A 57,671-nucleotide genomic window follows, 5' to 3' on the forward strand; every position below is an offset into this window, starting at 1 on the left:
ATTTTGATTATAATGTCTAAATCCCATATATATGACTGATTACCAGATAAATATACAAAATACTCGCTAATATTACAACTTTTTTTAATAAAAAAGATTAGATAAAAGCAAAATTACGCAAAATGGTTAGAACCGTTGCTATACAATGCTTTATAAAATAGTAGTCCAAGTTCAGAAGTCGGTGTCCGATAGTTTTTGGGCGTGAAAATACAAAGTTAGGTTACTAAATCGTTACTGATTGACTTCGGTAACTACATAGCTTAACCGATTATATTTCAGTCTTTTGCACCCTTTTCTACATTCCCTTGTAACTCAATGTAATTTAATTTTAAACGTTAAACATTTGAGTTATGGAGCAGACAAAAAAATCGACGTTCAAACTGCTTTTCTATTTGAAAAAGAACGAACTGAAAAAGAACGGTAATGCCCCGATTATGGCACGTATTACCATTGACGGAACCCCTAAAACTTTCGGTACAAAGTTAGAAATTGACCCCAATAATTGGGATTTAAAACACGGAAGAGTTCAGGGCAAAAGTGCGCAGGCATTTAAGCATCAATAAAAAACTGGATAACATACGTGGGCGTATCGACAAGATTTATGAAGATATGCTGAAGCACGAGTGCTTTGCGACCTCCCAAAAAGTGAAGCTATCGTTTTTGGGTGTTGGTGTAATGGATGATGCAATACTAAAAGTCTTCAATGACCAAAATGAGGATTTTAAAAAATTGGTCGAAAAGGAAGAACGTTCGCAAAGTACATACAACAAGTATATCACAGTTTACAACCACCTTACCACGTTTATCAAAGAACGCTATCATCGTGATGATATGGCATTTCGGGAATTGACTACCGATTTTATTCGTGAATTTGATTTTTACCTACGCTACGATTTACAGTCTTCGCATAATACGGTTTGGGTTTACACTATGCCTGTATTAAGTCTGGCGGAACTGGCTATTAAAAAAGGCTTGATACGTGATAATCCATTTCAGGATTATGAAATTAATATGGAAGAAACCGACCGGGGTTATATCCTTAAAGAAGATGTAGAAAAGCTGATGATGTGCGTACCACCGCACCCACGGTATGAATTGGTAAAAGACCTGTTTATTTTCAGTTGCTTTACAGGGCTTGCTTACGCTGATATTAAGAAACTGACAAGGAATAATATTCAATCATTCTTTGACGGTCATCAATGGATTATCAGCAGGAGAAAGAAATCAGATATTGCTTCTAATGTTCGGTTAATGGAAATCCCTAAACGTATCATTGAGAAATATCAGGGTACTACAAGGAATGAATTTATCTTTCCGGTTCCGACCAATGCAACCTGCAATACGCACATAGGTAAATTGATTGAAAAGGCAGAGATTGTTACAGAGCAAAAAGTAACCTTTCACACGGCAAGGCATACTTTCGGAACAATGTTTTTAACCGAGGGCGTACCGCTTGAAAGCCTTAGCAAAATGATGGGACATAAAAACATTTCCACCACACAGATTTATGCTAAAATCACAAGCCAAAAAATCAGTAAGGATATGGATTTGGTTACGCCTAAATTCAAGGCTATGGAAGAAGCGTTTATGATGGCAATCTAATTATCATTTATCTAATCATAATGAGCAGAACTTAACGGTTCTGCTTTTTTTATGTCTCTATTTTTTAGGCAAAACACATTTACTTCCCTTACACAATCCAACGCTGTAAAAGAGCTTTTGCCTACTTCCAAAATAGAAAATTGAAAAACGAAAACCCTATCTAACTCCCCCTGCCATTCCGTTTTTCAAATCTCTATTACAGGCTATCATAGCCTGGTCATTAATGCCATAAAAATTTAGAACAGAAAATTTCCACAATCAACCGGTAAAAAGGCAGCTAAGTTATAGCGGGCAGCCATCGCATACACCCACCAATAAAAAAAACGAATGAACGGTTTCCCCCTAAAGGAACCCCCATTAAATCATTTTTTTTCTTGGTCATCGCTGTTGCCCGCTTGGATTATCTGCTTTCTTTTTTCCGGTTTTTCTTTTGGAAAAATTTATGCGAAGCGAAGCAAACCACAACGGGAAGCGGGAAACGAGAAAAGCGAGTGAATAAATAACATTTTTTCAAACATCAAAATTTTAGCATTATGGCACACAACATCAATTTCAACGAGCAAACAGGACGTCATTCATTTTTCAGCGTTCAACAAAAAGCGTGGCACGGTTTGGGGCAAATCGTAGAGCAGTACCCAACAAGCGAGGAAGCAATTGTACACGCAGGTTTAGATTACGAGGTTATCAAATCCCCGCTGTTTACACAGGGCAGAACAATCAGCATAGGCGACAGCGGAGAGCTGATTGAAGCCAACGACATCTTAGTACCTAACAGTTTCGCCACACTGCGCACCGACACTAATACACCGTTGGGCGTAGTAGGCAAAGACTACCATATCGTACAAAACCGTGAGGCATTCAATTTCTTTGATGCTATTGTAGGCGGGGGCGATGGTATATTGTACGAAACCGCAGGAGCATTGGGCAACGGGGAGCGCATTTTTATCACTGCCAAGCTGCCCGACTATATCCGAGTAGGTAACGGCGACGACGTAACAGAAAAGTACATCTTCTTAACCACAAGCCACGACGGTAGTGGAAGTATTACCGCAGCGTTTACCCCTATCCGTATCGTGTGCCAAAACACCCTTAACGCTTCATTGCGGAGTATGACCAATGTGGTGCGTATCAAACACACATCAGGAGCAAAACAACGCCTTGAAAACGCTCACAAGGTTATGGGGCTTGCCAACACCCTAAGCACACAGTTAGAGAACATTTTTAACGACTGGGCTAAAGTAAGGGTAACAGACCGAGAAGTAAAAAAGCTAATCCAGTTGGCACTTTGCCCGAACAAAGAAACGCTCAACCTGCTTAAAAAAGGTGCTGAAGATGAAGTTTCTACCTTGTTTAAAAACACCGTAGATGATGCCTTTGAATACGCTATGATAAGCGACACGCAGCAAATGGACACTACCAAAGGCACATTGTTCGGGGCTTACAATGCCGTTACAGGATACTTTCAAAATGTACGCAATTACAGGGATGGCGAAGCCAAACTACAATCTATTGTAATGGGCGGTACAGCACAGCTAAAGACCCAAAAAGCCTTTGAACTGTGTACAGACTTTGCCTATTCAGGAGCAGAGATTTTCAACTTCAATTAATCATCAAAGGCGACTGCCTGCAAAGGTGGTCGCCTACTAAAAACAAAAGATATGAAAGCATTAAATAAAATGGACAACCTCGATAAAGCGGGCTTGTTATGTAAACTGTTTCCCGAAGAACTGGAGAACCTGCAAAACGCTATAAAAATGCAATGCGACTACTTCCTGCAAAATGAAACCGCCTTTCGTGAGGGTTGGTATCAAAAGGGATTTTTCACCGCTGAATTTTGGTACAGGCTTGTGCAGAATGCACAAAAAGGGACAGACAAAAACGAACCACTTTGGAAACGCCCGCATTGGTTTACAGACCACTTTTTTGACGGACACAATTCAATTTTTGCTATCCACTGCCTGATTGAATATACAGAGGATGCACAATGCGACCTGCAATTAAAACAGGCGATACACCTGCTTTTCGGGAGCGACAAATTTTTACAGATAACCTTAAATGATAAATAATTATGGCTAATTGGTGTAACAATTGGGTTGTTTTTGAGGGAACACCCGAAGCAATAGAACAGTTAACACAGCTATTCAAATCAATGGCTGAACAGGAACAGAAAGACAACTGCGGGCAACTGCCCGATTTCGTACAGGACACGCACGGAGATTATTTCTACAATATTAGTCAGGACAATGAAAGTGCGGGCGTGTTCCAGTATGAAACAAAATGGTCGCCAAATACAGAAACCGTTAAGCAGATAGCCGAACATTTCAAAGTGGACTTTACACACGAGTATGAGGAATTGGGTTGCTTAGTGTATGGTAAGGCGACATTTGAAAACGGCACATTAACAGAAACTTGCTTAGATAGCCAGGACTTTGACCGCTACGAATTAGACGAGGAAAAGGACACCTACCATTTTGAGGGCAAGGAGTATGACAGCGAGTGGGAAATACTCGACACCTTGTTAGAGCGTAAAATCGAAAATCAGTTAAACACAACTAAAATTTAGAACAATGATACTATCAGATAAAACGACAGCACATATTTTGATTAAAGCCAACACTAACAGCGAATGGGATAATTGCGAGTTTGCAATTATCCACCTATCCGAAGAATGGAAACAGGAACAGGCAAAACGGCTTGCATTGGTTCAGCCATTAGAGGGCAATCACTATTTCTGCTCGATGAACTATTATGATACGGCAGTAGATTTTTACAGGACAGGCGAAGACGACAGCCCGAATATTGAGGAACTGCTAAACGGTAAGGAATGGGTATTTGTGGAGCTTGACGAGCAGGAAACGTTTACCGTACCTGAAAACCGACTGGACTGTTTCAGGCTTGTATTTCGGGCAAATGGTACAGGCTACTATACCGCATACGGGAAGCATACGAGCGAAGAGTTTTGGACTGATGAATTTTTACTAACCCAGTTAATTGCTTAATCAGAAAAATTCCGCACAATGAAAATCAGAGATAAAAACGGGAATTGGATTGAAGTTACCGACCTTAAAAAAGCTATTCGGCAAACTGGGGGTGGTATAAAGAATATCAGCACAACCCACCAGTGGAAAGCGACAAGGAAAGGCAGGCATATTGGGCAGATATGCACGAGAAATTAATAGCTTTGAAAGAACAGTTAAATAAGCCGAAAAATTAAAACACCGCCTGACCCGAAAAGTCGGGCGGCAAAAAGACAGATCCTCCCGGTGGTCGGGCAGTCTTTTTGCTTTAATTGGTGCAATCCCTTTTAGCAAAATGTACCCTTACACAAATCCTTTCTTTCCATTTTACCAAACAGGTTGCGGCGTTATTGCGTGGGATATTCGTTATCTCACTGATTAGTTTTTGATAATGCTTCTTGATAGTAATTGATTTTTGATTTCACAAATGCGAGTTCAAGCGTCCTTTTAAATTTACTAAATTTGTTATATAGCGAAAAATCGCGAGTTTAAATATGGGAGGAGTTAAACAGAGATGGCTTGAATTAGAAAGTAGACATTTAAGCAGTATTCCAGATAAGAATATTTGTATAAAGCACATTGACGATAAAAGCATCAAGAATTTCATTAAACATAATTACAACGATGGTTATTGTGATTATTGTGCTAAGGAGCTAAAGGTAGTTCCTCTTGAAGATTTGATGGAATTTATTATGGATGGCATTTCTAACTTTTATGAAGATGCCGCCAATTTTATGAGTTACAATTCAAGAGAGGGAGGCTATCTTGGAGAAATCTATACGCCGGATGAGCTTATCCAGGAACTCATAGAGTTAAATGCAGAACCGTTCGAGGTTATAGAGGATATCGTCGGCTCAATTGACGATATTGCTTGGGCTCAACCTGACCTGTATTACGACAATATTAAAGATGATTTAGAATTTCAGTGGAATTACTTTAAAGAAATCATTAAACATAAGTCCCGCTACCTCTTTTCATCAGCAGGCAGCAGCCTGCCTAAAGCCTTGCACATACTACAAGAGGTTAGCAAACTTATATCAAAATTAAATATAATAAGGATTGTCCCGGCAGGTACAAAACTTTATCGTTGTAGACAACACGACTTCAAAACAAAAATTACTGATTTTAACGAAATCACTGCTCCCCCTAACAAAAAGGCAATTTATCCAAATCGATTTAGCCCTTCAGGAATATCGATGTTCTATTCTGCTTTTGACGATGATACAGCAATTTTAGAAACAATAAGCAGGACAGATAAATACAAAAGGTATGTAACGATTGCGGAATTTGAGACTTTAGAAAATCAGGTTGTTGTTGATTTTAATAAACTCCCTAAAATTCCAAGTATTTTCGGCATTAAGGACAAGAAACGATATTACCTTATTTTATTTCTATACTCATTTGTAAGAGATATAACTCAACAAATTATTAAGGATGGTAAAGAACATACCGAATATGTTCCAACTCAAGTTGTGACTGAATTTTTAAGATATCCATTCAATAAAAACAGAAAGAATAAAATATCTGGAATTATTTATCCCTCATCGCAAAACAGAAATCATCAATCGGCAGTGTTTTTTTGGGATGACGAACTAAGTAAAGAAAAAGTAAAATTAAACACCTTAAAAAGAAATAAAATCATTTAATGAAAATTGACAGTGAACATATTGTAAAGCAATCTGAAGAGTTTGCACGGAATATAGCTAAGCAAATTTCAAAAATAACAATTAGACCGTTCTGTGAAATTTCCTTTCATTCATCGGAATATAGAGATAGGGAAACGCTTTCAAATTATCTGCATAAAATCCCTAATAGTGACAACCCACTCATTTACATCATTCAGATAAAATCCCCGAAAATTTTAAGTACACTGATTAAATATTTTGAAGATTATCAATCAGCTAATAAACTAAAAGTGAAGAACAAAGACCGAGTTAATCTTTCCCGGTACAACAAAACTTCAACAGATATATTATATGTTGGAAGCTCAACCACTGATTTCAAGACAAGAATTAAGAACCATCTTGGCACAGAAGGAACTCGGGTTTATAGTTTGCATTTATGCAAGTGGGACAATTGTTTAGAATATGATTTGAATATTTTTGCATACGAAGTCATTTCAGAAAGCAATGAAGTTATTGAGCGTTTCATTGTCGAAATTCTTGAACAGCAGTTTTGGGATAAGCTCAAGCCAATATTTGGAAAACGAAGTGGTTTATAATTCCAAAAAATATTAAACAACTGAATTAATGAAAACATTATACATTATTGGTAATGGATTTGACATCCATCATAAATTAGACACAAGGTATCAAAGTTTTGCAAACTACTTGGCTGAAAATAATAGTGAGGTTTATGAACTCTTATTAAATTATTATGGACTTCCTGATATTACAAATCCTGAATTGACAGATGAAGAGTATGCGTTATGGTCAAGATTTGAGCAAGCCTTAGCTGACTTGGATTATTTATCGGTATTAGACGATAATTCCGACTTAATTGCTCGCCCTGGTGCTGAAGATTTTCGAGATAGAGATTGGCATAGTTATCAGATAGAGATGGAAGAAATCATTAAGGATTTAACGACCACTCTAATTAGCGACTTTAATAAGTTTATTCTTGAAGTCAAATACGAAAGCATTTCTGATGATGTGCTAATTGACTTAGAAGATGATAGCCATTTTTTAAATTTTAATTATACTAAGACACTACAGGAAAGCTATGGCATTCCCGAAGAACGAATAACCTATATTCATAACAGAGCAGATATAGATAATTGTACTCTTATTTTAGGACACGGAACTGACCCTGCAAATTTTGATGAGAAAGAAGAAGAACCACCACAAGGATTAAGCGAGGAAGAATTATACGAATGGCGTGAGCATAAGGCTGATGAATATGACTTTTCTTATGAAAGTGCCAAACAAGAAATACTATCTTATTATACAAAAACTTTTAAAAATACAGCTTCAATCATAGAAAACAATATCGGTTTTTTTAACAATCTTACAGAAGTTGAAAAAGTCATTGTATTAGGGCATTCAATCTCAGAAGTAGATTTAAAATATTTTGAGGTATTAAAAGCCAAACTAAATAAAAATGTAATTTGGAGTGTTTCGTATTACAGTGAGCTTGAAAAGCAAGCACATAAAGAAACACTTTCGCAACTTGGAATAAATAACAACAATATTGTCCAAATAAAAATTACAGATTTAAAAAAGCAATCTTAGTTATTAGTAAAATATTCCTGTGCAATTTTAGCTACTCCCATACTAAAATATCTTCCGTCATTGACAACAACTTCAACGGCTTTTCTAAAATCGTCTGCATCGCTACCAATAAACAGATAACCAGAAAAACCAATTTCTAAAAGAGGTTTTACGGCTTTTTCTGCATCAATATCACTATGAGCAATCAGTTTAATAGTTGGATATTGTATCCTTAATTTTTGAAGTTGTGCCAGCACATTCTTGCCGTAAAAATCAAGGTCAATCATACAAACTTTCGGAAGCTCTTTTAATACTGACAATTGAGATAGTCCTACATCAATATTTTCTGAACGAAACAATACTTTAGTACCTGAAGCAACAAGTTCATTGCAAATAACATCTAAAATCAGGCTTTTATTATTGATAAAGGCGAGGGTAATTCTTTTTTGTGCTGTACCAGTTTCCATATTACTACTTTTTGAGTTTACGTAGTTCTGCACAAAAAAGAAGCGCAGGCTACCACACTTACCGCACATTGAGGTACTGGTATACCCGACAACGAATAAGCGAGCGCCCACGCCTTTGACGTGAGCGTTCTTACTTATCTGTCCCGTTGTCTAAAAATTACCAGTTTTCAATGTGGGACCTAAAGCAAAAACACTTTAAGTATTTTCTATATTTTCAGCAGCAAAGATACTAAACTCGTTTCTTTTTGACAGCATATATAACGAAAAAGGCTACAATAAATCTGTTCTATTTGAAATGTAATTTTGCTCCAGTATGGTCAGAATATCGCTTTCCTTGTAAATAATCTTACCACCAATCTGTATATACGGCAGGATATTATCATCCCGGTATTGCTGCAAAGTCCGTTTGCTGATATGGAGCAGTTTGCACACATCTTCGCTCGATAGATAAATTTCTCCGTTCATTACAGGGCGGTAGTTTTTCAATATGCTTTCGATACGGCTTCTTAGCTGTGCAATCATTTCCTGATGGGCAATGATTTCTTCATTGTCATTCGTGAATAAATCCATTTTCGGCAGTATTGTACGGCTGTCCGGCTTCGAGCAAAGCCTGTACATCCGAGCGTTTATAATAATTCTTACGGTTCAGTCGGGAATAAGGTAATAACCCTTTGTCCTTATACGTCTGCAAAGTCCGCTTGGTAATGTTCATCATCAAACAAACTTCCTGGTTATCGAGCCATTGCTCTTGTGCGAAAATCGGCGTGTACTTTTTCGTGGCATTTTCGGTCAGTTCCAAAAGTGCTTTCAACTCGTTTTTCATTCCCTCCAGTACGGACTTTTGTATTGCGATAACTTCCATTGTGTGCTCAATTTTCCGTGGAAGTCGAATTTATAAAGGCTTATTGCTGCGTTGGGGAATGTTGCAGGGTTTGGCTTTGATAGGCAGTGTTTGGCGGTTTACTATTCTGTATAAATAAAAAATCGGATAACCTTTTCGACTATCCGATTTGCTTATTACTTAAGTCCTGTCCTATAAGTGTTGTCAAGTTTGTTATGGATTATTGTTGCTACAACCAATACTTCCGTCATTTGTGAGAGTTGGGTATCCTCTAATATTTTCGGATTGTGCGCTTTTGGGTTTCTGTACATAGAAAAAAATCCTTTACAGAAGTTTCCGAAGCCTTTATGTTCACTTTCCTCGCTTGGATTATTCAGAGTATTAAAAGCAAGCATAGGTCTTTTGTCTTTTCCCAAAGCAAAACAGTCATCAACTAAATCTGCTCCGTCTGAAGTATAGCCACTTTTTTGCCTAAGCCTTTCCGCCACACTTTTTGTAATCTCGAGTATAGCGTGAAAATAGTTTTCCTTTAACCATTCAGCCTCACAGTAAGGCAAAATTTCTGAATGAACCCCAATACCGTGTACTTTTTCTTTTATTTTTAGTGACCTACTTTTAGCTTCTGAAATGGTTTTAGCTCTGTCAACTTGCCGTGGTTGTCCAGCTTTATCAATTTCTATTCCTTCATAAACCAGTTTCTCATTGATAGTGGTTCTATCCTTTTCAAATTCATCTTCTGAATTGTATCGCTTTGGATTTAACAGTCTGACAACGAACGCTAAAACATTATTTCCACACCTATCTTGAACTTGTCTTTCTTTTAAAGCATAAAATAGTCTATCTGTTTTGTTAGTACCGAATTGAGATTGAGAAATGCCAGCACCAGATAAATGTTCTGTAATTTTTGTATGTGTTAGTATATTTGAAATAATATCTGATATATTTCGTAGGGTTATGTCATCGAAAGATTTTGTCATTTTATAATTTCTCTTTTAAAACTACCTATACAGGTTTTTGTATTTTCACATTTTGTTGTTCCTTATCTTCTTTCTTCTCTCGGGAATAAACCCAAAGAGACAATAGCCCAAATATAATCAAGGCGTAAGCTACCCATTTGCCAATCTTTTCAATTAATTTAATGAAAACCGAACTTTCATAAGAGGAGAAGCCTTCTGCTCCCATAGGACTACGCCTATAAAACTTTCTACGGTTAATCCAGTAGCGAAGTCCCAAGCCTGCAACCAAAAATATGATACCTATAACCAATGATGCGACCATAACAAAAACACTTTATTTCCACTGTTTGAATTTACGAAAAATATTTGTTTCAGCCTGTAACCGATGTGTACCAAATGCAAAAACGGCTTACCGATCAGATAAACCGTTTTTTTTATCAATTGAAATACTGCTCTTAATCGCTACTGTTAAATTGAAAAGTTATCTGCTTTTCATTCCCGAAACTGTCCGAAATCCAAACATCAAAGGACTGTGATACGGCAGATGTTGAAGTGTAATACAACCTGAACTGCTCCGTTGGTAATTGGTACAGGTCATTGGGCTGATAAGGCGGTTCATTGTAGTATTGCAACGTTCCCTGCCCGTCAAACTGGAAATAGCGGAGAAAATACTGCGTGTTGCTGTAATTGCCTTTACGCTGTATGGTAATGCGTATTTCTACGGTTTGCTCGTTGGCAACATCTTTAGGTACTGGCATTACATTTACCTCGAAAGGAAAATTGTTCTGTATTTCGAGGTCATCATCTTTGCTGCAAGATACCAACGTAACCGAAGCTGTGAGGATTGTAAGGAATACATATAGTGGCAGTAGCCCCGTTCTGAATTTATTGAATATTGCTATCATCGTTTTTACGTTTTAAAAGTTAAACCTTAATCCCACACCTGCTGACGGTCGGAACTGTTGTAAATCCGTACCCCAAAGGATTTTTGTACGCCCTTGCAGGACTAATACAAAACGGTCGGACAGGTACGTTTCAAAAGTGAGGCGACCGCCTGCACCGTAGATAAAATTATCTTCGCTCAATATCTTCGCACCGTCGTACAACATTGTTTCGCCCCGGTTGATGGTTTCGTAACCGACCACACCTGTTACGACGAAATTCAGCGTGATGTTCTTACGGGCATCGCCCAACAAAAAGAAGCTGTAACCGCCCTCTGCGGAATAGGTTTCCTGCGGTATGCGGAGGTCTTTATACCCGTGGTACTGGTGGGTATATTCCAACGCCCAAAGCTGATAGTTACCATTCTTACCGTTTACCGTCATTGCTGCGCTGATGTAGTAATCATTGCCAATCTTATCATCAGACAATACACCTGCACTTATTTCCAATCCTTTCTGCTTCGGCAGCATTCTTTGCGCCTGTGCAGCCGTGATGCCTATCAGGACAAACAGCACGGTATAGATATACTTTTTCATATTCTTGCTTTAAAGGGTTATTAAAATTTCAGGTGCATATCGTCAATCAAACGGGCTTTGATTAAATCGGAATTTTCGACGTGCAATGTTTGATGCCTGCCACCGTTTTTCTCGAAAATCTCAATCAGCAGTACCTTATCATCGGCAATGGTAAACTGGTCTAACAGGAACACATTTTGTTCGGTCGATTTTCCGGAAATACCGTCCAATGGCTTGTAAGTTCTCAAAGGAGTTAAAGGGCGTTCCTGGACTACGGTGCGTTTAGCTACCTTTTTATCCACTACTTTGAAATTGATGAAATCAATCTCGAAAGGAACATTGGCACGGTTTCTCAATTCAGTATGGAAATAGTATTTGCCGTTATGTATGTAAATCCCTTTTAGGATAAACTGAATGCCGAAACTCTTAGCACCGATATGCTTTACAATGCGTTTGTCTTTCTTGTAAATGGTTTCCAAAAGCAAGCCTGCCAGTGACGGCGAATTGTTGCCCAGTTCTTCAAAAAGCACATCGTTACCTTTGGCTTTATCCACCGCTTTTTGCATCGTGAGCAGGTCATAGCTCATTGCCTCCGGGTAGGAACTGTAATACACGTTGAAACTATAAAAACGTCCGTCATTCGTAATAACGGAAAAATTCGTTTCCGGCTCAAAGTCCCTTACAGATGCTTTTACACGCAACACGTTTTCCGCATCTTCGGCTTTCCCTGCAATAAGGTATTCGCTGCCCAAATCCACGTAACGAATGGCGGTCGGGAAAATCAGGTGCGAGGTTTTATCGTAGGTAACTTCCATACGGTACGGCTCTATCTTGCCCAATGCAAGTGGTGTTCTGATGCTGTCCTGTGCATTAGATTGTGCAGCAAAGCCGAGTATAAGGGCAATAGCCCAAAAGGTTTTTAAATGATTTTTCATTGTTTTATTTATTTGAGTTCAACATTATTTTTTAGATACAAGAAAGACCTGATAGCCTGCTTTGAGTGCAACCTTTGGCGTTCTTACTTTCTTAGCGAAATAGCCTGAGATACCCTGTACCACGCCACGGCTTAAATCAGCCGCTACCTGCTGTCCGGCATTCTGCGTGAGCATTACGCTTGTTCCCCCTGTCTGGCTCATATTGCCTGCCATTTCGGTAAGGGCGTTCATTTCCGGCGAATAAGGCACGTACAAACCTTGCTGTCCGTCCAAATCGTAAATGGTTATATCTACCGGGATGATGTTGCCCTCCAGTTCTACGGAGGTAACTTTTAATTGCAGCCTGCCATTCTGAAATTTGGCATTAGCCGTTACAATTGTTCCTTTTGGAATGGTACGTTGCGGGGTTTTGGCAGGCTCTAACAGGCGTAAACGCACACCCGTTTCGCCAACTACCGTTTGGGCTTCGTGTACACAGGCTTTGATACTGTTTTTAGGCTGTACCACCTCTTCAGTAGAACCTGCGGTATAGAACCCCCTGTTTTTTGTTTGGCTCCAATCGGCTGCAAAGGCACTGTCCGACGGTTCACGGTACAAGGCTGATACAATGTTCTTTCTTGTTGGTGTGAACGATACAAATTGCTCTTTTTGGTTAGCACCCGCAGCAGCAGGAGTTGCACCGATGGCAGGAGCAGCGTTTCCGGTATTGGCATTTTGGGGAAGATACTTTGCTGCCATTTCATAGGATTTCTCCATTAATTTGAGTTGGTCGTCAACGGTGGCCACAGGTGGCACATCTTTTTCCGACAACTTTGCTTTCAGTTCGTCCACTTGCTTACGGAGTTCCATTGTTTCAGCATTGTCATTATTATAAAATGAACCCAGTGTGCTTTGTGCATTACGGTAGCTGTTCAATGCAGAATTTCCGTTTCGTCCCGAATTTCTGCCACCACCGCCAAAGCCGTTGCTTTCTTCATCTTCTTCAGGTAAGTTTTCTTCATTGTCAGCAGATGCACTGTCTTCAGTATTCCAATAATCAGAAAGCGTGGTTAGCGCATTCCGCTTTTCCTGCTCTTTGCGTTCGAGCATTTCCTGCTCATACGCCTTGCTTTTATCATCGGGCATCCCTGCTCCGGTAGCCTGCGGTACAGCATCGTTCAACCCGATATTTTCAACCGCTTTTTTATCTTTCGACGGTTTAAATATGAGGTACATACAGCCGAGAAATACCACGCCCATCAAAAGGAATATGATTGGCTTTTTGAGCTTATCCTTATTGCTCTTTTTATTATCCGGCAGATTTGATGCTCCGTTTTGGTCTTCTCCCTCAACGAGAAAGCTGACCCTTTTTTCATTTTCTTTCATAAATCTGATTTTTTAAAATTGTTGATACACTATCCTGCAACCTTGCAGGGTTTTTACTTTTAAGGACAGGGTTTTCGATATGCTCTATGACCATACCGTTACCGGACTTTGAGGTATCGTACATCACTTTGCCAATGACCGCTACGGTAAGCAGCAGATAACCCACAAAGAAGTACAGCGTATATTGGTGCTGTTTGCGCAAGGGCAACGCCCGCCAACGTTCGTCCAGCTTGTCAAAGTATCTGTCCATATTTGCTCTTAATTTTTTCATAGCCTTACTATTTCTGTGTTACAGCTTGAAACGCTTAGGACTTTTACCCGCCTGTTGCTTCGGCGCATCGTTAACCAGTGCGACCGCTTCCGTTAATTTGGGTGCGGACATTACGGACAGGTTTGCCAGTTCCGATTTTTTGAGTAATTGCCCAAAGCCGTCATTCTTCGCTACCTCCATACGGCTCAATGAGAATTTGCCATTCAGGTACTTTACCCACATACTGCATTCTACACGGGGCTTGTCATCACCAGACCATTGCAGGTAGCCTGTCAGCAGTAAGTCCTGCTTAGGCAAAGTATCTGCCCCTTTTTGGCAGCTTTCGAGGTATTCGCTGATACTGTCTTTCAGCTTTCCGGCATACGAACCCTGCGTATGGAAATACCCATTATATCCTTTATCGGTAAGGATTTTTGCGAACGTGCTTAAATCTGATAATGCTTCCATAAGATTGTTTTTTTAGCGTTCGATAACCTCTATATCCTTATTTTCCACGACTGCAAATTTTTCAATATTGAAGCCCTGCGGATTGTTGTCGGAACGAACGGAGTTGACGAGATAGCAGGAAGTAATCAAGTTGCGCCTGGTTACGTTGCTTGACCGGATAATGAACTGTTTGGCATAGGTACGCACTGCATACGGGTAGTTGTCGAAGTTGCACACGACACTATCCACCTCTATGCGTTGCTGTACGTTCCCCGAAATGATACGGCTGTAATAGCCCTTTTCCGACAAGTCTTTGTAGTAATCAAAAGCACTTTTATCGGCAAGGTTGAACGCACGTTTCATATTGCTTTCAATAGCGTTCTTGTCGGGTGCAAGCGTAAAGAACAGTTCGTGAAATCTCCTGACGTGTTCCCTTGCTTCAACCGGGCGGTTGATGCTCGCATCCTGCGACAAGGCAAGCATCAGGGATTTGCCGTTATCCAGTACATAGATTTTTTGGCGTTGTTCTTCTGCAAAGCGGTAGGAACGCCATACGGCGTAACCTACCACGCTAATGCAGAGAACCGCAAACACAATGGCATATAATCTTATCTGCCTAAAGCTGTTTTCGATATTTCTTAGCGTTTTAAATTCCATTTTTTAGAATGATTAATGATTATTTATTCATCAGTTTACCGCCGATGTTTCCAACTGTTGAGCCTGCGCCTGCTCCGGCGATGTTTCCGGCTTTCATTGCTGTGGAGTTTACATTGCGGGTAAAGTTTCCTGCGCCTCCGGCTTGGATTACCCAACCTGTTACTGTCGGGATAGTGAAGTACCCGATGATGCCGATAATCATAAAAATGATGTACACGGTATTGCTCGTATCAGGTATATAGGTGGGGTCGGCAAGCATTGCTATATCCCGTTCTAAAATGAGGGATTGTATTCTTGCCAACATTGAGCTGAACAAATCCGAAACGGGAAGCCACAGGTAAACGCTGACGTACCTCGTGAGCCATTGCGTGAGCGTAGACTGAAATCCGTCCCATACGGAAATAGCAAAGGCTATTGGTCCGAGTATGGAGAGGACTATCAGGAAAAACGTTCGTATGGTATCAATGACCAAAGCCGCCGCCTGAAAGAGTATTTCCAATAGATTGCGAAACCAATCCTTTATGGCTTTCTCTATCTTGTAGGCTTGCCTGTCCATATACATACCCGCCATTGTACCAATGTCGGAGGGCGACCATCCCAGTTCGTCCAGTTTTTTGTCAAACTCTTCGTCTGATACCATATAGGCGGTTTCGGGGTTCCTTACCATTGCCTCGTATTCCAACTGGTCTTTCTGCTGTTGCAGCTTGTTCAGGTCAAGCACCTGGTCTTCGAGTATTTGGTGGGTTCCTACTACCACCGGGCTTAATACCGCATTGATGGTTCCCAAAACAATGGTCGGAAAGAACATAATGCAAAGCCCTAAAGCGAACGGGCGCAGTAAAGGGAACATATCAATAGGTTCGGCACGGCTTAAAGCCTGCCAAACCTTTAATGCCACATAGAACAATGCTCCCAATCCCGCCAAACCCTTAGCTACTGCCGCCATATCGCCTGCAAGCGGCATCATATCATCATAAAGCGACCGCAGGAGTTCGTGAAGATTATCCCATTCCATAGTTTACCAGTATTTTTGGTTAGCAGTTCCGTAGAGTTCAAGCACTCTTTGGGCATCGTTTTTCTTTTTCGCTCTTAGGTAGCTTACAGAAATGTTCTTATTGGTATAGTAGCGTACAAGGCTGTGGTAATCCTTAACTTCTTTGTACACACGGTCGATAATATCCATACGCTCTTTGTCATTCAGCGAAAGGTCTGTGGCGGTTATAATCTGCTTCAATTCTTTCAGCAGTTCGGTACTTTCATTGAGCAGTGCCGAATAACCGTTACCGATAGCGACCAATTCCTGTGGGGTAAAATTTGGGTCGTTCATCATCTTACCAAAATTCTGCACGTACATTTCGGACACATCGCCTACCAACAATACAGTTTGTTGCACCTTACGGGCATCTTTCACAAGGTTGTTGATAGCCTTCAGCTTGTCATAATATTCCTTGCCCTGGTCGTACACTTTCTTCACTTCGTTGAAGTTCTTTATCACATTGCTCACGGTCGAAGAAGTCTGTATGATTTCGTTCGCAGAGTTGATAATCCCTGAAGCCAAATTTGCGGGGTCGGTTACTACCCACTGGGCTTTTGCTGACGGTGCTACGGCGAGCATCAGTGCCGTACACACCAGATACAATACTTTTTTCATTGTTCTGAATTTTAAAATGTTAATGACTATTGATTTGCTTTGTCCCGCCTTTGCATTGCGATATGTTTAATGGCGAGTTCTACATTACCGTCCAATTCGGAAGCAAGCTGCATTACTTCCATTTTTTCGGTTTCTTCGGTCGTGTAAGCGAGGTATTCCTCCAAACTAACTTCGGTGGCATAGACTGCCGAGTGCGTACCACCTAAGCCAATCCAAACCTCTTTGTAAAGTCGGCTCGCATCGTTGTTCATATTGATGGAAAGTACCTGCCCTTTCTCTTTGTCCGTAAGTCCGAGCATCGCCTGTATGTCATCAAACTTGTTCATATACTTGCGTTGGTCAAGCAGGATTTTACAGTCGGAGTTATTGATGATACTTTCTTTCACAATGGGCGACTGGATGATGTCGTCAACCTCTTGTGTTACTACAATCGCTTCCCCGAAGAATTTGCGGACGGTCTTAAACAAATACTTGATGTATTCCGCCATTCCCTCTTTCGCTATCGCTTTCCAAGCCTCTTCAATCAGGATGAGCTTACGAATACCTTTCAGTCGGCGCATCTTATTGATGAACACCTCCATAATGATAATCGTGACTATGGGAAAGAGGATTTTGTGGTCTTTAATCGCATCAATCTCAAACACGATAAAGCGTTTGGATAAGAGGTCTAACTGCTTGTTGGAGTTCAGCAGGTAATCGTATTCCCCGCCTTTGTAATAGGGTTCGAGTACGTTCAGGAAGTTGGCAATATCAAAGTCCTTTTCCCTGACCTGCTTTTCTTCCAGTACCTTGCGGTAGTCGCCTTTTACATACTCATAGAAACCGTTGAATGACGGGTAAACATCTTCCGTTTTGATACGCTCGATATAACCGCTTACTGCATTGGAAAGGGCAACTTCTTCCGAACGGGTTGGCGGCTCATCATCACGTTTCCATAAAGTCAGTATCAAAGTCTTGATACTTTCCCTTTTCTCAATGTCTAACACGCCATCATCGGTATAGAAAGGGTTAAAGGCAATCGGGTTATCTTCGGTATAAGTGAAGTAAACACCGTCTTCGCCTTTGGTCTTTCCTTTGATGAGTTCGCATATGCCCTGATAAGAGTTACCCGTATCTACCAACAGTACGTGTGCGCCCTGTTCGTAATACTGCCGTACCATATGGTTAGTGAAGAATGATTTACCACTGCCGGAGGGACCAAGTATGAACTTGTTCCGGTTCGTGATGATACCACGCTTCATAGGCAGGTCGGAAATATCCAAATGGATAGGTTTTCCTGTAAGCCTGTCAGCCATCTTGATACCGAACGGCGAGGGCGAATTGTGGTAGTTGGTTTCTTCCGTAAAGAAGCACAATGCAGGCTCAATGAACGTGTAAAAACTTTCTTCGCTCGGAAAGTCGCCTGCATTGCCCGGCATTCCTGCCCAGTACAAGGTAGCCACATCCGTAGTGTTATGCCGGGGTTTACACTCCATCAGTGCCAATGCACTACCGCAATCGTTCTTTAGCTGTTTCAGTTCCGCAGGGTCTTCCGACCACGCCATAATGTTGAAGTGCGCACGGATGGAGGACAGCCCGAAGCTGTGGGCTTCGTTCAGGTACTTTTCTATCCACTCTTTGTTGATTTGATTGGCACGGCTGTACCTTGCCAGTGAGTGCATATTCCGTGCGGACTTCTCGAACTTTTGAAGGTTGTCTTCGCTGTTATCCAAAAAAATGTACTGGTTGTAGATGTGGTTGCAGCTTAACAGCAAACCCACAGGTGCAGCGAATGACAGGCGACAGTCGCTACGGTCGGTTGATAGCTTTTCAAAACGGGTATCTGCTGATACTGTTCCGGGCAGGTCGTCCGTATCGGAAAGCGTGTGCAGGCTTAACCTTTTGTTGCCGATGCGTACCTCTTCGTTTCCGAGTGCGATGTCCTGCATTGGTGTTGCGGCTCCCTTCGATAACGTGAGGTACTGTTCCAGTAATCCCTGTGTATTGTCCGTTCCGATAATGTCCTCTTCGGTCAAACGTCGCAGGCTTACAAAACCGCTATCGTTTACGATACGTTCAAACTGGGCGACCGCCTCCATAAAGCGGTGTATCGTTTCCTTGTTCCTGATTTCCTTTGGTATCAGCGTACCTTTGCAAAGCGAACTGAAGTTGCTTTGCATCCGTATTCTTTCCTTAGTGGTCTTCGTAAGGAACAGGTAGCAATAATGGTTCAGGAACGGTCGCTCGTTGAAATGGCGTTGATAAGACTTTGATAAAAAGCTCTGGTCTTCCTTTGCCAAATCGGGCGCATAGCTTTCCTTGATGTACCAATCCTGTTTGTGAATGACCGTAAAATCAGGCAGGGTTTTAATCGCTTTGTGCCAGGCGGAATGTATGGCTTCGTATTCCGCAGAAGCGACTGTGAACAGTTCCGGCAAACGCACTTCAAAGCAAGCGGTAATGTCCGCATCTTTGGATAAGATGCAGTTGTTCTCTACTGCCAGCAACGGAAATTTGTTTTCCAGTGTGGTGGTCTTTGCTACATTTCTCATACGGCATTCTGTTTAGGTGTGAATTTTAAATAGCGGTGTACAGGCTTGCGGCAGATGATGTAGCGGGGATGCCTTTTATTGCCTGCAATTTTCATCAGCCCGTGTTCGCCGTACTTCCTGTTCAGCGAAAAGGTCTGCCATACGATGAGCGAAGCACCGCCTGCTCCGAGGAACAGGCAGATGTAAGAGTTTACGCCTGCCATATACAGTATCATCACGAGGATAAGCGTACCGAGCAGCCCGCCTGCGAAAATGAACAGGTATTGTGCTTTCAGCCCTTTAAATTCCACCGTCCTGCCGATGCCTTTGTTGATATTGTAATTCATAAGGCAAAGGATTAAAGGAAGAATGAACGCAGGATAGTAGCGGCAACAATCAGGAAGATACACGCACCGAACCACGAAGCTGCGGTCTTACTCGTGTCGGGGTCGCCGGAACTGAATTTGTTGTACACCTTAACGCCCCCGATTAACCCGACGACTGCACCGATGGCGTAGATTAACTGCGTTGCGGGGTCGAAATAACTTGTTACCATTTGGGTAGCCTCGTTGATACCTGCCGAGCCGTTTCCCTGTGCGAACGCACCAATTCCTGACAGCATTGCCACGGCTGCCAGTAAAACTTTTTTTCTCTGTTTTTCCATAATTGAAACACATTAATTTGTTACTGTTTATCCCGCACTTTGCGAGCTTTCGGGACAAATGTCTTATGGAAAAAGAGGCGTTACCGTAAAGTGGCAGTCAAAGGAAGTGTTTGGCTGTGAGTGGCTGTTAAAGCAAAAGGGCATCAGTTAACTGATGCCCTTTCAAATATTACTTATTAATTTCAGAAAACAATCACATTATGAGTTGTTACTAATTTTTAGGTCATTTAGCATTTCTTTAGGATATCCAAATAGCTGCATAATTATCTTTTGAGATGTATTCCTAATTACAGGTATTACATTTCCTAAAAAGCTAAGTCCTAATGCTCCAAAAATTGTAAATGCATAATTATACTTATCTATAAATTTTATAGACTCTGGACTATAATTTGGAAGTTTAAGAATTGCATAAACCAACAGTCCAAATAGCATTGCCTGAACTATCCAAGATATATACTTAATTCGATTAATAAAATTTGCATTAAATTTCTTTAAGAGATCAACCTCTTTTTTGTCAGGAACGTCTTTCAGTAAGAATATCGTATCGTAAGCTTTAAGTGAACATAGGATTTGAAAGTCACTTCTGTTCTCAAATAATTTTACATTTCCGGTAATTCTTGTGTATGTGAAACCTACAAAATCATTAGTCATTAAAGACTGACCATTTATGCTTATAAACATAAAAACTATTTCCGGTAGATTACTTGTACTATAATAATTTTCATTTAATATATTTTCAAATGTTATTGTTATAGAGTTTCTGTTCCTGATAGAAACAATATCTTTTATCCAAGTTTTATCTAAATTAAATTTTACTATACCTGATATTAAGGAAAAGATTAAGAAATCATCATTAACAAATGGTGCTGGAGAACCTTTGCTCGGCTTACTCTTATTTTTTTTATTATAGTAACTTTCAAAATTCAGTTTATTGTTTGATAAAATAGCATCTATTAAACCATAAAAGATTTCTTCGCTTTCATTGGAGTTTTGACCTGAAGCAGTAATGTAAACTTTTCCAGATAAGAAATCATTGAAAGCTGAAAGCTTGGCATTCTCACTCACTCTTGCCAAATAACCTATTCTTTCTTCTAAAGGAACCATTTCTTTCTTTTTAGACCATAGTTTAAGTTATCAGCATCCCAATTTGGAATATTTCTCATTTTCCCCAAAAGCTTTGAAATGAGATTAGAGTATTTCATTGTCGCAGGCTCTTCGCCAGGTAAAAAACTCCTCCAGGACAAGTACGTGAATGAAAAAATCTGTTGGGTAATATATCCTAAATCATAGAACAGCAAATCATTTAAATCACTACTATTATAATTTCCTTGTGGCGTTCTGATATTTATTAGGACTGGCTTACTTATACCTTGTTTGGCTGTTTTCAATTCATTTGCCCCAAACATTTGCACGATACAAGTTTTCTCGTCAAGAACAACGTTACTCCCTCTATTTGGTATATATTGTCCTTTTATCACATTACTACCGTATTTAGATATTCCAGATTGGCTTATATCAAACAGCATTGTTGGATGAACAGTACTTATCGTAACGAACGCAAACTTAATCTTGTATTGGGTAATATCACGAACCAACTGACTAATAACATCAAATTCAGTGTTTTTGATGGGCTTGAAGATATGAAAAATTAGCCTAACCGTATCTCCATCAGACCATCCTTGTTCGGTGGAAAGTCTTATAATTGATTGCTTTAAACTTTTTAATAACTCTTCAAAATAGCCCTCAAATGGAACGTCTTTAACTTTATCTCCAAGTAGATATTGACCATCACTTGACATAAATGTTGTGATACCCACAACTCGGTTCTGTTCAGCACCGGCATATTGATTTTTTCTCAACCAACTATGACCAATACCAATAATTATTTCTTTATCAACGGAGCGTTGAGAAGGAAGAACCCACGGAGTTCCCCCAAGTTTAGCGTAAATCTGAAGAGCAACCGAATTAAGAATATATTCGTTATGATTACCTATTATCTCAGATGTAACAAACTGTACAGGAATTTCTAATGATAAAAGCTTAGCTTTAATTCGGTAATAAGGGTTTGCTAAATCTGCTTGACGTTTAAAGCTTGCAGGGATTTCTATAATTGCCAAATGCGGTTTGTTTTCATCATAACCACTGATAACATTTAGATATTCATCAATGCTATAAGCCTGTATTTCCCTTATATTAAGTATCACATCCTGCAAATCGTATTTTTTCTGAAGTCCTTTTTGAAAATATCGAGATTGAGGTATCCCATCTTTCAAATTCGAGAGAAACTTTGTGAAATTGCCCCTATTATTTCTATTACAAATACAAAGCACGTTAGGACTTTTAATGTCAAAAATTGAACTATCATATGGTCCATAATTTGACAAGCCTAAGTCTGGATTAGAACTATTTGTTTTAGTTGCTGCGGGGTCAAAAATAAAAGTGGGAGTTTTTAGCTCAATACTATTTGATACCGATAACGGTTGGCTGTTAACTGTAAAACAAAAGCCATCTTTATTGTGAAATAAAATGGGGGCTGCATTTTCGCAAAATAAATGGTTTGATATTTTTAAAATTTCATCGTACAACGCTTTTGTATTGTAAATATCGGAACGTTTACTCTCAATAAGGTTCATTATTTCATCACTTTTCTGTTGTGAAATAGCAAATGATAAATAGTTACCTATATTATATTTGGATTTCTTGATGAATAATTGGTTGAGAGGGTATTCCTTAATTCCTTCGTTAGTCTCAATTCTCGCCTTATCATCAACTATTTCAGCAATTACTCCTAATAGTTCTTCATTAGGTGCGAGAACTTCTGTTAAACCTGGAAGTATCTCCGCATACAGAACATCAACACCTATTAAGTTATAGCCTTCTGAATGCAGTTCTAAACAAGATTTGTTAAATACCCAATTACGTTTTATATTGATAAGAAAACCAAATTGTTTAATTCCATTTATCTCAGTTAGACGTAATTGAACCTCAATCAGTTTTTTATATGCGATACGCTTCCTAAGATTTTCCGGTAGTGCATTGTAAATAATATCATCTTTAGCTTGTGCAGAAAAAAAACGGAATGGATAAAAATCCACCGGAATATAGTTCGGAAATCTTTCTTTGAATGTCCTGAAAAAAAGATGTTTAATCAACGAAGCGGTAACCTGACTATCATCAAATATTCTCTTAGGTATAATTTCTCCTGTCAGGATTGTATCTTCTCCTTCTTTGTTTGATATATAGATATAGTCACCATTCCTAAAAAAAGAATGAGTTGCATTATATAATGCCCTTAGCTCTTTAAGCCGTTCTTCTGAATAAGGTTCTGTCTTAATCTGGTATTCTTCAAACTCAAACTTAATTGGAAAGTAGTTTAGTTGCATATCATTACTTCTTTTGTATTCGTTTTTCTGACTTTTTAAGTGCCTTGTATGCCAACGGTTCTTCTTCCAAAATTTCCACAATCTTGTCCGAAAGCCAAATAACTAAAAGTTCATCCACCTCTACATCTAAGACTTCTGCTAATTTGGCAACTTGCTCTCGGTTAGCTTTTCTTTCACCTCTTTCAATTTTACTAATAAGAGCCGTGTCTATTTCTAAAATAGCAGCAACTTGTCTTAGCAGCAGCCCTTTCTTTTCTCTTAGTTTCCTAACTATTATTCCGAAGTTTTGGAGTTCCATTTCAATGACTTGTCACTTTATGTCAAATTTAATGAAATTTTATTAACTTTTTGGTTAGTAAAGATTATAGAAAATAAAAAGGACAAAAGGATAATAAATATTTCCTTTTGTCCTTATAAAGCATCTACTATACGACGTTTAAGAAAAGAGTAGATATTTCACACAAACTCCCCAATGTCAAAATCATCCAAATCACTTTTCCGCAAGGTGGAAGAACCGTCATCGCTTTCAGATGAAAGTTTGCTATCCAAAAGCTCGGCAATTTTTCGGGAAGCACCCTCAATGGAATTTTCCAGTAAGCTGAATAATTCGGTTCCCTGTAATTTCTGAACTATGGCTACCGCTGTTTCCTTTTGAGCCTGTTCCAAATTCTCTTTTTGGAGCAACGCCCCTACGGAGCTTAGTTCGTCGTAGGTAACCCCTTGGGCAAAACCGTTATCGCCACCGGATATTCCGTACCTGTTCCATTCTTCTTCCTCTTCCTCCAAATCAGGCATATTGCTGAAAACTTCGTCCAGTTCTTCCTGCGGAATTTGAATGCTGACGTTTTCGTTTTCGTCGTATTCAATGTCTAAATTATCAGGGTTTATCTCCGGTTCCGTTATTTGGCTTTCATTGGCAGTGTTTGGCAGGGAATGGCTTTTTACTGGCTTGGGCTGCCCCATAATATCGGGCAGGTTCGGGTTAACTTTTTCCTGCGTGGGCTTCTGCTCCGACCTTTTATGAATGAAAATCTTATCCTGCAAAAGCAGGACAATGACGACGAGCAGGCAAATCACAATTACTATTTCCATAATCAGATGCTTTAAAAAATGGGTTTAAACTTTTCGTTGAAATCATCGGTAATGGCTTTTTCAAACAGTTCAAAATGATGTTCCAGTATGTTGTCAAGATAGGCATACAGGGGTATGGCATCTTTACCAATGACCTGTACAATACGGGATAGCCGTTCGTGGTATTCCTGCCGGATATAAATACTTTTATCGCCCCGCTTCGTCATCGAGTGGGTTTTCAAAAAATGTTCGCCGTAGCTTCCGTCAAGATTTTTCTTTGTGCGGTTCCTTTCCCGCTGTGCAGGCTTGCTTTGTGGTAATTCTTCCTGCTGCACCTCGTCTTTTGCCGCTTCCTTTACCTGCTCTTCAGCAGGTTCGGGCGGTAGCTGTAAGCCGTCCTTTTTAACGCCGTCCACCATCAGGTTCATCATCATTTCCTCGTTAATGTCCGGCGTGACTTTTCTTTTATTATCTTTTTCCATAGCACTACGATTGAATGATGTTTAAAAATTCGCTGATGAACAGGTCTAACTGGCAGGCTTTCATCAAACGCTCATCGGGTGGCATTATCGTAGAACGGAAAACTGTTTTGCTGTCCACTTCACTTTCCTTGCGAAAACGGGTGCTGTTCTTGATTTGGCTTTGCATCAGGCTTAACCCCAGTTGCCCGATAAGCTGATTATACACGTCATATAAGGGCGTGCTTTCCCTGCCGTCCACCTGGTTCCAAAACAGGTTAATGCTTTGTATGGAAGTTTCGCCTTTTTTCATAATTACATCCTGTAAAAGCTGTGTGAAGATGAGCGTACTTTCCATTACCACACGGTCTGCCGTGATAGGCGTAAAGATGTGGTGCATACCTGCCAATGCTTTCAGAATTCCGGGCGTGTTCACGGTTCCGGGCAGGTCGAAGAACAGCACATCAAGCGGAACAGGGGAAGTGTTTACAAATTCGTGCGCCGCATCGAGTACGCTATCCGCTTTGTGCTGCATAATGGGATAGGCTTTTTTATTGATGGTGGTAAACTGCTTATATGCCAGTTTTTTCAACGCCTCATTTTCCATTACCATTGCCAAATCACGGGTTTTCATTTTCATCAGGCTGTGCTGCGGAAAATCCGCATCAAAAACGGCTACGTTGTAGCCCAACCGATAGTGCATCGTACTGGCGACAAGCGTGGTAAATGTGCTTTTGCCAACACCGCCTTTTTGAGAAGAAAAAGCGACAAACAGAGGTTTCTTTCTTGTGTCCATATTTTTAAAATTTAAAGTTTACATCTTACTGTTTTCAGTCTTGCAGGCTTTCAGCCGTGCAGTCCTGATTTCGTGCTGTCTTTCTTGCAGGATAGCTATCAGGCTTGCCTGCGGGAATTGCTGATTGCCTGCTTTCCTGCTGTACAGCAGCAATGCTTTCATTCAGGCATCCTATCAGGCGTGATTGCGTTCTTGCATTCGTTCCGTCCGTCATTCTATCCATCACGCAGGCTTGATTGTCTGATAGCAGGCTGTCACGCTTTCCGTCATTCCTGCGCTCTTGGTTTCTTGCATTCCTGCAATCTTGCAGGCAGGATAACCTGCCATCTTGAATGTATGCCGTCTGCTCGTCCTGAAGCACGGGCTGCCTGCCTGCCTGTCAACATTCAGGGGCAAAGAACTCATCAAATTCAATCGGTTGTATAGCGGTGGCAGTGTTTGGCGTTCAGAGGCAGCATTTGGCACTGTGTCACAGTGCAACGCTATCGTAAACAGGGCTTTACTTTGTATTGTGATTTTTATTAACGGATTTATGCAAAAGTCTTTTGACATATCAGGGGGTAACGGGAACGGCAACGAGCCGTTTTTCCCTGTTACATTCAATCCGTCCCGCAGGGCGGATTTTTGTGTTCACCGGAACACGGCAAGTTGTGTTTTGAGCATCTCGGAATGATTTCCGATGCTCAAAACAACTTGCCCTTTGCAGGGGGCAGAAAACACCTTCCGAAGTCAGGGTTTTGTATGGATTTTAAAATGGATTAGTGATGAACGATAACAACAAAAAGCAATTGAAAAAGACAGGACGCCGCCCCAAAGAAGACCCGGCGACCATTCGCTATACGATTTCCTTTAACGAGCAGGAACACGCCCGTTTTCTTGCCCTTTTTGATAAATCAGGTATGCAGGTAAAAGCGCACTTTATAACGTCCTGCATCTTTGACAAGACCATAAAGACCATTCAGATTGACAAGGGAACGGTTGATTTTTATATGCGGCTGACCTCTTTTCACAGCCAGTTCCGTTCCATAGGTGTGAACTATAACCAAATTGTAAAGCTGCTGTACAAGAATTTTTCCGAGAAAAAAGCCGCAGCGTTCCTGTATAAACTGGAAAAACAGACGGCTGAAATGGCAATGCTGTGTCAAAAAATCATTCAGATTACCGAAAAATTTGAGGAAGAATACCTAAAAAAATAATATAGAAGTGATAGCAAAAATTGGAAGAAGTGCAAATTTATACGGGGCATTGGCATACAATCAGCTTAAAGTAGAGAATGAAAACGGGCAGATTTTGTTTGCCAATAAGATGATTGAAACCGCAAGCGGTCATTATTCCGTGGCACAATTAGCCCAGTCTTTAGCGCCTTACCTGATAGCCAACCGCAATACCGAGAAACATACGTTGCATATTTCACTCAATCCTGACCCGAACGACAAGGTAAGCGATGACAAATTTAGGGAAATGGCAGAACAATATATGCGTGAAATGGGTTACGGCGAACAGCCTTTTGTGGTGTTCAAACACACGGATATAGACCGTAGCCATATACACATTGTATCGGTTTGCGTGGACGAGCAGGGCAAAAAGATTTCGGATAAATTCGAGAAAATGCGGTCTATGAATGTATGCCGTGAACTGGAAAGACAACACGGATTGATACCCGCAACAGACAAGGAGCGCAACCAAACTGATAAGGTTTTCCGTCCGGTAGATTATTGGGCAGGCGATGTTAAGAGCCAAATCGCTTCGGTCGTTCGCCATCTGCCGAATTATTACCAGTACCAAACTTTGGGCGAATACAATGCCCTGCTTTCCCTGTTCAATATTACCGCCGAGAAAATCGAGGGCGAATTGCAGGGAAAGATGAAGCAGGGCTTACTATATATTCCGCTAAATGAAAAAGGCGAAAGAGCCGGGCATCCGTTCAAGGCTTCGCTGTTCGGAAAGAGCGCAGGGCTTCCGGCTTTGGAATTGCATTTTGCGAAATGCAAAACGGCTTTGAAAGACAGCCCGACCAAACAGACCCTAAAATCTGCCGTTACCATTGCCCTGAAAACCACGAGTGATGAACAGGCATTTAAAAAGCAGTTAGTGGAACAGGGTATTAACGTTGTGGTGCGCCGGAACGATACAGGGCGTATTTATGGTATCTCATTTATTGACCACAATTCCAAAGCAGTTTGGAACGGTTCACGTTTAGCAACGGAACTTTCTGCCAATACCTTTAATGATTATTGGAACAATAACATCAAACCGGATATTAAGGAACCTGCCGTTTTACAACCTAAACTATCCACATCAAATGATGCGGATCTTCCTGCGGAAGAACCACACCATTTGTTCGACTTCTTAACTACGGACAAACGCGAAGACGGTTTGATTGAAGCACTGGGCGGCTTATTGCCTGAAGTCCAGGGCGACGATTACGAAGAACAGGACTTTGCCAATAAGATGAAGAAGAAGCGCAAACGCCAAAGAGGTCAGAAGTAATATTTAGCCAAACACTGCCACAGAACGCCGCTGGCTGCCAAATTCTTATCGCCACTGCATAGAGCCTTTAAATTCACGCCCGAACATTAAAACTTAAAATAATGCAGGGAGAAGACGATTTAAGAGGGCTTGCCAAGATAATGGCTTTTATGCGGGCAGTCAGTATTCTTTTGGTGCTGATGCACCTTTATTGGTTCTGCTACGGTTTCTTTTTAGAACGTGGTTGGACGTTGGAAGTAATCAACAAGATATTAGGCAATTTCGACCGGACGGCGGGCTTGTTTTCACATACCCTTTATACCAAAGCATTTGCTTTGGTCTTACTGGCTTTAAGCTGTTTAGGAACAAAGGGCGTAAAAAATGAGAAGATAACCTGGTCTAAAATTTACGTGGCTTTGGGCGTGGGTTTTGTGCTGTTCTTTCTGAACACTCCATTGCTAAAGCTATCTCCGGCAACAGGCACATTCCTGTATATGCTTACTATCTCATTAGGTTATATCGCCTTGCTGATGGCAGGTGTATGGATGAGCCGTTTGCTCCGTACTAACCTGATGGATGATGTTTTCAATAACGAGAACGAGAGCTTTCAGCAGGAAACCAAACTGATGGAAAATGAGTATTCCGTCAATCTGCCCACCAAATTTTACTACAAAGGCAAATGGAACAACGGTTGGATAAACATTGTCAATCCTTTCAGGGCATCAATCGTGTTGGGTACTCCGGGTTCCGGTAAATCTTATGCCATCGTAAATAACTACATCAAGCAGCAGATAGAGAAAGGCTTTAGTATGTACATCTACGATTTCAAGTTTGACGACCTTTCCACCATTGCCTACAATCATTTACTGAAGCACAGGGATAAGTACAAAGTTCAGCCTAAATTTTACGTGATAAATTTCGACGACCCACGCAAGAGCCACCGTTGCAATCCACTCAATCCTGACTTTATGACGGACATTTCAGATGCTTACGAAGCAGCTTATACCATAATGCTAAACCTCAACAGGTCGTGGATACAGAAGCAAGGGGATTTTTTCGTGGAAAGCCCAATTATTCTTTTGGCTGCCATTATTTGGTATCTGAAAATCTATGAGGATGGCAAGTATTGTACGTTCCCTCACGCTATTGAATTGCTGAATAAAAAGTATTCAGACGTGTTCACAATTTTAACCTCATATCCTGATTTGGAAAACTACCTATCACCTTTTATGGATGCGTGGCAAGGTGGCGCACAAGACCAGTTACAAGGTCAGATAGCATCAGCAAAAATTCCATTGTCAAGAATGATTAGCCCGCAACTATACTGGGTAATGACAGGCGATGATTTTACGCTTGACATCAATAATCCGAAAGAGCCGAAAATTTTGTGCGTGGGTAATAATCCCGACCGTCAAAATATTTATTCCGCAGCTTTGGGTTTATACAATTCGAGGATTGTAAAACTGATTAATAAAAAAGGACAATTAAAGAGTTCCGTTATCATAGATGAGTTGCCCACAATTTATTTCAGGGGACTGGATAACCTCATTGCAACGGCGAGAAGTAACAAGGTAGCGGTATGTTTGGGCTTTCAGGATTTCTCGCAATTAACGAGGGATTACGGCGACAAAGAAAGCAAGGTAATACAGAACACCGTCGGTAATATATTCAGTGGTCAGGTGGTTGGAGAAACGGCAAAAAGTCTTTCGGAACGCTTCGGAAAAGTATTGCAGAAACGCCAGAGTATGACCATTAACCGCAACGATAAATCAACCTCTATCTCCACACAGTTAGACAGCCTTATTCCTGCATCAAAAATTTCAACGCTTACACAGGGTATGTTTGTCGGTTCTGTATCGGATAACTTCGATGAACGCATTGAGCAAAAAATATTTCACGCCGAAATTGTGGTGGATAATGAAAAGGTAGCTGCCGAAACCAAAGCCTATCAGCAAATACCGCAAATCCTTTCTTTTGTAAATGAGCAGGGCGAGGATAAAATGAAGCAGGAAATCGAAAGCAATTACAAACAGATAAAATCAGACATCCTTAATATTGTTGTAAGTGAAATGGAGCGCATCAAAAATGACCCGAACTTACAGCATTTGATACAGCAAGCGTAATTTGTTTCAATTTTTTATTGCATAATTGGAGTTGTCTTTAATTTTTATTTTAGCAATTGCTTAAATAATGAAATTTACTATATTTGCACTATGGATAATACTTCGTGCATAAGACAAAAGGCAGACATTAAACAAATTAATCGCTGTAAAGAACGAGTTTTAGAACTACACGGCTCGTTTGACTGTTTGTCTAACGGACTTGAATTGGCAGGAAACAATGTAAGGTTGAAAATTCTGTTTCTTTTTTATGAAGAAAAACGACTTTGTGTTTGTGATTTAAGCGATATTCTTGGTATGACAATTTCAGCAATTTCTCAGCATTTGCGAAAACTCAAAGACCGAAAGCTTATTGAAACCGAAAGAGAGGCACAAACCATTTTTTATTCATTGACCAAAGAGTATGAAAAAATGCTGAAACCATTTTTTAAAATACTTGATGATAACAAAATTTTAGAAACAATGTGAAAACGGACAACAAACTAATCGGGACTGGACTTTTGACAGCAATTGCAGCTTCATTGTGTTGCATTACACCTGTGTTGGCTCTAATAGCAGGAACAAGCGGACTTGCTTCAACTTTTTCTTGGCTCGAACCTTTCCGACCATATTTTATCGGTTTAACAATTTTAGTGCTTGGTTTTGCTTGGTATCAAAAGTTGAAACCACAAAAGAAAATTGACTGCAACTGTGAAATAACTGAAAAAACAAATTTTATGAAAACGAAATCATTTTTAGGGATTTTTACCGCTATGGCGGCTTTACTTTTATCATTTCCGCTTTATGCTCAAATCTTTTTTCCAAAGACCGAAAGTAAAACAATTATTACACAAACTTCCAAAATTCAGAAAGTTGAGTTTACAATTAAAGGAATGACTTGTTCAGGTTGTGAACATCACATTAAAACAGAAGTTAGCAAACTAAATGGAATTGTGGAAATTGTGGTTTCTTATGAGAAAGGTAATGCTATTGTCAAGTTTGATAGTAAACAAACAAGTATCACAGAAATAGAAAAAGGTATCAATTCGACAGGATACAAATCACTAAAAAGTAAAATTATATCATAATGGAAATTAAATTACAATCAGTATTAACTTGCCCAAACTGTGGATACAAAAAAGAGGAAACAATGCCAACAGATGCTTGTCAATATTTCTATGAATGTGAAAACTGTAAGACACGCTTAAAACCATTAAAAGGCGATTGTTGTGTGTATTGTAGTTATGGAAGTATTCCCTGTCCACCAATACAACAGGATAAAAAATGTTGCTATTAGAAACCAATTAAGAGAAAAAAATGTTCAGTTTTTTCAAAAAATATTTTCAAAAATTTAAGAAGAATACTTATGCTATCAACAGAAAAAACATTATCAGAGGTAATTGAAATATTAAGACTAAGAGGTTATACCGAAGATTTTAACCTATTGGAAGAAAATATCTCATACAAAATAGGAGGCGAAAAGGTCAATTTAAGTGACATAGTTATTGATAAAATTTATCGTTTTACAGGACTGAATGACTTGGAAGATGAAGCTATCTTGTATGCGATGAGAAACCAAAAAGACGGAGCAAAAGGGATTTTCGTAAATGGCTATGGCACGTACTCCGACAGTGTATCGAACAGCATCATAGAGCAAATAGCAGTTAACGAAGATGACAAGGATGATTGGACAATAGAAATTTGAATTAGAATGACTGAATTAGAAAATGTTTTACAACAAAGAAATATAAAACCTACCGCAATGCGCTTGTTGGTGGCAGAAAAATTGATGCAGCAACAATACGCCATCAGTCATAAAGAATTGGCAGAACAGTTCGAAAATGCAGATAATGTCACTTTGTTTAGAACTTTAAAAACATTTTTAGAGCACAAACTTATCCATACAATCGATGATGGAACGGGTGTTGTAAAATATGTACTTTGCCAATCCGGCTGCAGTTGTAATCCTTCGGAGCAGCACACGCATTTCCATTGCTCACAATGCAAACGAACTTTTTGCCTTACAGATGCAGAAATTCCCAACATCAATATTCCTCTAAACTTCAAATTAGAAGGTATCAATTTGGTGCTTAAAGGAAGGTGTGACAGATGCAATTAAAATAATCTGAAACTTTGCAATCCGATTGCACAAATTATTTTTCTATATTTGTACCCTAATGAAATGGTTTCTCACAATATGGACTTTTTACCTGATGGTACTCGCAGCGTTGCCTTGCAGCGATGCAAGCAATCAGTGTGAAGATACCGTTCCTAAATTTGAAACCGCCCAATCTCACGACCATAACCAGGATAGCGACGACAATTGTAGTCCTTTTTGCTATTGCAGTTGTTGCAGTGTAAGCATCGGGTCTTTTAATTTCAAGCCTTTTGAAATCAAGCAACCTAAACTTGCTTTCGTTACTAAAAAAATCACAATCCGTGATTACATCTTAATTTCCCGCTACCAAGGAAATATCTGGAACCCACCCAAGTTTAATGTTTAATTTTTACAGATTTTCCAAATGCTGTTGATGGCTGATGTTTAGCCTTAACTGATGATGCTCCTGTCATTCATTTTATAATGATATGTGCAATCCATTTAAGTTTTCCTGTTTGTTTCAGATAAATCCATAAAGCTTTTGCTTTTGTGATAATAGGCAAATAGTACGTTTTCCATTCCATAGACATTCATAAATCTGTTGGCTGCTTACCACAAGTGGCAAGTATATTTTTTGTAAAATATTAAACAGAAATACGTGTTAGATAACATTATAAAATTCAGTATCAAGAACAAGCTTGTCGTTGGTATAATGACCTTGTTGCTCATTATTTGGGGAGTGTGGAGCGCCACAAAATTACCCATTGATGCCGTACCCGATATTACTAATAATCAGGTACAAATAATTACGGTTTGTCCCACATTGGCGGGGCAAGAAGTAGAACAATTAGTAACTTTTCCTATTGAACAAAGTATTGCCAATATTCCAGATTTAGAAGAAACACGGAGCATTTCGAGGTTTGGTTTGTCGGTAATTACGGTTGTATTTAAAGACAATGTAGATATTTATTTTGCCCGGCAATTAATCAATGAAAAATTAAAAGAAGCCGAAGAGAAAATCCCGAAAGGAATTGGTACGCCGGAACTGGCTCCCGTAAGTACAGGTTTGGGCGAAGTGTATCAATACATCATCCATCCCAAAAAAGGAAGCGAGAAAAAATACGATGCCAAAGAATTGCGCACAATGCAGGATTGGATTGTAGCCCGACAATTGTACGGAACACCAGGAATTGCCGAAGTCAATAGCTTCGGTGGCAAGCTGAAACAATATGAAGTAGCCGTGAACCCGAACCGCCTTAGAGCAATGGGTGTAAGTGTTACTGATATTTTTACGGCATTAGAAAAAAACAATCAAAATACAGGCGGTGCCTACATTGATAAAAAACCAAATGCTTATTTCATTCGTGGAATTGGCTTGGTTACTTCTTTAGATGATGTAAAAAATATCAGTGTAAAAAATGACGGTGGCAGTATTCCTATTTTTATTAAAGATGTAGCCGATGTAAGATTTGGAAGTGCGGTAAGATATGGCGCAATGACTTATAACGGCGAAGTAGATGCAGTGGGCGGTGTGGTAATGATGCTGAAAGGCGAAAACAGTAACGAGGTTGTCAATCGTATCAAAGAAAAACTACCCGTTATTCAAAAATCTTTACCCGATGATATTATCATTGAACCTTATTTAGACCGCACCGATTTAGTAGGCAGAGCAATGAGTACCGTAGAAAAAAACCTGATAGAGGGTGCATTGATTGTCATCTTTGTATTGGTTATTTTCTTGGGAAATTTCAGAGCGGGATTGATTGTCGCTTCCGCTATTCCTTTAGCGATGCTATTTGCTTTAGCCTTGATGAATGTCTTTGGCGTGAGTGCCAATTTAATGAGTTTGGGTGCGATAGATTTTGGTTTAATTGTAGATGGTGCGGTAATTATTGTAGAAGCCACTTTGCATCATTTGGGTTTAAGAAAATCTAAGCAAAAACTTACACAATTGGAAATGGATAACGAAGTTTTTACATCCGCTTCTAAAATCCGTAGCAGTGCAGCTTTTGGCGAAATCATTATCTTAATCGTTTACATTCCTATCTTGACGTTGGTAGGTGTTGAAGGAAAAATGTTCCGTCCTATGGCGCAAACAGTAGGTTTTGCAATATTTGGCGCATTGATTTTATCCCTTACTTATATTCCGATGATGTGTGCTTTGTTTTTATCTAAAAAGCCGATGCACAAAGAAACCATTTCAGATAAAATGATGAATTGGTTGCAAAAAATGTATCAGCCTTTATTAGAAAAAGCCATCAAAATAAAATATTGGTTAGTGGGCATAACCGTTGCTGTATTTGCTTTTACACTATTTCTATTTGGCAGAATGGGTGGCGAATTTATACCACAATTGCAGGAAGGCGATTTTGCCTTTCACTGCATTTTACCACAAGGAAGTTCATTAAGCCAAAGTATCGAAACATCAATGCAAGCTTCAAGAATTATTAAAGAATTTGATGAAGTAAAAATGGTGGTCGGTAAAACAGGAGCAGCAGAAGTACCCACCGACCCAATGCCACCCGAGGCAACCGATATGATGATTTTGCTGAAACCTCAAAGCGAATGGAAAAGTGGCAGAACTTACGATGAATTAGCAGATGCCATTAATGAAAAATTAGAAGCAATACCTGGAGTATTTTTTGAAAAAAACCAACCGATACAAATGCGTTTCAATGAATTGATGACAGGCATTCGACAAGATGTGGCAGTAAAAATATTCGGAGAAAATTTAGATACATTGGCGTTGAATGCCGATAAAGTAAGCAAAGTTATTCAAACCGTAGAAGGTGCTACAGCTCCACAAGTAGAACGTGTAAGCGGATTACCACAAATTAATGTAGAATATGACCGTACTCGTTTAGCCAATTACGGCATTAATGTAGAAGACGTAAACAACGTTGTAAGTACCGCCTTTGCAGGGAAAAGTGCAGGTGTGGTTTTCGAAAATGAAAGAAGATTTGATTTGGTGGTTCGGTTAGATAGTATTCACAGAAGCAGTATTGAAGATGTAAATAATTTAATGATACCAACTTCCACAGGCAATCAAATTCCGTTATCACAAGTTGCTACGATTGATTATAAATTAGGTCCGGCGCAAATAAGTCGTGAAGCAGGAAAAAGAAGAATTGTAATCGGGTTCAACGTTGCAGGCAGAGATGTGCAAAGTGTGGTTGAAGAAATTCAACAAAAATTAAATGCACAGGTAAAATTACCACCAGGTTATTATTTCACTTACGGCGGTCAGTTTGAAAATCTGAAAGAAGCCAGCAATAGATTAATGATAGCCGTTCCTATTTCCTTGTTATTAATTTTTGTGTTGCTCTATTTCACGTTCCGTTCCTTTAAGCAAGCAGGTTTAATATTTACCGCAATTCCGATGAGCGCCATTGGTGGCGTATTGGCTTTAATGCTTCGTGGAATGCCTTTCAGCATCAGTGCAGGAATTGGTTTTATCGCCTTGTTTGGTGTAGCCGTTCTTAACGGAATTGTATTGATAGGCACTTTCAACCAATTGGAAAAAGAAGGAATAAAAGATGTTTTCAAACGAGTAATCGAAGGAACAAAAATAAGACTTCGACCTGTATTGATGACGGCAACCGTTGCGAGCTTAGGATTTTTACCGATGGCACTAAGTAGCAGTGCAGGTGCAGAAGTTCAAAAACCTTTAGCAACCGTAGTAATCGGTGGTTTGGTTACGGCAACTTTCCTTACGCTGTTCGTTCTGCCTTTACTCTACATCATTTTCAATTCAAAAATTAATTTAAAAAGAAAACCCAAAGTGAAACCTATTGCAACTATCATTGTATTGCTTCTGTCATTAACAGGCTTTACAGCAAATGCACAAACACAGCATTTATCAAGTGTTGATGATGCGATAAATATTGCGCTTCAAAATAATCAAGCCATTAAAGCTTCAGATTTAGAAATTGATGCCAGCAAAGCGTTGAAAAAAACAGCCGGAGAATTACCTAAGTTGGATATTAATGCACAGTTGGGACAATACAACAGCACCAAATTCGACCAGTCTTTTCAGGTGTCACAAACCATTCCTTTTCCGTCATTATTCGGAGCAAAAAAGGAGTTGATTAATGCTGAAATTAAAGGTAAAGAATTGCAGAAGAACTTGAGTGTTTTAGAATTAAAAAACCAAGTACGTACTTATTATTATCAAATTTTGTACTTGCAACACAATCAAAAACAACTACAGGAATTAGACAGTTTGTACAACAATTTCATAGGCATTGCAAAGCTTCGTTACAAAACGGGCGATACCAAAAAAGTGGACATCAGTACGGCAGAAGCCAAGAAAGGCGAAATCAATTTGTTATTAAAACAAAATGAAGTTTTCTTAAATAATGCCGTTGCCAATCTGAAAACATTGATGAATACGAAAGAAGATTTTACCATATCAGGAAATGGAAATTTTCAGCCTTTACAAATTTCAAATTTGTTGGATAATGATGCAGTAGCCAATCATCCTGCTATTCAATCTTTGTATGAGGAAGCAGTTATTGCGGAAAAAACCAAAAAAGTAGAACGGGCACAAGGTTTACCCGATTTTACGATTGGGTATGTCAATCAGTCTTTAATTGGTTTTCAAAATGTGAATGGAGCTGAGAAGTTTTTCAATGGCGGAAACCGGTTTAATTCTGTAAACATCGGCATTGCAATTCCCATTACTTACGGTGCTACCAAAGCCAGAATAAAATCTTTGGATTATAGAAAGCAAGCAGCCGAAGCCAATGCACAACAGCAACAGAGAACGTTGGCAACGCAAATGCAAAATGCTTTGTTGCAATACCAGCAGGATATGAAGCAGTTCAATTATTTTCAGCAAGAAGCTTTGCCTAATGCTAAAGAAATTGTTTCAGCAGCACAATTAGGTTACAAAACAGGCGACATCGGTTATGTAGAATATCTTTTTGCCTTGCAAACCGCAACCGATATTCAGTTGAATTACCTCAAAAGTATTCAGCAGGTCAACCAATCTGTAATCAATATTTATTCATTCATCAATCAATAAGTACAAATGAAATTCAATATAAAAAAAATCACGTTGATGACAGCCATAGCTGTTTTACTATTTGCTTTTTCTGCCTGTAAAAATGATAAGAAAGCAGAAGATAAATCTGCCGAAACCAAAACTGCAGGAAAAGAAGAAGCACCACACGAGGAAGAAACGCCAACCATTGCCACACTTACCGAAGAACAAATAAAAACGGTAGGCATACAATTAGGCACCATTGAACACAAGGAATTAACAGCAACCATCAAAGCAAACGGAAATCTGAAAGTTCCCAATAACAATAAAGCCAACGCCACTTCTTTGTATGGCGGTGTGATAAGAACACTGAAAGTTCAAATTGGAGATTATGTAAGAAAAGGTCAGGTTATTGCAACCATTGCCAATCCGCAGTTCATCCAATTGCAGGAAGAATATTTGAGTACAGCAAGCAGAATTACGTTTGCAGAACAGGAATTAGCAAGGCAAAAAGAACTGAATGAAGGCAATGCAGGTGCAAAGAAAAATCTGCAAAGTGCTACTGCCGAATTAAGCAGTTTAAGAACCCGCAGAGCTTCCTTGCAACAGCAGATACAATTAATGGGCATCAATCCAGGTTCGGTATCAAACGGAAATTTAAAATCCGCATTGGTCGTAACCAGTCCGCTGAATGGTACGGTTAGCAACGTTTTTGCCAAAATTGGAAGTTATGTAGATGTTTCTTCGCCGGTTATCGAAATTGTAGATAACAGTTCATTGCATTTAGATTTACAGGTGTTTGAAAAAGATTTACCACAGGTAAAAGTTGGACAAACTATTCATTTTACTTTAACCAATAATCCTACTGCTGAGTATGATGCTACAGTTTTCAGCATTGGTTCATCCTTTGAAAACGAGAGCAAAACCATCGCCGTTCATTGTCGTGTAAATGGTAATAAAAGTGGTTTAATTGATGGAATGAATATCACAGGAATTGTAAGCCTTAATAATGTAACAACGCCTGCTGTACCAACTGATGCGATTGTAAATGCCGATGGCAAATACTACATTTTTGTACAAACCAATAAAGAAGCAGAAGCCCATCACGAAGAAGGCGAAAAAGAAGGCGACCACAAAGAGGGCGAAGAAAAAGACCATAAAGAAGATAAAACTGCTAAGAATTTTGAAAAGGTAGAAGTGCTGAAAGGCGTATCTGATATGGGTTATACACAAATTACTGCATTAAAGGAAATTCCACAGGGTGCAAAAATCGTAACTAAGAATGCTTTTTTCGTTATGGCTAAAATCGTTAATGCAGGAGAAGGAGAACACGGACACTAAAAATTGTATAAATTATGAATGATTTTCTAAGATATTACCTGCCCATTTTCTATGCTCTTGTATTGCTTTTTGCATTTGTAATACCCTCATACCGTACATACAAAAGCACGGGTATTAACCCAATTACTTTTGGAAAAGAACCCAATGCACATAACTATATTAGCAATGTGATGAAAGTATTGTTAGCCGCATTGTTTGTTGTAATACTAATGTACAGCTTTGGGAATATTTATCAATTTACTATCCCTATACCTTATTTACAAAATCTAAATATTCATTTTGTCGGACTAATTCTAATCCACATTTCTTTAATATGGATAATCATTGCGCAAGTGCAAATGAGCAATAGTTGGCGCATTGGTATTGATGAGCAAAACAAAACGGATTTAGTAACCAAAGGGCTGTTTTCTATTAGCAGAAATCCTATTTTTTTGGGAATGATTATTTGTGTGGCAGGATTATTTCTTGTCATTCCCAATGCCGTTTCCTTTTGCATTTTGCTTACTACCTATATTGTTATACACATACAAATAAGGTTAGAAGAAGAATTTCTGAAAAAGCAACACGGTGAGCAATACAAATCCTATCAATCTAAAACAAGAAGATTATTATGAGTACAGAACATAAACATATCTACGATGCCCACGGCAAGCAAATTTGCTGTTCGCCGCAGGAAGCAAAAATAAATGAAAAAGCCGATGAAAAATTGGTGCAGCAGGAAGGTGCCAAAGCCTTACCCGTTATTGAAGAAAAAACAAGAGAGCGCCACTTCAAAGGCGATGGTCATTTTCACGGTACAAGGTTCAAAGAAGAATTAGACCACGACCACAGCAACGAACATTCAGACGATGATGGACACGACCATAGCCACGATGAAAATAAGTCCACCCTTCAAATGTTCTTGCCTGCAATCATTTCATTCGTGCTATTGATGATTGCTATTGCTTTTGATAATTGGCTACCGCAATCCTGGTTTACAGGTTGGGTAAGAATTATTTGGTATGCAATAGCCTATTTACCTGTTGGATTTCCTGTAATTAAAGAAGCATTTGAGAGCATCCGCAAAAGCGATGTATTTTCAGAGTTTTTATTGATGAGCATTGCCACTATCGGAGCTTTCGCCATTGGCGAATATCCCGAAGGTGTTGCCGTTATGCTGTTTTACGCCGTTGGCGAAGTGTTCCAAACATTAGCCGTAACAAGAGCCAAAGCCAACATTAAAACCCTGCTCGACCAAAGACCCGATGAAGTAACGATTTTAGAAAATAACCAACCTAAAACTGTAAAAGCAGCAACTGTAAGCATCGGCAATATCATTCAATTAAAACCCGGAGAGAAATTAGGATTAGATGGCGAATTATTATCCGAAACGGCAGCATTCAACACCGCAGCATTAACTGGCGAAAGCAAACCCGACACCAAAACCAAAGGCGAAACTGTTTTAGCAGGAATGATAAATTTAAACACAGTTGCACAGGTAAAAGTAACCACGGCATATACCGATAGCAAGCTTTCAAAGATTTTGGAATTGGTTCAGAATGCTACTGCACAAAAAGCACCAACAGAGTTATTCATCAGAAAATTCGCAAAAATCTATACACCAATTGTTGTGTTATTAGCAGTGCTTATTACTGTTGTTCCTTACTTTTTTGTTGATAATTATTTGTTCAGTCAATGGTTATACAGAGCATTAGTGTTTTTGGTTATTTCTTGTCCGTGTGCTTTGGTTATCAGTATTCCTTTAGGGTATTTTGGTGGAATTGGTGCCGCTTCAAAAAATGGGATTTTATTCAAAGGAAGTAACTTTTTAGATGTGATTGCAGGTATTCAGAATGTTGTGATGGATAAAACCGGAACAATGACCGAAGGCGTTTTCAAAGTACAGGAAGTTAATTTGAAACCTGAATTAAATAAAGACGAAATTCTGAAATTGGTAAATGCCTTAGAAAGTCAAAGTACACATCCTGTTGCCACAGCCATTCATCAATATGTAGGAGAAATTGACAATTCCCTAAAATTAGAAAACACAGAAGAAATAGCAGGTCACGGTTTAAAAGCCAACGTAAACGGAAAAGAATTATTGGTAGGTAATTTCAAATTGATGGACAAGTTCAATATCAGTTATGATTTAGACCCAAGTACGATTGTTTACACTTTAATCGCCATTGCTTACGATGGAAAATTTGCAGGCTACATTACCATTGCCGACAGTATTAAAGAAGATGCACAGATTACAATTGACAAACTAAAAGAATTAGGCGTAAAAACTACAATGTTGAGCGGAGATAAAAGCACCGTGGTAAAATTTGTTGCCGATAAATTAGGAATTAATAATGCCTTTGGCGATTTATTGCCGGAAGACAAAGTAAATAAAGTAAAAGAAATCAAAGCCAAAAACGAAACCGTAGCATTTGTTGGCGATGGCGTGAATGATGCGCCTGTAGTAGCTTTGAGCGATGTAGGAATTGCAATGGGTGGTTTAGGAAGCGATGCCACTATTGAAACTGCAGATGTTGTAATTCAGGATGATAAACCAAGTAAAATCCCAATGGCAATCAATATCGGAAAGCAAACCAAGAAAATAGTTTGGCAGAATATCATTTTAGCATTTGGTGTAAAAGCTGTCGTTCTCGTTTTAGGAGCAGGTGGTTTAGCCACAATGTGGGAAGCTGTTTTTGCAGATGTAGGTGTAGCATTATTGGCAATTTTGAATGCTGTAAGAATACAGAGGATGAAATTTTAGAATTAAGCTTATTCTAATAATGAATAAAACTAACAATGCATAGGAAAGGCAAAAGTTATCAAAAAGTACCTCCGTACAAAAGATACAAAGCTTCTAAACCCTCAAATGGTAATTTGTTGAAGTCGAAAAAACCTTCGCTCTTTATGATACTTTTTGGGATATTTTTAGCTGTGTGCCTTATTGCTTTGATATACATAAAAATTAGACACTATTATATCTATCACTATCACTAAAAGTGGAATTATAAGTTATCAAGCAAAAACCAAAGTTTCAAAAGAGAAGCCTGAAAATGTAAATTCTTTTCAAATATTACAGTATTTAGGCTTCTCAATTATTTTTTTTAATAGATTTAAGATAAGGAATGGACAAATTCTACAAAGAAACACTCTCTAAACTGGAATTAGAAATTAGCGAATTGGAGGTTGAAGTCGATTGCTCCTTACAACGTATTGAAGCTGCCATACACCTTATTCTCGAATGCCTTTCGGAATTAAAGGAATACGTTTTGAAAAAAGGATTTAAGAATACTAATGAAGAAATCCGCTTTTTCAAATATCAGAAACCTGTTATTGTTTCAAAGCTCATCTACTACAACGCCATTTATAAAATAGAAACGAGAAGACCGTATGGGAATAAGCGCATCAGGAAATATTTTATCAAAGAACTGAAAAAGCTAAAAAGGTTCTTTGATAACAACCTTGATTTTTATAAGTATTACCGAAGCACTAATTCTTTTGTGGATGAAAAAATATTTGTACGGGGAAAACACGATATAAGGCTATGGTTAGATACCTTTTATTTTGAGGCAGACCATACTTTTTCTACTTCGCACGATTATAAGGTTGCCAAGATAATTGCCAATGATCTGATACAGGTTTATTTGGAAGACAAGTTGAATAACCTTAATCTAAAAAAGACTTCAGAAAATTCGTTGAAATGGACGGCAAGCAAAACAGCACTGACGGAACTTATTTATGCACTATATTCCCAAAGTGTATTTAACAATGGGAATACAGACATAAAATTGATTGCTAAAGCATTTGAAGATGCCTTTAATATTGAATTAGGTGATTTCTATCACACGTTTATGGAACTGAAAGCCCGCAAAATAAACCGAACGAAATTCCTTGACAATCTATGTGAAGCACTGATAAAGAAAATGGACGAACAAGATGAAAAACAGTAAGTATATATGTACACAGGCTTTATTCCTCTTGGCAAGAAGTCAGAGTAATTAAACTTAAATCGTAAATTTGTTTATTGCTTTTATATTAAATACAATGCAGGCAGTGAATAAATATGAACACACTCTTTATAAAAAATATGGTTTGCAACCGCTGCATTATGGTGGTACAAAACGAATTGGAAAAACTGGGATTAGATGCTAAAAATATAAAACTGGGCGAAGTTATTCTTTCCAAAGAAATAACATCTCTGGAAAAAGAGAATTTGTCCAAAACTTTAGAGCCATTAGGATTTGAAGTAATTGACGATAAAAAAGGCAGGATAATAGAAAAGATAAAGAACATTATCATTGACCTGGTACACCATCAGGATAGTGATGTAAAAACCAACCTTTCCGATGTATTGAGTGACAAATTGCATCACGATTACAATTACCTGTCCAATCTGTTTTCAGAGGTAGAGGGTACAACCATTGAAAAATACTTTATCGCCCAAAAGGTGGAGAAAGTCAAAGAATTGTTGGTGTATGATGAGTTGTCATTAAGTGAGATTGCGAACCGCCTAAATTATTCGAGCGTGGCATATTTGAGTAACCAGTTTAAAAAAGTTACCGGGCTAACACCAAGCCATTTCAAACAGATTAAAGAGGATAAAAGAAAACCGTTGGATAAAGTGTAAGTAAATCTTACAAATCAAATCCAAAATTTCACAACAGTACCCATAAATATAATAGCCAATTTTGTATTGTAAATTAAAGCAGGCAAATATGGCGACAAACAGAGAAAATATATACATTCCATTGGAGGATGTAGAAAGCGAACACTGTGCATTAATCGTTGAAAAGGGATTGGCACAGGTAAAAGGCGTAGAAACCCATAAAGTAGAGCTGAACAACCGAAGGGCAGCGATTACTGTAGTTAGCAATGAAACCGTAGGCGAGGCTGTTAAGGCAATTAAAGATTTAGGTTACGGAGTTCCTACGGTTAAAAGTGCTTTTCCGGTATTGGGCATGACCTGTGCATCCTGTGCGGGCAGTGCCGAAAGCATTGTGAAATACCAACCGGGAGTAGTTAATGCTTCCGTGAACTTTGCAACGGGCAATCTTACCGTGGAATATCTGCCCAATATGACCGATGCCTCCACCCTGCAAAAAGCGGTTCAGGGAGTAGGTTACGACCTATTGATTGAAGACGAAACCAAGCAGCAGGAAACGCTCGAAGCCATCCACGAAAAGAAATTCCGAACCTTGAAAAACAAGACCATTTGGGCAATTATCCTTTCCCTGCCCGTGGTAATCATAGGAATGTTCTTTATGGATATGCCCTATGCAGACCCGATAATGTGGCTCTTTTCCACGCCCGTTGTAATATGGTTGGGCAGGGATTTTTTTGTAAACGCTTGGAAGCAGGCAAAGCACCGTTCCGCCAATATGGATACGCTGGTGGCATTGAGTACAGGTATTGCGTACCTGTTCAGTGTTTTCAATATGCTGTTTGCCGACTTTTGGCATCAACGGGGACTGCATGCTCACGTATATTTTGAAGCGGCTGCCGTTATTATCGCATTCATCCTCTTGGGAAAACTGCTGGAAGAAAGAGCCAAAGGCAACACCTCTTCAGCCATTAAGAAGCTGATGGGCTTGCAGCCAAAAACGGTCATCGTGGTACAGGCGGACGGAACGGAAAAGCAGACCGCTATCGAAGACGTAAGCGCAGGCGATGTGATACTCGTAAAGCCCGGTGAAAAGATTGCGGTAGACGGCATGGTCATATCGGGCAATTCGTATGTGGACGAAAGCATGTTAAGCGGTGAGCCTGTACCTGTATTGAAAAAAGAAAAAGAAAAAGTATTTGCAGGAACGATTAACCAAAAAGGCAGCTTCCGGTTCAGGGCGGTAAAAGTGGGCAAAGAAACCATGCTTGCCCACATCATCAAAAGGGTGCAGGATGCACAGGGAAGCAAAGCACCCGTACAGAAACTGGTCGATAGGATTGCGGGCATCTTTGTTCCCACAGTGATAGGTATTGCCATCCTGACATTTACGCTATGGTTGATTTTGGGAGGCGAAAACGGGGTTGTTCAAGGTCTGTTGGCAGCCGTTACGGTATTGGTCATTGCCTGCCCCTGTGCTTTAGGCTTAGCGACACCCACCGCTATTATGGTAGGCGTTGGTAAAGGTGCTGAAAATGGCATTTTGATAAAGGATGCCGAAAGTTTGGAACTGGCCAAAAAAGTAAATGCCATCGTTTTGGACAAAACCGGAACCATCACCGAGGGAAGACCACAGGTAACGGGCATTAAATGGCTGAACAATGAGGACACTGCAAAAGAAATCCTTTTGAGCATCGAAAAGCAATCCGAGCATCCATTGGCAGAAGCCGTAGTGAAGCATCTTGGCGATGTAGCGACCACCTCTTTATCCATGTTCGACAGCATTACGGGCAAAGGCGCAAAAGCAGACCATGACAACGAAACCTATTATGTAGGCAACAAAAAGCTATTGGCAGAAAACAACATTGCCATTGCCGGAGAATTACAAGACCAGGCCGAAGAATGGGGCAAACAGTCTAAAACCGTTATCTGGTTTGCAAACAGCAAAAAGGCTCTTGCTGTAATCGCTATCGCCGATAAGATTAAGGAAACATCGGTGCAGGCTATCCGGGAAATGCAGGAAATGGGCATTGACCTGTATATGCTGACCGGAGATAATGAAGCTACCGCTAAAGCCATTGCGGAGCAGACAGGCATCAAGCATTACAAAGCCGAAGTTTTGCCACAGCACAAAGCCGACTTTGTGAAAGAACTGCAAAGTAAAGGAAAGGTAGTGGCAATGGTGGGCGATGGTATCAACGACAGCACCGCATTGGCAACAGCCGATGTAAGTATCGCAATGGGCAAAGGCAGCGACATCGCAATGGACGTAGCCAAGATGACCATCATTTCGTCCGACCTGACCAAGATACCGCAGGCAATACGCTTGTCCAAACAGACCGTAGCCACCATCAAGCAAAACCTGTTCTGGGCGTTTATCTACAACGTAATCGGCATTCCGGTAGCGGCAGGCATCCTTTACCCTGTTAACGGCTTCCTGCTCAACCCGATGATTGCGGGTGCGGCAATGGCATTGAGCAGCGTGAGCGTGGTCAGTAACAGCCTGCGGTTGAAGTGGAAGAAATAAAACAGTAAATCTCACAAATCAAACAAGAAATTACACAACAATAACTAACTGAATAGTACGGAAATTTGCATTATCAGATAACTCTAAAATTTGTAAACAATGGAAAATAAACAATTTCAATTCAAGACGAACATCAATTGCGGCGGTTGTATCGCATCTGTAAAGCCGCACTTGGACAAGGCAGAGGGCATCTGCCATTGGGAAGTGGACACGGCCAACAAGGACAAGGTACTTACCGTGAAGTCCGAGGGCATTACCGAGCAGGAAGTAATATCGACCGTGCAAAAGGCAGGCTTCAAAATAGAACCTTTGGATGCCTAAGCCAGCAACTTTTTGAAATGCCCTTTTTCCGACCGAATTTCCATGAGGTTGGGTTGATGAAAAAGGGCATTTTATCAATTCTGAAAAAAGGCGATAGGTTATTGCGTATATGGCATTATTTTTCCATATAGCAAAAAAAACGTAAAACTATATAAAAAACCAATCTAATTTGTAACTTTGTTGCGTTGAAAAATTATAGAATACATATAGGCATTTTGACATTGTTCTGTTTGGTTTTCTTTATGATGCCAAGTCAGAGCTATGCCTGTTCCAAAAATTCAACAAAGACCGAGCAGTCTTCCTGCTCAAAGGAGAAATCCAAAAAATCAGAACATAAAAAAGGTTGCAAGAGCAAATCCTGTAAAAAATGCAAAAGTGACAAATGCGGGGGCGGTTGTTCACACAGCTCTTGCAGGTGCGGTGCTTCAACCACTTCCCTAAATGTCCCAACCATAATCGAATTAAAGGCAAAAAATCACTTAGCAGCGGCTAAAAAGCACAAATTCGGTTTTAAAGAAGCCTACTATTCTTCGGGCTTTTTCTCCATTTGGCTACCGCCTAAAATAAGCTAAAACTATGGCCTGATAGCCATAGGTGTGTCCTGTCAGAAGCTGTTCCGGCTTTTGCAAATCCCCTATTTGTATCATTTATTCAAAATTTAAAACAGAAATGGGTTTATCAATCCCCCGTTTCTCAAAATGTAATTATTATGAAATCATTATCAAAAATAGTGATGGTAATCGCCGTATTACTATCATCAATAAACGGCTTCGCACAAATCAAGAATGCGAAAACAGAAACCGTAAAGATTTACGGCAATTGTGGTATATGCAAAACCACCATCGAAAAAGCAGGTAACGTAAAAAAGGTAGCCAGTGTTGACTGGAACAAAGATACCAAGATGGCTACGCTCACCTATGACGGCGACAAAACAAATCAGGATGAAATCCTGAAACGTATCGCTTTGGCTGGTTATGACAGTGAGAAGTTCCGTGCGCCGGATGACGTATATGCTAAACTGGCTGGTTGCTGCCAGTATGATAGACCAGTGAAGACGGTTGCCAAAAACAAGGAGGCGGGAATGGACATGAATGCCGGACATGGCAATCACGACCATAGCCAAATGGCAGCTAACAAAGATGCAGCCCAAAACCAATCACAGCTAAAGGCTGTATTTGACAACTACTTTTCAGTGAAAGATGCTTTGATAAAAACCGATGCGGCGACCGCATCTGCCAAAGCCGCTGAATTGGCTGCATCCCTTAAAGCAGTCGATATGAATAAGCTATCGGCAGAGGAACATACGGCTTGGATGAAAGTGATGCAGGACTTGACGGCCAATGCGGAAAGCATTTCAAAATCAAAAGATGTTGCAAAACAAAGAAGTGCTTTTGCGGCACTTTCGGGAAGCATCTACACACTGGCCAAAGTGTCTAAACAGGATACTCCCGTTTATTACCAGCACTGCCCTATGTACAACGGAGGTAAGGGAGCCAATTGGCTAAGTAAAGAGAATGCTGTTAAAAACCCATATTACGGCTCACAGATGCTTACCTGCGGCAGTACGGTCGAAACCATTAAATAACAGGTCTGAAAGCTATGGTACAGTACAATGACATGGTGCAGGCGCTTAAAGACCTAAGACAGCGTGGATACAGTATGGACTTTAGTCTGTTGCCGGACTGCCTGTTCTGTGCGTCAAGGAGCCTGAAACTAAAACCGGAGGATTTTACGGTTACGGAAACCCATAGGTTTGAAAGCCTCGACAGCAGTCCTGATAACAATGCCGTGATTTATGCCATATCGTCCAATGATGGTAAGAATAAAGGCGTACTTGTTGATGCCTATGGTGCTTATGCCGAAGAAATGACCCATGAGATGGCAAAAAAATTAAGTGCAACATAACTTTTAAAACCCCTTGTTATGAAGAACAGGACAAATTGGTATGTCATTACGGGAGGCCCATCAACAGGTAAAACTACGGTTGTGAACCTCTTGGCTGAAAAAGGATATAATACAGCCATAGAACATGCCCGGCATTACATAGAAACGATGAGCATCGGCGGAAAGACCGTAGCGGAAATCAGGGAAAATAAGCTGGAATTTCAACAAGGCGTACTGAAAATGCAGATTGAACAGGAAGCAAAGCTCGACCCGGAGGAAGCGGTATTTTTGGATAGGGCTATACCCGATGCCCTTGCCTACTATCGTTTTTTAGGGCTTGAACCGGATGCCCTGCTGAATGCTGCTTTAGCGCATGTTGATTATAAGAAAGTATTTATACTTGACAGGCTCCCGCTTGTAAAGGATTATGCGAGAACCGAAAATGAAAGTGAACAACGCCATATACATTCTCTTATAATCGAAGTTTATAAATCCCTGTCTTTTCCGATTGTACACGTGCCTGTGCTGCCACCGGAAGAAAGGGTTCAGTTCATTCTTAACAATCTATAATATTTTATGCGATTATGAATAAATACACGTGTCCTATGCACCCACAGGTGCTAAAAGACGAACCGGGCAAATGCCCGCTCTGTGGCATGGCATTGGTTCCCGTTGGCGGTGCGTCAGTTTCTCATGAACACACATCAGAACATGGGCATTCCGGGCATTCTCAACATGGCCATGCTGATGAAAACTTTAATAAACATGAGGGACATCATACAGGCGATTTCCTCACACGTTTTTGGATAAGCCTTGTAATTACAATCCCTATCTTGCTCCTGTCGCACATGATACAGCAATGGTTGGTTTTCTCCCTTGCTTTCAATGGAGATAAATATGTGCTGCTGGCATTGGGTACGGTGATTTATAGCTATGGAGGCTTGCCGTTCCTAAAGGGAATGATTGGCGAGGTGAAAGCCAAAGCCATAGGGATGATGACACTTGTTGCCATCGCCATATCCGTAGCCTATGTCTATTCAGTAGCCGTTGTATTTGGCTTGCAGGGCATGGACTTCTTTTGGGAACTGGCAACCCTCATTGACATCATGCTCTTAGGGCATTGGATGGAAATGCGTTCCCAAATGGCTGCTTCACGGGCATTACAGTCATTGGTGGCTTTGCTGCCCAACGATGTTACCGTGGAACGTGGCGGAGAAGCCGTAAAGATAAAGCTCGAAGACCTGCAAAGCGGTGAAACGGCTATCATAAAACCGGGAGAAAAAATTCCAGCCGATGGATTGGTACTGGAGGGGCTTTCGTATATCAACGAAAGTATGCTTACCGGAGAAAGTGTCCCCGTAAAAAAGGAAAAGGACGGAAAGGTCATCGCAGGCTCTATCAATGGTGATGGTGCGCTGAAAGTTAAGGTAACAGCCGTTGGAAAAGACAGCTACCTGAACAGGGTTATCAATCTTGTGCAGGAAGCGCAGGCTACTAAGTCCAATACACAGAACCTTGCGGACAAAGTTGCCAAATGGCTCACCTTTATTGCCATTGCCGTGGGCATAGGCACATTTGCCTATTGGTATGCAAGCAGTGGAGATATTGCCTTTGCGCTTGAAAGAATGGTGACGGTAATGGTAACGGCCTGCCCGCACGCATTGGGCGTGGCTATCCCGTTGGTAGTCGCCATTTCCACAACGCTTTCGGCGACCAATGGCCTGCTCATCCGCAACCGTACGGCATTTGAAACCACCCGAAAACTTTCCACCGTCATTTTTGATAAGACCGGAACGCTCACCAAAGGTTCCCATGCCGTAGAAAAGGTTATACCGTTAACAGACGAATATAATGCCGATGAGGTTATCCAGTATGCTGCCGCAGTACAGCAAAATTCGGAACACCATATCGCCAAAGGCATTATGGCTACATTGAAAGAAAAGAGCCTTGCCTTATGGAAGTCTGAAAACTTCAGCTATATGCAGGGCATAGGTGTTAAAGGTGTTGTGAACGGGAAAAATGTCGTAGCTGGCGGCCCGAATTATTTCACCGAAAACCACCTTTCCCTGCCGGAAATACCAAGCGAAATCAATCAGGAAGCCGAAACGGTCAACTTTGTCCTCATTGATGACCGGGTAATCGGCATCATTACTTTGGCAGACAGCATCCGTGAGGGGTCGGCACAGGCGATTGAGGAACTCAAAAAAATGGGCATCAAGTCCTTTCTGCTCACCGGGGACAACGACAGGATTGCTGCTGCCGTAGCCGGAAAATTGGGTATGGACGGGTATTTGGCTAATGTGCTTCCGCACAACAAGCAGGAGAAAGTAAAGGAGTTTCAGGCAAAAGGCGAAATCGTAGCAATGACTGGTGATGGTGTAAATGATGCACCTGCACTGGCACAGGCAGATGTGGGCATTGCCGTGGGTTCCGGTACGGACGTGGCTGCCGAAACAGCGGATATCATATTGGTAGACAGCGACCCGAGGGATGTGGTCAAACTGATTGACTTCGGCAAACTTACCTACAAAAAGATGGTACAGAACCTGATATGGGCGGTTGGCTACAACGTGGTGGCAATACCGCTTGCGGCAGGCGTACTCTATCCGAATTTTGTTTTAAGTCCCGCTATGGGTGCTGTGCTGATGAGTGTAAGCACCATTGTAGTGGCTATTAACGCAAGTTTTTTAAAAATCAAAAAATAAATAAAAATGAAAAATCTAACATTATCAATCATTGCTGTTATCATGGCATTTGTAACAGTATCATGCAATCAGGCATCCAACAAAAACGAGCAGTCTTCAAGTGATACTGCTGTTGTATCACAAGAACAGTCAGCTTCCCAACCAAAAGAGGATGATACGGTAGCTGCGCCCGTTGTGAGTGAAACTCCGAGCGGTCAGGAAGCAAAAGCAACAGGAAAAGAAGAAGCAAAAAACTTTTCTATTGCGCCCATAGTTACCGATTATCTGTCCTTAAAGAACGCCCTTATTTCGGACGATGACAAAGCTGCCGCCAGTTCAGGGAAAAAGCTGTTAGCTACCCTGAATAAAGTGGACATGAAAGCCGTTCCTGCCGATAAGCACAAAAAGTACATGGACATAGCGGACGATGCTAAAGAACACGCAGAACATATCGGGGAAAATGTCGGCAACATCCACCACCAGCGGGAACATTTGGCCTCGCTTGGCGAAGATTTGAAAGACCTGATTGATTTGTTCGGTACATCGCAAACATTGTATCAGGACCATTGCCCGATGTTCAATGACGGTAAGGGTGCTGTTTGGTTCAGCGAAAACAAGGAAATCAAAAACCCTTACTACGGTTCTAAAATGCTGACCTGCGGTAAGGTGGGAAAAACAATTAACAGCAAATAAAATTCAGGGTTATGGAAAATATGCAAAACAGTCACCATGCGGGTCATTCCTCGGAGCATGGCACGCACAATACAAAACATGCTTCGGCCATGTACAAACGCTTTGCGGTGATGGCTGTAGCCATGTTCGCAGTGATGTATTTTATCATGTACGCCATGATTGACGGGTGGCAGAACCTGATACCCAATATCAACAATTTGTACATGACCCTGCTGATGACTTCGGCAATGCTGCTTATCGAATTAGCGATAATGAAAGTAATGTACCCCAACAGGAAGATGAATTGGGCGATAGCCATCATCTCGGTTGCTGTTGGCATCTTTTCATGGTTTGGTATCAGGGAACAAATCAATGTCGGGGACAAGCAGTTTGCAAAGGGTATGATACCCCATCACGCAGCAGCCATATTGATGTCCGAAAAGGCACACCTGACCGACCCGGAACTGATAGAGCTGCAAAAAAATATACTTAAAACCCAAGCGGAAGAAATTGAACTAATGAAGCGCAAGCTAAAAGAGTTTGAAGAAAGTAAATAATAAAATTTAAAAAAACAAGTTTGGACATGAACAAAATAATAATTGGCTTTATTTCCTTATTAACCCTGCTATTCACCGCTTGCGGTCAGGCGGGGTCAAATAAGGATGAAGCGGAACAGCAGCATTCGCAGGCAACTCCGGAAAGCAACGGACATACTACCCAAATAGGTGAATTGGTTCCATCGGATGAAGTCTGCATGGTCAACGATGCCTATATGGGCAAAAGGCAGTTTGACGTAAAATTTGATGGTAAAACCTATTACGGATGTTGCGAAATGTGTAAGGAACGTATTCCAAAAGATGCGACCGTGCGGATGGCGATAGACCCCTATTCCCATAAGCAGGTAGACAAAGCTAATGCGGTGATTGCTGTGACAGGAAATAACGGTGAAGTTTCTTATTTTGAAAACAAGGAGAATTATGCCAAGTATGTGAAAAAACAGTAGACACAAAAAGATGAAGCCACAATAAAATAATTATGACCATAAAGAAGAAAATCATATTGGGGCTGGCTGTCGTCCTGATTGCCATACAGTTCTTTCAGCCCTTACGGAACCAGGCGGTTGAAGTGCCAGCCACCCATATCGAAAGGGTGTACACCGTACCCCAAAATGTAAAGGCTATCCTTGTTCAGTCCTGTTATGACTGCCATAGCAACAATACCCATTATCCGTGGTACAGCCGTATCCAGCCCGGCGCATGGTACATGGCAGAGCATATAAAAAAGGGGAAAGAGGAACTCAACTTTAGCGAATTTGGCGACTATTCTGTCCGCAGGCAGCGAAACAAGTTCAGGGCTATGGCCGGGCAGGTTAAGGACGGGGAAATGCCGTTGTCATCATACACACTAATTCATCGCAATGCAGTATTGTCACCGGAGGATAAGCAGGTTTTGATAGCGTGGTTTAGCACAATGGAAGACAGCATTAAATAAAATTTTTCAAATCATGAACAGATATAATAAAATACCTATAAGAATTTTGCAAACAGTGCTGATACTGCTTTGCACGCAAACGCTGTTTGCACAGAGAGTGGTGCATTACGAGCTGTATGTAAAAGATACGCTTGTCAACTATGCAGGTAAGCAAAAAAGGGCAATTGCCGTAAACGGGCAAATCCCCATGCCCACCCTTACCTTTACCGAGGGCGACACTGCCGAAATAGTGGTGCACAACCAATTGAAAGAAAGCACATCACTTCACTGGCATGGTGTGTTCCTGCCCAATAAAGAAGACGGTGTGCCCTGGCTTACACAAAAACCCATCGCACCGGGCACAACCTACACCTACCGTTTTCCGATTATCCAGCATGGTACGCACTGGTACCATTCCCACTCAGGATTGCAGGAGCAGATTGGCATGTACGGAAGTTTTATCATGAAGAAAAGAAGCGATGATAAGACATTCAGAAAAGGAATTGACGATTTGCCGACCGTTCCAATTATATTAAGTGAGTGGACAAATCTTAACCCCGATAATATCAACCGTATGCTACACAATGCAAATGATTGGGCGGCCATTAAGAAAGGCGCAACACAATCATATGTTGAAGCTATTAAGGAGGGAAAATTAGGGGTAAAGGTAAAAAACGAGTGGAAGCGGATGCTGGCGATGGATGTCAGTGACGTTTACTATGATAAAATCCTAATAAATGGTAGCCATAGCACCGATTTGAAAACAATTGATGGTAAAAAGCTAAAAGCAGGCGACAAAGTCAGATTGCGTGTTTCCAATGGAGGGGCGTCTTCATATTTCTGGCTACGGTATGCTGGAGGAAAAATTACAGTAGTAGCGAATGATGGGAATGATGTTGAGCCTGTAGAGGTGGACAGGTTAATCATTGCCGTTTCTGAAACTTACGATATTGTAGTGACTATCCCTCAAGATGGTTTGGCTTACGAGTTCTTAGCAACAACCGAAGACAGGACACAATCTGCGAGTTACTTTATAGGTGATGGGGTCAAACAGCTTATTTCTCCACTCCCACGATTGAAGTATTTCGAGGGGATGAAGATGATGAACGATATGATGAAAATGAATGGCGATTTGGACGATATGGGCATGAAGATGAGCCTTAACCAAATGGACATGAATGTAGTGATGTATCCCGAAATTACCGGAGATGCAACAAAAAAAGCAGACCACAGTAAGCATGAGGGTATGGATATGGATAACGACGCTAACCGTTACAACGCTAATGCCTTGGGAGACATCAAAACATTAAATTATGCTATGTTGCAATCACCTTATAACACCTCTCTTCCAAATGATGCGCCTGTAAAAGAGTTGAAATTCACACTTACTGGCAACATGAACCGCTATGTATGGAGCATGGATAATAAAATACTTTCGGAAACTGACAAAATACCTGTAAAAAAAGGAGAAATTCTACGGATTACCATTTATAATAATTCAATGATGCGGCATCCAATGCATCTTCACGGATTTGATTTCAGGGTGATAAACGGAAAAGGCGAAAAATCGCCGCTTAAAAATGTGTTGGATATCATGCCTATGGAAACAGATACCATTGAGTTTTTAGCAAATGAGGAAGGTGATTGGTTCTTTCATTGCCATATATTATATCACATGATGGCGGGAATGAACAGGGTCTTTGAAGTTGGAGACTACAATAACCCCTATCTACCCGACAAGGCAAAAGCCTATAAAGAATTGCAAAGAGAAAGTAATATGCCTCATTTTATGGCACAAAACGATTTTGCAACCAATGGTAATGATGGAGAAGCTATGCTAATGAATGCACGCTACCAATTAGGAACAGAATGGCGTTTAGGCTATAATAGTATGCACGGTTATGAAGTAGAAACCCATTTAGGTAGATACATTGGAAAGATGCAATGGTTCATGCCCTTTGTAGGTTTTGATTACCGCTACCGTAAAATGGGAGAAGATGAACACGAAAAGAACATATTTGGACAAACCAACAAGAAAGACACCCGCAGGGCGTTCAGTTTAGGGTTTATGTATACGTTACCTATGCTGGTCAATTTTCAGGCAGAAGTATATCATGATGGAATTGTGAGATTGCAGTTAATGCGTGAAGATATACCAATTTCAAAAAGACTAAGAGGTGGTTTTATGGTGAATACCGACTTAGAGTATATGGGAGAACTTAGGTATATCATTAATAAGAATATAGGTATACGTACCCACTATGATAGCGATATGGGCTTTGGTGTGGGGCTGGCATTGACTTATTAAAATTAAATAACTAAGGGTTGTAAACTGCATAACCGTAAAAAAATATCGGTAAAAAAAAGGAGGTGATGCAGGTGTAATTCGCAAAGACTAACCTGCATCATACTACAACCCTTTAAAGTATGCAACAAAAATCTATCTATCGTTCCATCATCAATACGGTAGAGGTTGAATTTTTTTAAGCAGTAATTGCATCATAAGCTAATACGAACAGTGTTAGCTTTTCTGTATTAACCAATAATATATTACATCAAAATGAAGCGAATGGATAAATTTTACAATGAAACATATCTTAAATTGGAAACTGCAATCCAGGAACTGGAGATTGAAACCGACTGCCCCATAAAAAGAATTGAAGCCGTTATACACCATATCATACAAAGCCTTGCCGACTTAAAGGACTTTGTACTGATAAATGACTTTAAGAATATGGAAGAAGAAATCCATTTTTTCAAGTATCAGAAACCTGTTATTGTTTCAAAGCTCATCTACTACAATGCCATCTATAAAATCGAAACAAGAAGACCCTACGGGAACAAGCGTACCAAGAAATATTTTACCAAAGAACTGAAAAAGCTAAAAAGGTTCTTTGAAAACAACCTTGATTTTTACAAGTATTACCGCAGCAATAATTCTTTCGTTGACGAAAAATTCTTTGTGCGTGGCAAGCACGATATAAGGCTGTGGTTAGACACATTTTATTTTGAAGTAGACCATCGTTTTTCTACTTCACACGATTATAAGGTTGCCAAGATTATTGCCAATGACCTGATACAAGTTTATTTGGAAGACAGGCTCAATAACATCAATGTGAAAAGGGGTTCGGACAATTCATTGAAATGGACGGCAAGTAAAACGGCACTGACGGAACTCATATATGCACTGTACTCCCACGGTGTATTTAACAATGGGAATACAGACATAAAATTGATAGCTAAAACTTTTGAAGAAGCCTTTAATATTGAGTTAGGCGATTTTTACCACACGTTTATGGAACTGAAAGCCCGTAAGATAAACCGAACCAAATTCCTTGACAGCCTCTGTGAAGCCCTAATAAAAAAAATGGACGAAAAGGACGAAAAGTAACGACTATTATAATACGCCACGAGGTGAATGAACGCCTTTTGTCCGTATAATGCTTTCCTGCACCTTTGGGGCTTCATTCTGCTTTTCTGCCTGCTCCGAAGCATCTTGTTTGGTTTCCGGCGTAATAGATAGCTGTATCTTTCTTTCTACGGCAGCCAGTTCCGTTTTAAGCTCACTCAATCGACTTTCCTTAGCCCAAGTACCGTTAACCACTTCCTGAAGTATCGGCAGGTCTTTTTGTATTTCAGCGATTTTCTCCTGCTCCTGCTTCACAAAGCCCGGCAGTTTTTCCAAAGCCCTTAAAAAATTCATTGCGGCGGTTTCGGGGTCTTTTGCCATCAGACCGTTATTGTAGGTGTACTTGATATTGCCCTCGCCAGTTATAAAAAATCTATTGACCCTTTCGAGTGTTGAATTATCCTTTGGAAGTTCTGATTTAACCAATAATTGAAACCCGTAGAGGTTGCCTATTTCACGATAGTCGCCTGCCGTGCGGGCTTTGTTCGCTATCTCGTTCAGTTTTGCGCCTATTTGTTTCGGATTTGCATTGGGCGGCAAGCCATCTAACAGCACAGGGTTTTCGATTGTACCGTCCGAACGCTTTTGCAGGCGTTGCTGTAAGTTTTCCCAGTCGGTACTCATCCGGCTCAAACGGGATTGAGTGCTTTGCAACATTTCCATATAATCCTGTACCTTAAATTTGGCACTGGATTTAGAGCGGTTGAACGCCTGCTTTTCGCTTTCCAGTCCGGCAATCTGTTTTTCCAGTTTGGCTTTATCCAACAGGTCTGTATTTCCTGACAGGATTGCCACATATTCCGAAAAGTTCATTCCCGATTTTTCGTCCATACTTCCCTCGTCAATCGTTCTTTTGGTCAGGTTGTTAGTCTTTAACTGGTCGATGAAAAGCTGCTTATTATACAGCAGGTTGAATTTGTAACTGTCCAACGATTTTTCAACTGCATAGATAATCACAGCAACTTTATTATCGGCAAAGAATTTGGCAATCTCATTGCCTTTTCTGATTGCCCGCCCGTCCCTTTGGGCAAGGTCAGACGGTCGCCACGGTGTATCTAAATGATGAACGGCAACAGCTCTTTTATGTGCGTTTACGCCAGTTCCGAGCATACTTGTAGAACCGAACAGTACACGGATTTTGCCCTCGTTCATTCCGTTGATAAGTTCCTTACGTTGCTTATCATTTTTCGCTTCCTGAATAAACCTTACTTCGTGCGCAGGTATGCCGTGGTCCTCCACGAGTTTGCGTTTTATTTCGGAGTACACGTTCCATTCGCCGGGCTTGTAGGTTCCCAAATCGGAGAAAACGAACTGCGTTCCTTTCTGTGCGTTGAACTGGTTGTAATACTTGGCGATATTTACCGCACAATGCGAAGCCTTGTTGTCGGGATGGTCGTC

The 57,671-nt window shown here is 40.2% G+C and carries 61 protein-coding genes and 1 pseudogene (1 of these 62 running past the window's edge); 36 read left to right on the forward strand and 26 right to left on the reverse strand.

Annotated features, from left to right (window positions below; translation table 11 throughout):
* Positions 1-350 precede the first annotated feature (350 nt).
* From BUA76_RS16505 to BUA76_RS16545, 9 genes and pseudogenes are all read left to right on the forward strand, one after another.
* Positions 351-1,602: pseudogene (locus BUA76_RS16505) on the forward strand (site-specific integrase).
* 533 nt (positions 1,603-2,135) lie between these two features.
* Entirely contained in the window at positions 2,136-3,209 is a 1,074-nt protein-coding gene (locus tag BUA76_RS16510; protein ID WP_072885901.1) for a DUF932 domain-containing protein, read from the forward strand.
* A 51-nt stretch (positions 3,210-3,260) separates the two neighbouring features.
* A complete protein-coding gene (locus tag BUA76_RS16515; RefSeq protein WP_072885902.1) occupies positions 3,261-3,668 on the forward strand; it encodes a hypothetical protein in 408 nt (135 codons plus the stop codon).
* 83 nt (positions 3,669-3,751) lie between these two features.
* A complete protein-coding gene (locus BUA76_RS16520; RefSeq protein ID WP_228408502.1) occupies positions 3,752-4,165 on the forward strand; it encodes a DUF1281 family ferredoxin-like fold protein in 414 nt (137 codons plus the stop codon).
* A 4-nt stretch (positions 4,166-4,169) separates the two neighbouring features.
* Positions 4,170-4,601: a hypothetical protein gene (locus BUA76_RS16525; RefSeq protein WP_072885904.1), complete on the forward strand. Its 432-nt coding sequence runs from the start codon at positions 4,170-4,172 to the stop codon at positions 4,599-4,601.
* 18 nt (positions 4,602-4,619) lie between these two features.
* On the forward strand, positions 4,620-4,778 hold the full coding sequence (locus BUA76_RS16530) for a hypothetical protein (protein ID WP_228408503.1): 159 nt from the start codon (positions 4,620-4,622) through the stop codon (positions 4,776-4,778).
* A gap of 335 nt (positions 4,779-5,113) precedes the next feature.
* A complete protein-coding gene (locus tag BUA76_RS16535) occupies positions 5,114-6,265 on the forward strand; it encodes a HEPN-associated N-terminal domain-containing protein (protein ID WP_072885905.1) in 1,152 nt (383 codons plus the stop codon).
* Positions 6,265-6,840, forward strand: a complete 576-nt coding sequence (locus BUA76_RS16540; RefSeq protein WP_072885906.1) for a hypothetical protein — start codon at positions 6,265-6,267, stop codon at positions 6,838-6,840. Before BUA76_RS16535 ends, BUA76_RS16540 begins: the two co-directional genes overlap by 1 nt.
* A gap of 28 nt (positions 6,841-6,868) precedes the next feature.
* The gene (locus BUA76_RS16545) at positions 6,869-7,849 is read left to right on the forward strand and encodes a bacteriophage abortive infection AbiH family protein (RefSeq protein ID WP_072885907.1); all 981 of its coding nucleotides are present in this window, start codon (positions 6,869-6,871) and stop codon (positions 7,847-7,849) included.
* On the opposite strand, the gene BUA76_RS16550 is transcribed toward BUA76_RS16545, so the two are convergent.
* The 25 genes from BUA76_RS16550 to BUA76_RS19115 form a co-directional block, all read right to left on the reverse strand.
* Positions 7,846-8,295 (reverse strand): response regulator, encoded by a 450-nt coding sequence (locus tag BUA76_RS16550; protein WP_072885908.1) that lies wholly within the window; start codon positions 8,293-8,295, stop codon positions 7,846-7,848. The genes BUA76_RS16545 and BUA76_RS16550 overlap by 4 nt on opposite strands.
* Positions 8,296-8,565: 270 nt before the next feature.
* On the reverse strand, positions 8,566-8,817 hold the full coding sequence (locus BUA76_RS16555; RefSeq protein ID WP_449390466.1) for a helix-turn-helix domain-containing protein: 252 nt from the start codon (positions 8,815-8,817) through the stop codon (positions 8,566-8,568).
* A 28-nt stretch (positions 8,818-8,845) separates the two neighbouring features.
* On the reverse strand, positions 8,846-9,157 hold the full coding sequence (locus BUA76_RS16560) for a helix-turn-helix domain-containing protein (RefSeq protein WP_072885910.1): 312 nt from the start codon (positions 9,155-9,157) through the stop codon (positions 8,846-8,848).
* Positions 9,158-9,312: 155 nt separating this feature from the next.
* Positions 9,313-10,113 (reverse strand): TIGR02391 family protein, encoded by an 801-nt coding sequence (locus tag BUA76_RS16565; protein ID WP_072885911.1) that lies wholly within the window; start codon positions 10,111-10,113, stop codon positions 9,313-9,315.
* A gap of 25 nt (positions 10,114-10,138) precedes the next feature.
* A complete protein-coding gene (locus BUA76_RS16570) occupies positions 10,139-10,414 on the reverse strand; it encodes a molybdenum ABC transporter permease (protein WP_072885912.1) in 276 nt (91 codons plus the stop codon).
* A 133-nt stretch (positions 10,415-10,547) separates the two neighbouring features.
* Positions 10,548-10,997 (reverse strand): DUF3872 domain-containing protein, encoded by a 450-nt coding sequence (locus BUA76_RS16575; RefSeq protein WP_072885913.1) that lies wholly within the window; start codon positions 10,995-10,997, stop codon positions 10,548-10,550.
* Positions 10,998-11,009: 12 nt separating this feature from the next.
* Positions 11,010-11,570 carry a conjugal transfer protein TraO gene (locus tag BUA76_RS16580; RefSeq protein WP_072885914.1) on the reverse strand — a complete coding sequence of 187 codons (561 nt, stop codon included), beginning with the start codon at positions 11,568-11,570 and terminating at the stop codon, positions 11,010-11,012.
* Positions 11,571-11,590: 20 nt separating this feature from the next.
* The gene (traN, locus tag BUA76_RS16585; RefSeq protein WP_066436433.1) at positions 11,591-12,484 is read right to left on the reverse strand and encodes a conjugative transposon protein TraN; all 894 of its coding nucleotides are present in this window, start codon (positions 12,482-12,484) and stop codon (positions 11,591-11,593) included.
* Positions 12,485-12,508: 24 nt separating this feature from the next.
* A complete protein-coding gene (traM, locus tag BUA76_RS16590; RefSeq protein ID WP_072885915.1) occupies positions 12,509-13,849 on the reverse strand; it encodes a conjugative transposon protein TraM in 1,341 nt (446 codons plus the stop codon).
* A complete protein-coding gene (locus BUA76_RS16595; RefSeq protein WP_024566592.1) occupies positions 13,836-14,120 on the reverse strand; it encodes a hypothetical protein in 285 nt (94 codons plus the stop codon). Before BUA76_RS16595 ends, traM begins: the two co-directional genes overlap by 14 nt.
* An 18-nt stretch (positions 14,121-14,138) precedes the next feature.
* On the reverse strand, positions 14,139-14,567 hold the full coding sequence (locus BUA76_RS16600) for a hypothetical protein (RefSeq protein WP_072885916.1): 429 nt from the start codon (positions 14,565-14,567) through the stop codon (positions 14,139-14,141).
* A 12-nt stretch (positions 14,568-14,579) separates the two neighbouring features.
* Positions 14,580-15,203, reverse strand: a complete 624-nt coding sequence (gene traK / locus BUA76_RS16605; RefSeq protein ID WP_024566594.1) for a conjugative transposon protein TraK — start codon at positions 15,201-15,203, stop codon at positions 14,580-14,582.
* A gap of 19 nt (positions 15,204-15,222) precedes the next feature.
* Positions 15,223-16,218, reverse strand: coding sequence for a conjugative transposon protein TraJ (gene traJ / locus BUA76_RS16610; RefSeq protein ID WP_024566595.1), 996 nt, complete (start codon positions 16,216-16,218; stop codon positions 15,223-15,225).
* A gap of 3 nt (positions 16,219-16,221) precedes the next feature.
* Positions 16,222-16,854 carry a DUF4141 domain-containing protein gene (locus BUA76_RS16615; RefSeq protein ID WP_024566596.1) on the reverse strand — a complete coding sequence of 211 codons (633 nt, stop codon included), beginning with the start codon at positions 16,852-16,854 and terminating at the stop codon, positions 16,222-16,224.
* A 26-nt stretch (positions 16,855-16,880) separates the two neighbouring features.
* The gene (locus BUA76_RS16620; RefSeq protein WP_072885917.1) at positions 16,881-19,385 is read right to left on the reverse strand and encodes a TraG family conjugative transposon ATPase; all 2,505 of its coding nucleotides are present in this window, start codon (positions 19,383-19,385) and stop codon (positions 16,881-16,883) included.
* Positions 19,382-19,711, reverse strand: a complete 330-nt coding sequence (locus tag BUA76_RS16625) for a DUF4133 domain-containing protein (protein WP_072885918.1) — start codon at positions 19,709-19,711, stop codon at positions 19,382-19,384. Before BUA76_RS16625 ends, BUA76_RS16620 begins: the two co-directional genes overlap by 4 nt.
* An 11-nt stretch (positions 19,712-19,722) precedes the next feature.
* Positions 19,723-20,028, reverse strand: a complete 306-nt coding sequence (locus BUA76_RS16630) for a DUF4134 domain-containing protein (protein WP_002979435.1) — start codon at positions 20,026-20,028, stop codon at positions 19,723-19,725.
* Between the two features lie 198 nt (positions 20,029-20,226).
* Positions 20,227-21,132, reverse strand: coding sequence for a hypothetical protein (locus BUA76_RS16635; protein WP_072885919.1), 906 nt, complete (start codon positions 21,130-21,132; stop codon positions 20,227-20,229).
* Positions 21,120-23,411 carry a Piwi domain-containing protein gene (locus BUA76_RS16640; RefSeq protein ID WP_072885920.1) on the reverse strand — a complete coding sequence of 764 codons (2,292 nt, stop codon included), beginning with the start codon at positions 23,409-23,411 and terminating at the stop codon, positions 21,120-21,122. Before BUA76_RS16640 ends, BUA76_RS16635 begins: the two co-directional genes overlap by 13 nt.
* Before the next feature lie 4 nt (positions 23,412-23,415).
* Positions 23,416-23,709, reverse strand: coding sequence for a helix-turn-helix domain-containing protein (locus tag BUA76_RS16645; RefSeq protein ID WP_072885921.1), 294 nt, complete (start codon positions 23,707-23,709; stop codon positions 23,416-23,418).
* 158 nt (positions 23,710-23,867) lie between these two features.
* Complete coding sequence (locus BUA76_RS16650) at positions 23,868-24,503, reverse strand: conjugal transfer protein TraD (RefSeq protein WP_072885922.1); 636 nt, start codon at positions 24,501-24,503, stop codon at positions 23,868-23,870.
* A gap of 11 nt (positions 24,504-24,514) precedes the next feature.
* Entirely contained in the window at positions 24,515-24,964 is a 450-nt protein-coding gene (locus BUA76_RS16655) for a DUF3408 domain-containing protein (RefSeq protein WP_031504351.1), read from the reverse strand.
* Positions 24,965-24,968: 4 nt separating this feature from the next.
* Complete coding sequence (locus BUA76_RS16660; RefSeq protein WP_013632629.1) at positions 24,969-25,736, reverse strand: ParA family protein; 768 nt, start codon at positions 25,734-25,736, stop codon at positions 24,969-24,971.
* A gap of 34 nt (positions 25,737-25,770) precedes the next feature.
* Positions 25,771-25,959, reverse strand: a complete 189-nt coding sequence (locus BUA76_RS19110; RefSeq protein WP_123842502.1) for a hypothetical protein — start codon at positions 25,957-25,959, stop codon at positions 25,771-25,773.
* The gene (locus tag BUA76_RS19115; RefSeq protein ID WP_143149936.1) at positions 25,959-26,141 is read right to left on the reverse strand and encodes a hypothetical protein; all 183 of its coding nucleotides are present in this window, start codon (positions 26,139-26,141) and stop codon (positions 25,959-25,961) included. The genes BUA76_RS19110 and BUA76_RS19115 overlap by 1 nt, the downstream gene beginning before the upstream one ends.
* 359 nt (positions 26,142-26,500) lie before the next feature.
* Between BUA76_RS19115 and mobA the strand changes: the two genes are divergently transcribed.
* The 27 genes from mobA to BUA76_RS16805 all read left to right on the forward strand — a co-directional run bounded on the left by mobA (position 26,501) and on the right by BUA76_RS16805 (position 56,255).
* Positions 26,501-26,932, forward strand: coding sequence for a conjugal transfer protein MobA (gene mobA / locus BUA76_RS16670; RefSeq protein WP_072885924.1), 432 nt, complete (start codon positions 26,501-26,503; stop codon positions 26,930-26,932).
* Between the two features lie 7 nt (positions 26,933-26,939).
* Positions 26,940-28,226 (forward strand): conjugal transfer protein MobB, encoded by a 1,287-nt coding sequence (mobB, locus tag BUA76_RS16675; RefSeq protein ID WP_072885925.1) that lies wholly within the window; start codon positions 26,940-26,942, stop codon positions 28,224-28,226.
* Between the two features lie 101 nt (positions 28,227-28,327).
* Complete coding sequence (gene mobC / locus BUA76_RS16680) at positions 28,328-30,328, forward strand: conjugal transfer protein MobC (protein WP_072885926.1); 2,001 nt, start codon at positions 28,328-28,330, stop codon at positions 30,326-30,328.
* A 90-nt stretch (positions 30,329-30,418) separates the two neighbouring features.
* Positions 30,419-30,793: an ArsR/SmtB family transcription factor gene (locus BUA76_RS16685; RefSeq protein WP_072885927.1), complete on the forward strand. Its 375-nt coding sequence runs from the start codon at positions 30,419-30,421 to the stop codon at positions 30,791-30,793.
* Positions 30,790-31,392, forward strand: coding sequence for a mercuric transport protein MerTP (gene merTP, locus BUA76_RS16690; RefSeq protein ID WP_072885928.1), 603 nt, complete (start codon positions 30,790-30,792; stop codon positions 31,390-31,392). Before BUA76_RS16685 ends, merTP begins: the two co-directional genes overlap by 4 nt.
* Positions 31,392-31,601, forward strand: coding sequence for a GDCCVxC domain-containing (seleno)protein (locus tag BUA76_RS19410; protein WP_072885929.1), 210 nt, complete (start codon positions 31,392-31,394; stop codon positions 31,599-31,601). The genes merTP and BUA76_RS19410 overlap by 1 nt, the downstream gene beginning before the upstream one ends.
* Before the next feature lie 69 nt (positions 31,602-31,670).
* Positions 31,671-32,009 (forward strand): hypothetical protein, encoded by a 339-nt coding sequence (locus tag BUA76_RS16700; protein ID WP_072885930.1) that lies wholly within the window; start codon positions 31,671-31,673, stop codon positions 32,007-32,009.
* Between the two features lie 6 nt (positions 32,010-32,015).
* A complete protein-coding gene (locus BUA76_RS16705; RefSeq protein ID WP_072885931.1) occupies positions 32,016-32,423 on the forward strand; it encodes a Fur family transcriptional regulator in 408 nt (135 codons plus the stop codon).
* 58 nt (positions 32,424-32,481) lie between these two features.
* A complete protein-coding gene (locus BUA76_RS19120; RefSeq protein WP_143149937.1) occupies positions 32,482-32,808 on the forward strand; it encodes a DUF6660 family protein in 327 nt (108 codons plus the stop codon).
* A 252-nt stretch (positions 32,809-33,060) separates the two neighbouring features.
* Positions 33,061-37,428 (forward strand): CusA/CzcA family heavy metal efflux RND transporter, encoded by a 4,368-nt coding sequence (locus tag BUA76_RS16715; protein ID WP_072885933.1) that lies wholly within the window; start codon positions 33,061-33,063, stop codon positions 37,426-37,428.
* Positions 37,429-37,434: 6 nt separating this feature from the next.
* Entirely contained in the window at positions 37,435-38,727 is a 1,293-nt protein-coding gene (locus tag BUA76_RS16720; RefSeq protein WP_072885934.1) for an efflux RND transporter periplasmic adaptor subunit, read from the forward strand.
* A 14-nt stretch (positions 38,728-38,741) separates the two neighbouring features.
* Positions 38,742-39,341, forward strand: coding sequence for a methyltransferase family protein (locus BUA76_RS16725; RefSeq protein WP_072885935.1), 600 nt, complete (start codon positions 38,742-38,744; stop codon positions 39,339-39,341).
* Positions 39,338-41,470 (forward strand): heavy metal translocating P-type ATPase, encoded by a 2,133-nt coding sequence (locus tag BUA76_RS16730; protein WP_072885936.1) that lies wholly within the window; start codon positions 39,338-39,340, stop codon positions 41,468-41,470. Before BUA76_RS16725 ends, BUA76_RS16730 begins: the two co-directional genes overlap by 4 nt.
* Positions 41,471-41,831: 361 nt before the next feature.
* Positions 41,832-42,656, forward strand: a complete 825-nt coding sequence (locus BUA76_RS16735) for an RteC domain-containing protein (protein WP_072885937.1) — start codon at positions 41,832-41,834, stop codon at positions 42,654-42,656.
* A gap of 113 nt (positions 42,657-42,769) precedes the next feature.
* Positions 42,770-43,333 (forward strand): helix-turn-helix domain-containing protein, encoded by a 564-nt coding sequence (locus tag BUA76_RS16740; protein ID WP_072885938.1) that lies wholly within the window; start codon positions 42,770-42,772, stop codon positions 43,331-43,333.
* 88 nt (positions 43,334-43,421) lie between these two features.
* On the forward strand, positions 43,422-45,833 hold the full coding sequence (locus tag BUA76_RS16745) for a heavy metal translocating P-type ATPase (protein WP_072885939.1): 2,412 nt from the start codon (positions 43,422-43,424) through the stop codon (positions 45,831-45,833).
* Positions 45,834-45,932: 99 nt separating this feature from the next.
* On the forward strand, positions 45,933-46,154 hold the full coding sequence (locus tag BUA76_RS16750; protein WP_002981097.1) for a heavy-metal-associated domain-containing protein: 222 nt from the start codon (positions 45,933-45,935) through the stop codon (positions 46,152-46,154).
* Between the two features lie 709 nt (positions 46,155-46,863).
* Positions 46,864-47,739, forward strand: coding sequence for a DUF3347 domain-containing protein (locus BUA76_RS16760; protein ID WP_034735069.1), 876 nt, complete (start codon positions 46,864-46,866; stop codon positions 47,737-47,739).
* A gap of 14 nt (positions 47,740-47,753) precedes the next feature.
* A complete protein-coding gene (locus BUA76_RS16765; protein WP_072885940.1) occupies positions 47,754-48,059 on the forward strand; it encodes a phosphoribosylpyrophosphate synthetase in 306 nt (101 codons plus the stop codon).
* Positions 48,060-48,077: 18 nt separating this feature from the next.
* Entirely contained in the window at positions 48,078-48,608 is a 531-nt protein-coding gene (locus BUA76_RS16770; RefSeq protein ID WP_072885941.1) for an AAA family ATPase, read from the forward strand.
* A gap of 35 nt (positions 48,609-48,643) precedes the next feature.
* The gene (locus BUA76_RS16775; protein ID WP_394332946.1) at positions 48,644-50,743 is read left to right on the forward strand and encodes a heavy metal translocating P-type ATPase; all 2,100 of its coding nucleotides are present in this window, start codon (positions 48,644-48,646) and stop codon (positions 50,741-50,743) included.
* A gap of 6 nt (positions 50,744-50,749) precedes the next feature.
* Positions 50,750-51,415: a DUF3347 domain-containing protein gene (locus BUA76_RS16780; protein WP_072885943.1), complete on the forward strand. Its 666-nt coding sequence runs from the start codon at positions 50,750-50,752 to the stop codon at positions 51,413-51,415.
* Between the two features lie 11 nt (positions 51,416-51,426).
* Entirely contained in the window at positions 51,427-51,951 is a 525-nt protein-coding gene (locus BUA76_RS16785; protein ID WP_002993268.1) for a DUF305 domain-containing protein, read from the forward strand.
* Between the two features lie 26 nt (positions 51,952-51,977).
* Positions 51,978-52,397, forward strand: coding sequence for a hypothetical protein (locus BUA76_RS16790; RefSeq protein WP_002993270.1), 420 nt, complete (start codon positions 51,978-51,980; stop codon positions 52,395-52,397).
* Between the two features lie 122 nt (positions 52,398-52,519).
* A complete protein-coding gene (locus tag BUA76_RS16795; RefSeq protein WP_262484283.1) occupies positions 52,520-52,885 on the forward strand; it encodes a heme-binding domain-containing protein in 366 nt (121 codons plus the stop codon).
* Positions 52,886-52,898: 13 nt separating this feature from the next.
* Positions 52,899-55,172 (forward strand): multicopper oxidase family protein, encoded by a 2,274-nt coding sequence (locus tag BUA76_RS16800; protein WP_028069432.1) that lies wholly within the window; start codon positions 52,899-52,901, stop codon positions 55,170-55,172.
* 261 nt (positions 55,173-55,433) lie between these two features.
* Positions 55,434-56,255, forward strand: a complete 822-nt coding sequence (locus BUA76_RS16805) for an RteC domain-containing protein (protein ID WP_072885945.1) — start codon at positions 55,434-55,436, stop codon at positions 56,253-56,255.
* Between the two features lie 6 nt (positions 56,256-56,261).
* On the opposite strand, the gene BUA76_RS16810 is transcribed toward BUA76_RS16805, so the two are convergent.
* Positions 56,262-57,671, reverse strand: the 3' end of a protein-coding gene (locus BUA76_RS16810; RefSeq protein WP_072885946.1) for an N-6 DNA methylase. The gene runs 4,029 nt beyond the window's last position; 1,410 of the gene's 5,439 nt are visible here — the last part of the coding sequence; its start codon lies off the right edge, out of view; the stop codon is at positions 56,262-56,264.

This window comes from Chryseobacterium takakiae, from assembly GCF_900129385.1.
Lineage (GTDB): Bacteria > Bacteroidota > Bacteroidia > Flavobacteriales > Weeksellaceae > Chryseobacterium > Chryseobacterium takakiae.

What these genes read in the sequence shown, in the direction of transcription:
- BUA76_RS16510 (WP_072885901.1), top strand. Translation starts at nt 2,136, where the DNA reads ATGGCACACAACATCAATTTCAACGAGCAAACAGGACGTCATTCATTT.
- BUA76_RS16515 (WP_072885902.1), top strand. Translation starts at nt 3,261, where the DNA reads ATGAAAGCATTAAATAAAATGGACAACCTCGATAAAGCGGGCTTGTTA.
- BUA76_RS16520 (WP_228408502.1), top strand. Translation starts at nt 3,752, where the DNA reads ATGGCTGAACAGGAACAGAAAGACAACTGCGGGCAACTGCCCGATTTC.
- BUA76_RS16525 (WP_072885904.1), top strand. Translation starts at nt 4,170, where the DNA reads ATGATACTATCAGATAAAACGACAGCACATATTTTGATTAAAGCCAAC.
- BUA76_RS16530 (WP_228408503.1), top strand. Translation starts at nt 4,620, where the DNA reads ATGAAAATCAGAGATAAAAACGGGAATTGGATTGAAGTTACCGACCTT.
- BUA76_RS16535 (WP_072885905.1), top strand. Translation starts at nt 5,114, where the DNA reads ATGGGAGGAGTTAAACAGAGATGGCTTGAATTAGAAAGTAGACATTTA.
- BUA76_RS16540 (WP_072885906.1), top strand. Translation starts at nt 6,265, where the DNA reads ATGAAAATTGACAGTGAACATATTGTAAAGCAATCTGAAGAGTTTGCA.
- BUA76_RS16545 (WP_072885907.1), top strand. Translation starts at nt 6,869, where the DNA reads ATGAAAACATTATACATTATTGGTAATGGATTTGACATCCATCATAAA.
- BUA76_RS16550 (WP_072885908.1), bottom strand. Translation starts at nt 8,295, where the DNA reads ATGGAAACTGGTACAGCACAAAAAAGAATTACCCTCGCCTTTATCAAT.
- BUA76_RS16555 (WP_449390466.1), bottom strand. Translation starts at nt 8,817, where the DNA reads ATGATTGCACAGCTAAGAAGCCGTATCGAAAGCATATTGAAAAACTAC.
- BUA76_RS16560 (WP_072885910.1), bottom strand. Translation starts at nt 9,157, where the DNA reads ATGGAAGTTATCGCAATACAAAAGTCCGTACTGGAGGGAATGAAAAAC.
- BUA76_RS16565 (WP_072885911.1), bottom strand. Translation starts at nt 10,113, where the DNA reads ATGACAAAATCTTTCGATGACATAACCCTACGAAATATATCAGATATT.
- BUA76_RS16570 (WP_072885912.1), bottom strand. Translation starts at nt 10,414, where the DNA reads ATGGTCGCATCATTGGTTATAGGTATCATATTTTTGGTTGCAGGCTTG.
- BUA76_RS16575 (WP_072885913.1), bottom strand. Translation starts at nt 10,997, where the DNA reads ATGATAGCAATATTCAATAAATTCAGAACGGGGCTACTGCCACTATAT.
- BUA76_RS16580 (WP_072885914.1), bottom strand. Translation starts at nt 11,570, where the DNA reads ATGAAAAAGTATATCTATACCGTGCTGTTTGTCCTGATAGGCATCACG.
- traN (WP_066436433.1), bottom strand. Translation starts at nt 12,484, where the DNA reads ATGAAAAATCATTTAAAAACCTTTTGGGCTATTGCCCTTATACTCGGC.
- traM (WP_072885915.1), bottom strand. Translation starts at nt 13,849, where the DNA reads ATGAAAGAAAATGAAAAAAGGGTCAGCTTTCTCGTTGAGGGAGAAGAC.
- BUA76_RS16595 (WP_024566592.1), bottom strand. Translation starts at nt 14,120, where the DNA reads ATGAAAAAATTAAGAGCAAATATGGACAGATACTTTGACAAGCTGGAC.
- BUA76_RS16600 (WP_072885916.1), bottom strand. Translation starts at nt 14,567, where the DNA reads ATGGAAGCATTATCAGATTTAAGCACGTTCGCAAAAATCCTTACCGAT.
- traK (WP_024566594.1), bottom strand. Translation starts at nt 15,203, where the DNA reads ATGGAATTTAAAACGCTAAGAAATATCGAAAACAGCTTTAGGCAGATA.
- traJ (WP_024566595.1), bottom strand. Translation starts at nt 16,218, where the DNA reads ATGGAATGGGATAATCTTCACGAACTCCTGCGGTCGCTTTATGATGAT.
- BUA76_RS16615 (WP_024566596.1), bottom strand. Translation starts at nt 16,854, where the DNA reads ATGAAAAAAGTATTGTATCTGGTGTGTACGGCACTGATGCTCGCCGTA.
- BUA76_RS16620 (WP_072885917.1), bottom strand. Translation starts at nt 19,385, where the DNA reads ATGAGAAATGTAGCAAAGACCACCACACTGGAAAACAAATTTCCGTTG.
- BUA76_RS16625 (WP_072885918.1), bottom strand. Translation starts at nt 19,711, where the DNA reads ATGAATTACAATATCAACAAAGGCATCGGCAGGACGGTGGAATTTAAA.
- BUA76_RS16630 (WP_002979435.1), bottom strand. Translation starts at nt 20,028, where the DNA reads ATGGAAAAACAGAGAAAAAAAGTTTTACTGGCAGCCGTGGCAATGCTG.
- BUA76_RS16635 (WP_072885919.1), bottom strand. Translation starts at nt 21,132, where the DNA reads ATGGTTCCTTTAGAAGAAAGAATAGGTTATTTGGCAAGAGTGAGTGAG.
- BUA76_RS16640 (WP_072885920.1), bottom strand. Translation starts at nt 23,411, where the DNA reads ATGCAACTAAACTACTTTCCAATTAAGTTTGAGTTTGAAGAATACCAG.
- BUA76_RS16645 (WP_072885921.1), bottom strand. Translation starts at nt 23,709, where the DNA reads ATGGAACTCCAAAACTTCGGAATAATAGTTAGGAAACTAAGAGAAAAG.
- BUA76_RS16650 (WP_072885922.1), bottom strand. Translation starts at nt 24,503, where the DNA reads ATGGAAATAGTAATTGTGATTTGCCTGCTCGTCGTCATTGTCCTGCTT.
- BUA76_RS16655 (WP_031504351.1), bottom strand. Translation starts at nt 24,964, where the DNA reads ATGGAAAAAGATAATAAAAGAAAAGTCACGCCGGACATTAACGAGGAA.
- BUA76_RS16660 (WP_013632629.1), bottom strand. Translation starts at nt 25,736, where the DNA reads ATGGACACAAGAAAGAAACCTCTGTTTGTCGCTTTTTCTTCTCAAAAA.
- BUA76_RS19110 (WP_123842502.1), bottom strand. Translation starts at nt 25,959, where the DNA reads ATGGATAGAATGACGGACGGAACGAATGCAAGAACGCAATCACGCCTG.
- BUA76_RS19115 (WP_143149936.1), bottom strand. Translation starts at nt 26,141, where the DNA reads ATGAGTTCTTTGCCCCTGAATGTTGACAGGCAGGCAGGCAGCCCGTGC.
- mobA (WP_072885924.1), top strand. Translation starts at nt 26,501, where the DNA reads ATGAACGATAACAACAAAAAGCAATTGAAAAAGACAGGACGCCGCCCC.
- mobC (WP_072885926.1), top strand. Translation starts at nt 28,328, where the DNA reads ATGCAGGGAGAAGACGATTTAAGAGGGCTTGCCAAGATAATGGCTTTT.
- BUA76_RS16685 (WP_072885927.1), top strand. Translation starts at nt 30,419, where the DNA reads ATGGATAATACTTCGTGCATAAGACAAAAGGCAGACATTAAACAAATT.
- BUA76_RS19410 (WP_072885929.1), top strand. Translation starts at nt 31,392, where the DNA reads ATGGAAATTAAATTACAATCAGTATTAACTTGCCCAAACTGTGGATAC.
- BUA76_RS16700 (WP_072885930.1), top strand. Translation starts at nt 31,671, where the DNA reads ATGCTATCAACAGAAAAAACATTATCAGAGGTAATTGAAATATTAAGA.
- BUA76_RS16705 (WP_072885931.1), top strand. Translation starts at nt 32,016, where the DNA reads ATGACTGAATTAGAAAATGTTTTACAACAAAGAAATATAAAACCTACC.
- BUA76_RS19120 (WP_143149937.1), top strand. Translation starts at nt 32,482, where the DNA reads ATGAAATGGTTTCTCACAATATGGACTTTTTACCTGATGGTACTCGCA.
- BUA76_RS16720 (WP_072885934.1), top strand. Translation starts at nt 37,435, where the DNA reads ATGAAATTCAATATAAAAAAAATCACGTTGATGACAGCCATAGCTGTT.
- BUA76_RS16725 (WP_072885935.1), top strand. Translation starts at nt 38,742, where the DNA reads ATGAATGATTTTCTAAGATATTACCTGCCCATTTTCTATGCTCTTGTA.
- BUA76_RS16730 (WP_072885936.1), top strand. Translation starts at nt 39,338, where the DNA reads ATGAGTACAGAACATAAACATATCTACGATGCCCACGGCAAGCAAATT.
- BUA76_RS16735 (WP_072885937.1), top strand. Translation starts at nt 41,832, where the DNA reads ATGGACAAATTCTACAAAGAAACACTCTCTAAACTGGAATTAGAAATT.
- BUA76_RS16740 (WP_072885938.1), top strand. Translation starts at nt 42,770, where the DNA reads ATGAACACACTCTTTATAAAAAATATGGTTTGCAACCGCTGCATTATG.
- BUA76_RS16745 (WP_072885939.1), top strand. Translation starts at nt 43,422, where the DNA reads ATGGCGACAAACAGAGAAAATATATACATTCCATTGGAGGATGTAGAA.
- BUA76_RS16750 (WP_002981097.1), top strand. Translation starts at nt 45,933, where the DNA reads ATGGAAAATAAACAATTTCAATTCAAGACGAACATCAATTGCGGCGGT.
- BUA76_RS16760 (WP_034735069.1), top strand. Translation starts at nt 46,864, where the DNA reads ATGAAATCATTATCAAAAATAGTGATGGTAATCGCCGTATTACTATCA.
- BUA76_RS16765 (WP_072885940.1), top strand. Translation starts at nt 47,754, where the DNA reads ATGGTACAGTACAATGACATGGTGCAGGCGCTTAAAGACCTAAGACAG.
- BUA76_RS16770 (WP_072885941.1), top strand. Translation starts at nt 48,078, where the DNA reads ATGAAGAACAGGACAAATTGGTATGTCATTACGGGAGGCCCATCAACA.
- BUA76_RS16775 (WP_394332946.1), top strand. Translation starts at nt 48,644, where the DNA reads ATGCACCCACAGGTGCTAAAAGACGAACCGGGCAAATGCCCGCTCTGT.
- BUA76_RS16780 (WP_072885943.1), top strand. Translation starts at nt 50,750, where the DNA reads ATGAAAAATCTAACATTATCAATCATTGCTGTTATCATGGCATTTGTA.
- BUA76_RS16785 (WP_002993268.1), top strand. Translation starts at nt 51,427, where the DNA reads ATGGAAAATATGCAAAACAGTCACCATGCGGGTCATTCCTCGGAGCAT.
- BUA76_RS16790 (WP_002993270.1), top strand. Translation starts at nt 51,978, where the DNA reads ATGAACAAAATAATAATTGGCTTTATTTCCTTATTAACCCTGCTATTC.
- BUA76_RS16800 (WP_028069432.1), top strand. Translation starts at nt 52,899, where the DNA reads ATGAACAGATATAATAAAATACCTATAAGAATTTTGCAAACAGTGCTG.
- BUA76_RS16805 (WP_072885945.1), top strand. Translation starts at nt 55,434, where the DNA reads ATGGATAAATTTTACAATGAAACATATCTTAAATTGGAAACTGCAATC.